The sequence below is a fragment of the Heyndrickxia acidiproducens DSM 23148 genome (assembly GCF_000374345.1).
Taxonomy (GTDB): Bacteria; Bacillota; Bacilli; order Bacillales; family Bacillaceae_C; genus Weizmannia; species Weizmannia acidiproducens.
Genome location: NZ_KB893986.1, coordinates 1 through 57,126, shown reverse-complemented (window position 1 = coordinate 57,126; position 57,126 = coordinate 1). Strand labels below are relative to the sequence as shown.

58 protein-coding genes (1 of these 58 only partly in view) are annotated in these 57,126 nt (G+C 45.5%); 23 read left to right on the top strand and 35 right to left on the bottom strand.

All coding sequences use genetic code 11. The annotated features are described in order from the left end of the window. The 3 genes from C232_RS0106130 to C232_RS0106115 form a co-directional block, all read right to left on the bottom strand. On the bottom strand, positions 1-267 hold the beginning of the coding sequence (locus tag C232_RS0106130) for a M48 family metallopeptidase (protein ID WP_018662383.1). Its footprint begins 999 nt before the window's first position; 267 of the gene's 1,266 nt are visible here — the first part of the coding sequence; it begins with the start codon at positions 265-267; the stop codon falls past the left edge of the window. Between the two features lie 331 nt (positions 268-598). Then, positions 599-2,149: a fatty acid--CoA ligase family protein gene (locus C232_RS0106120; RefSeq protein ID WP_018662380.1), complete on the bottom strand. Its 1,551-nt coding sequence runs from the start codon at positions 2,147-2,149 to the stop codon at positions 599-601. 135 nt (positions 2,150-2,284) lie between these two features. Further along, positions 2,285-3,271, bottom strand: a complete 987-nt coding sequence (locus C232_RS0106115) for a lipoate--protein ligase (RefSeq protein ID WP_018662378.1) — start codon at positions 3,269-3,271, stop codon at positions 2,285-2,287. Between the two features lie 288 nt (positions 3,272-3,559). Between C232_RS0106115 and yhfH the strand changes: the two genes are divergently transcribed. Next, positions 3,560-3,703 (top strand): protein YhfH, encoded by a 144-nt coding sequence (yhfH, locus tag C232_RS19290; protein WP_018662376.1) that lies wholly within the window; start codon positions 3,560-3,562, stop codon positions 3,701-3,703. A 214-nt stretch (positions 3,704-3,917) separates the two neighbouring features. Here yhfH and C232_RS0106105 read toward each other — a convergent pair whose 3' ends face one another. Further along, on the bottom strand, positions 3,918-4,331 hold the full coding sequence (locus tag C232_RS0106105) for a FixH family protein (protein ID WP_422723654.1): 414 nt from the start codon (positions 4,329-4,331) through the stop codon (positions 3,918-3,920). 93 nt (positions 4,332-4,424) lie between these two features. Between C232_RS0106105 and C232_RS0106100 the strand changes: the two genes are divergently transcribed. Together C232_RS0106100 and C232_RS0106095 are read left to right on the top strand one after the other, a co-directional pair. Beyond that, complete coding sequence (locus C232_RS0106100; RefSeq protein WP_018662372.1) at positions 4,425-4,988, top strand: SCO family protein; 564 nt, start codon at positions 4,425-4,427, stop codon at positions 4,986-4,988. Between the two features lie 500 nt (positions 4,989-5,488). Further along, positions 5,489-6,466 (top strand): DMT family transporter, encoded by a 978-nt coding sequence (locus tag C232_RS0106095; RefSeq protein WP_026314499.1) that lies wholly within the window; start codon positions 5,489-5,491, stop codon positions 6,464-6,466. Between the two features lie 182 nt (positions 6,467-6,648). Here C232_RS0106095 and hemY read toward each other — a convergent pair whose 3' ends face one another. From hemY to hemE, 3 genes are all read right to left on the bottom strand, one after another. Next, on the bottom strand, positions 6,649-8,079 hold the full coding sequence (gene hemY, locus C232_RS0106085) for a protoporphyrinogen oxidase (RefSeq protein WP_018662365.1): 1,431 nt from the start codon (positions 8,077-8,079) through the stop codon (positions 6,649-6,651). A gap of 106 nt (positions 8,080-8,185) precedes the next feature. Beyond that, entirely contained in the window at positions 8,186-9,145 is a 960-nt protein-coding gene (hemH, locus tag C232_RS0106080; protein WP_018662364.1) for a ferrochelatase, read from the bottom strand. After that, entirely contained in the window at positions 9,145-10,206 is a 1,062-nt protein-coding gene (gene hemE / locus C232_RS0106075) for a uroporphyrinogen decarboxylase (RefSeq protein WP_018662362.1), read from the bottom strand. Before hemE ends, hemH begins: the two co-directional genes overlap by 1 nt. A gap of 258 nt (positions 10,207-10,464) precedes the next feature. Here hemE and C232_RS0106070 point away from each other — a divergent pair, with 258 nt between their 5' ends. From C232_RS0106070 to C232_RS0106060, 3 genes are all read left to right on the top strand, one after another. Continuing rightward, positions 10,465-10,980 carry an antibiotic biosynthesis monooxygenase family protein gene (locus C232_RS0106070; protein WP_018662360.1) on the top strand — a complete coding sequence of 172 codons (516 nt, stop codon included), beginning with the start codon at positions 10,465-10,467 and terminating at the stop codon, positions 10,978-10,980. Between the two features lie 308 nt (positions 10,981-11,288). After that, the gene (locus tag C232_RS0106065) at positions 11,289-12,677 is read left to right on the top strand and encodes a hypothetical protein (RefSeq protein WP_018662358.1); all 1,389 of its coding nucleotides are present in this window, start codon (positions 11,289-11,291) and stop codon (positions 12,675-12,677) included. Between the two features lie 147 nt (positions 12,678-12,824). Then, positions 12,825-14,003: a M20 family metallopeptidase gene (locus tag C232_RS0106060; RefSeq protein ID WP_018662355.1), complete on the top strand. Its 1,179-nt coding sequence runs from the start codon at positions 12,825-12,827 to the stop codon at positions 14,001-14,003. A 90-nt stretch (positions 14,004-14,093) separates the two neighbouring features. Here C232_RS0106060 and C232_RS0106055 read toward each other — a convergent pair whose 3' ends face one another. From C232_RS0106055 to C232_RS0106045, 3 genes are read right to left on the bottom strand one after another with little or no spacing between them, the layout of a single operon-like run. Continuing rightward, complete coding sequence (locus C232_RS0106055; protein ID WP_018662353.1) at positions 14,094-14,807, bottom strand: EcsC family protein; 714 nt, start codon at positions 14,805-14,807, stop codon at positions 14,094-14,096. A gap of 32 nt (positions 14,808-14,839) precedes the next feature. Beyond that, the gene (locus C232_RS0106050) at positions 14,840-16,054 is read right to left on the bottom strand and encodes an ABC transporter permease (RefSeq protein ID WP_018662351.1); all 1,215 of its coding nucleotides are present in this window, start codon (positions 16,052-16,054) and stop codon (positions 14,840-14,842) included. Next, positions 16,041-16,787, bottom strand: a complete 747-nt coding sequence (locus tag C232_RS0106045) for an ABC transporter ATP-binding protein (RefSeq protein WP_018662349.1) — start codon at positions 16,785-16,787, stop codon at positions 16,041-16,043. Before C232_RS0106045 ends, C232_RS0106050 begins: the two co-directional genes overlap by 14 nt. A gap of 549 nt (positions 16,788-17,336) precedes the next feature. Here C232_RS0106045 and C232_RS0106040 point away from each other — a divergent pair. Continuing rightward, positions 17,337-17,750, top strand: a complete 414-nt coding sequence (locus C232_RS0106040) for an HIT family protein (RefSeq protein WP_018662347.1) — start codon at positions 17,337-17,339, stop codon at positions 17,748-17,750. A gap of 272 nt (positions 17,751-18,022) precedes the next feature. Next, the gene (locus C232_RS0106035) at positions 18,023-18,541 is read left to right on the top strand and encodes a tryptophan transporter (RefSeq protein ID WP_018662343.1); all 519 of its coding nucleotides are present in this window, start codon (positions 18,023-18,025) and stop codon (positions 18,539-18,541) included. A gap of 57 nt (positions 18,542-18,598) precedes the next feature. Here the strand turns inward: C232_RS0106035 and yhzF are convergent, their stop codons facing one another. After that, positions 18,599-18,844: a membrane protein YhzF gene (yhzF, locus tag C232_RS0106030; protein WP_155891544.1), complete on the bottom strand. Its 246-nt coding sequence runs from the start codon at positions 18,842-18,844 to the stop codon at positions 18,599-18,601. A 123-nt stretch (positions 18,845-18,967) separates the two neighbouring features. Between yhzF and C232_RS0106025 the strand changes: the two genes are divergently transcribed. Then, positions 18,968-19,330 carry a YtxH domain-containing protein gene (locus C232_RS0106025; protein WP_018662339.1) on the top strand — a complete coding sequence of 121 codons (363 nt, stop codon included), beginning with the start codon at positions 18,968-18,970 and terminating at the stop codon, positions 19,328-19,330. A 138-nt stretch (positions 19,331-19,468) separates the two neighbouring features. Further along, the gene (locus tag C232_RS0106020; RefSeq protein ID WP_018662337.1) at positions 19,469-20,035 is read left to right on the top strand and encodes an HTH-type transcriptional regulator Hpr; all 567 of its coding nucleotides are present in this window, start codon (positions 19,469-19,471) and stop codon (positions 20,033-20,035) included. Positions 20,036-20,050: 15 nt separating this feature from the next. Here C232_RS0106020 and C232_RS0106015 read toward each other — a convergent pair whose 3' ends face one another. Beyond that, positions 20,051-20,380 (bottom strand): DUF1878 family protein, encoded by a 330-nt coding sequence (locus C232_RS0106015; protein ID WP_018662336.1) that lies wholly within the window; start codon positions 20,378-20,380, stop codon positions 20,051-20,053. Positions 20,381-20,696: 316 nt separating this feature from the next. Between C232_RS0106015 and C232_RS20220 the strand changes: the two genes are divergently transcribed. Continuing rightward, positions 20,697-20,876, top strand: coding sequence for a hypothetical protein (locus C232_RS20220; RefSeq protein ID WP_081622734.1), 180 nt, complete (start codon positions 20,697-20,699; stop codon positions 20,874-20,876). A gap of 176 nt (positions 20,877-21,052) precedes the next feature. On the opposite strand, the gene C232_RS0106000 is transcribed toward C232_RS20220, so the two are convergent. Together C232_RS0106000 and C232_RS19280 are read right to left on the bottom strand one after the other, a co-directional pair. After that, positions 21,053-21,145 carry a YjcZ family sporulation protein gene (locus C232_RS0106000; RefSeq protein WP_018662329.1) on the bottom strand — a complete coding sequence of 31 codons (93 nt, stop codon included), beginning with the start codon at positions 21,143-21,145 and terminating at the stop codon, positions 21,053-21,055. Positions 21,146-21,230: 85 nt separating this feature from the next. Further along, positions 21,231-21,314, bottom strand: coding sequence for a YjcZ family sporulation protein (locus C232_RS19280; RefSeq protein ID WP_018662327.1), 84 nt, complete (start codon positions 21,312-21,314; stop codon positions 21,231-21,233). A gap of 308 nt (positions 21,315-21,622) precedes the next feature. Between C232_RS19280 and C232_RS0105990 the strand changes: the two genes are divergently transcribed. After that, positions 21,623-22,522 carry a peptidylprolyl isomerase gene (locus tag C232_RS0105990; RefSeq protein WP_018662325.1) on the top strand — a complete coding sequence of 300 codons (900 nt, stop codon included), beginning with the start codon at positions 21,623-21,625 and terminating at the stop codon, positions 22,520-22,522. Between the two features lie 68 nt (positions 22,523-22,590). Here the strand turns inward: C232_RS0105990 and C232_RS0105985 are convergent, their stop codons facing one another. The 6 genes from C232_RS0105985 to C232_RS0105960 form a co-directional block, all read right to left on the bottom strand. Then, positions 22,591-22,818 (bottom strand): sporulation YhaL family protein, encoded by a 228-nt coding sequence (locus C232_RS0105985; RefSeq protein ID WP_018662323.1) that lies wholly within the window; start codon positions 22,816-22,818, stop codon positions 22,591-22,593. A gap of 97 nt (positions 22,819-22,915) precedes the next feature. Further along, entirely contained in the window at positions 22,916-23,860 is a 945-nt protein-coding gene (gene yhaM / locus C232_RS0105980) for a 3'-5' exoribonuclease YhaM (RefSeq protein ID WP_018662321.1), read from the bottom strand. Positions 23,861-23,929: 69 nt separating this feature from the next. Then, on the bottom strand, positions 23,930-26,899 hold the full coding sequence (locus C232_RS0105975; protein WP_018662319.1) for an ATP-binding protein: 2,970 nt from the start codon (positions 26,897-26,899) through the stop codon (positions 23,930-23,932). Then, positions 26,896-28,140, bottom strand: a complete 1,245-nt coding sequence (locus C232_RS0105970) for a metallophosphoesterase family protein (RefSeq protein ID WP_051086214.1) — start codon at positions 28,138-28,140, stop codon at positions 26,896-26,898. The genes C232_RS0105975 and C232_RS0105970 overlap by 4 nt, the downstream gene beginning before the upstream one ends. A 104-nt stretch (positions 28,141-28,244) precedes the next feature. After that, entirely contained in the window at positions 28,245-29,093 is an 849-nt protein-coding gene (locus C232_RS0105965; protein ID WP_018662315.1) for a TIGR03943 family putative permease subunit, read from the bottom strand. Between the two features lie 13 nt (positions 29,094-29,106). Further along, a complete protein-coding gene (locus C232_RS0105960) occupies positions 29,107-30,018 on the bottom strand; it encodes a permease (protein WP_018662313.1) in 912 nt (303 codons plus the stop codon). Positions 30,019-30,265: 247 nt separating this feature from the next. Here C232_RS0105960 and C232_RS0105955 point away from each other — a divergent pair, with 247 nt between their 5' ends. Then, positions 30,266-31,009 (top strand): TerC family protein, encoded by a 744-nt coding sequence (locus C232_RS0105955; protein WP_018662311.1) that lies wholly within the window; start codon positions 30,266-30,268, stop codon positions 31,007-31,009. Between the two features lie 40 nt (positions 31,010-31,049). Here C232_RS0105955 and C232_RS0105950 read toward each other — a convergent pair whose 3' ends face one another. The 5 genes from C232_RS0105950 to C232_RS0105930 all read right to left on the bottom strand — a co-directional run bounded on the left by C232_RS0105950 (position 31,050) and on the right by C232_RS0105930 (position 34,763). After that, complete coding sequence (locus C232_RS0105950; RefSeq protein WP_018662308.1) at positions 31,050-31,235, bottom strand: YhzD family protein; 186 nt, start codon at positions 31,233-31,235, stop codon at positions 31,050-31,052. A 12-nt stretch (positions 31,236-31,247) separates the two neighbouring features. Then, a complete protein-coding gene (locus C232_RS0105945; protein ID WP_018662306.1) occupies positions 31,248-32,030 on the bottom strand; it encodes an enoyl-CoA hydratase in 783 nt (260 codons plus the stop codon). Positions 32,031-32,171: 141 nt separating this feature from the next. Further along, entirely contained in the window at positions 32,172-33,038 is an 867-nt protein-coding gene (locus tag C232_RS0105940) for a Cof-type HAD-IIB family hydrolase (protein WP_018662304.1), read from the bottom strand. A 154-nt stretch (positions 33,039-33,192) separates the two neighbouring features. Then, the gene (locus C232_RS0105935; protein ID WP_018662303.1) at positions 33,193-33,537 is read right to left on the bottom strand and encodes a YlbF/YmcA family competence regulator; all 345 of its coding nucleotides are present in this window, start codon (positions 33,535-33,537) and stop codon (positions 33,193-33,195) included. 92 nt (positions 33,538-33,629) lie between these two features. Continuing rightward, positions 33,630-34,763 (bottom strand): DUF445 domain-containing protein, encoded by a 1,134-nt coding sequence (locus tag C232_RS0105930; protein WP_018662301.1) that lies wholly within the window; start codon positions 34,761-34,763, stop codon positions 33,630-33,632. 222 nt (positions 34,764-34,985) lie between these two features. On the opposite strand from C232_RS0105930, the gene C232_RS18430 reads away from it, so the two are divergent. The 6 genes from C232_RS18430 (at position 34,986) to C232_RS0105900 (ending at position 42,357) form a co-directional block, all read left to right on the top strand. Beyond that, positions 34,986-36,347, top strand: a complete 1,362-nt coding sequence (locus C232_RS18430) for a YheC/YheD family endospore coat-associated protein (RefSeq protein WP_018662299.1) — start codon at positions 34,986-34,988, stop codon at positions 36,345-36,347. Beyond that, positions 36,337-37,446, top strand: coding sequence for a YheC/YheD family endospore coat-associated protein (locus tag C232_RS0105920; RefSeq protein WP_018662297.1), 1,110 nt, complete (start codon positions 36,337-36,339; stop codon positions 37,444-37,446). Before C232_RS18430 ends, C232_RS0105920 begins: the two co-directional genes overlap by 11 nt. A 39-nt stretch (positions 37,447-37,485) precedes the next feature. Next, positions 37,486-38,847: a YheC/YheD family endospore coat-associated protein gene (locus C232_RS0105915; protein ID WP_018662295.1), complete on the top strand. Its 1,362-nt coding sequence runs from the start codon at positions 37,486-37,488 to the stop codon at positions 38,845-38,847. Further along, positions 38,844-40,040, top strand: a complete 1,197-nt coding sequence (locus C232_RS0105910) for a YheC/YheD family endospore coat-associated protein (RefSeq protein ID WP_018662293.1) — start codon at positions 38,844-38,846, stop codon at positions 40,038-40,040. Before C232_RS0105915 ends, C232_RS0105910 begins: the two co-directional genes overlap by 4 nt. A 118-nt stretch (positions 40,041-40,158) precedes the next feature. Beyond that, on the top strand, positions 40,159-41,049 hold the full coding sequence (locus tag C232_RS0105905; RefSeq protein ID WP_018662291.1) for a PucR family transcriptional regulator: 891 nt from the start codon (positions 40,159-40,161) through the stop codon (positions 41,047-41,049). Positions 41,050-41,262: 213 nt separating this feature from the next. Continuing rightward, entirely contained in the window at positions 41,263-42,357 is a 1,095-nt protein-coding gene (locus C232_RS0105900) for an ABC transporter ATP-binding protein (RefSeq protein ID WP_018662289.1), read from the top strand. Positions 42,358-42,422: 65 nt separating this feature from the next. On the opposite strand, the gene C232_RS0105895 is transcribed toward C232_RS0105900, so the two are convergent. Next, a complete protein-coding gene (locus C232_RS0105895; protein ID WP_018662286.1) occupies positions 42,423-42,674 on the bottom strand; it encodes a hypothetical protein in 252 nt (83 codons plus the stop codon). A gap of 268 nt (positions 42,675-42,942) precedes the next feature. Between C232_RS0105895 and C232_RS0105890 the strand changes: the two genes are divergently transcribed. Then, positions 42,943-43,146 (top strand): alpha/beta-type small acid-soluble spore protein, encoded by a 204-nt coding sequence (locus tag C232_RS0105890; protein WP_026314495.1) that lies wholly within the window; start codon positions 42,943-42,945, stop codon positions 43,144-43,146. A 74-nt stretch (positions 43,147-43,220) separates the two neighbouring features. Here the strand turns inward: C232_RS0105890 and fumC are convergent, their stop codons facing one another. Together fumC and C232_RS0105880 are read right to left on the bottom strand one after the other, a co-directional pair. After that, entirely contained in the window at positions 43,221-44,606 is a 1,386-nt protein-coding gene (gene fumC, locus C232_RS0105885; protein ID WP_018662282.1) for a class II fumarate hydratase, read from the bottom strand. Positions 44,607-44,780: 174 nt separating this feature from the next. Further along, positions 44,781-46,844 carry a transglycosylase domain-containing protein gene (locus C232_RS0105880; protein WP_018662280.1) on the bottom strand — a complete coding sequence of 688 codons (2,064 nt, stop codon included), beginning with the start codon at positions 46,842-46,844 and terminating at the stop codon, positions 44,781-44,783. Positions 46,845-47,256: 412 nt separating this feature from the next. On the opposite strand from C232_RS0105880, the gene C232_RS0105875 reads away from it, so the two are divergent. Beyond that, a complete protein-coding gene (locus tag C232_RS0105875; RefSeq protein WP_018662279.1) occupies positions 47,257-47,766 on the top strand; it encodes a universal stress protein in 510 nt (169 codons plus the stop codon). A 214-nt stretch (positions 47,767-47,980) separates the two neighbouring features. Further along, on the top strand, positions 47,981-48,118 hold the full coding sequence (locus C232_RS19275) for a YjcZ family sporulation protein (protein ID WP_018662276.1): 138 nt from the start codon (positions 47,981-47,983) through the stop codon (positions 48,116-48,118). A 182-nt stretch (positions 48,119-48,300) separates the two neighbouring features. On the opposite strand, the gene C232_RS0105865 is transcribed toward C232_RS19275, so the two are convergent. The 7 genes from C232_RS0105865 to C232_RS0105835 all read right to left on the bottom strand — a co-directional run bounded on the left by C232_RS0105865 (position 48,301) and on the right by C232_RS0105835 (position 55,918). Next, a complete protein-coding gene (locus C232_RS0105865) occupies positions 48,301-49,320 on the bottom strand; it encodes an ABC transporter ATP-binding protein (protein ID WP_018662272.1) in 1,020 nt (339 codons plus the stop codon). Positions 49,321-49,358: 38 nt separating this feature from the next. Further along, positions 49,359-50,282 (bottom strand): C40 family peptidase, encoded by a 924-nt coding sequence (locus C232_RS0105860; RefSeq protein WP_026314494.1) that lies wholly within the window; start codon positions 50,280-50,282, stop codon positions 49,359-49,361. A gap of 91 nt (positions 50,283-50,373) precedes the next feature. Further along, on the bottom strand, positions 50,374-51,993 hold the full coding sequence (locus C232_RS0105855; RefSeq protein WP_018662268.1) for a peptide ABC transporter substrate-binding protein: 1,620 nt from the start codon (positions 51,991-51,993) through the stop codon (positions 50,374-50,376). Between the two features lie 121 nt (positions 51,994-52,114). After that, complete coding sequence (locus tag C232_RS0105850) at positions 52,115-53,131, bottom strand: ABC transporter ATP-binding protein (protein ID WP_018662266.1); 1,017 nt, start codon at positions 53,129-53,131, stop codon at positions 52,115-52,117. Between the two features lie 5 nt (positions 53,132-53,136). Continuing rightward, on the bottom strand, positions 53,137-54,096 hold the full coding sequence (locus C232_RS0105845; protein ID WP_155891542.1) for an ABC transporter permease: 960 nt from the start codon (positions 54,094-54,096) through the stop codon (positions 53,137-53,139). Positions 54,097-54,111: 15 nt separating this feature from the next. Further along, positions 54,112-55,023 (bottom strand): ABC transporter permease, encoded by a 912-nt coding sequence (locus tag C232_RS0105840; RefSeq protein ID WP_422723655.1) that lies wholly within the window; start codon positions 55,021-55,023, stop codon positions 54,112-54,114. 187 nt (positions 55,024-55,210) lie between these two features. Further along, positions 55,211-55,918, bottom strand: coding sequence for a gamma-glutamyl-gamma-aminobutyrate hydrolase family protein (locus tag C232_RS0105835; RefSeq protein WP_018662261.1), 708 nt, complete (start codon positions 55,916-55,918; stop codon positions 55,211-55,213). Positions 55,919-56,081: 163 nt separating this feature from the next. Here C232_RS0105835 and corA point away from each other — a divergent pair, with 163 nt between their 5' ends. Continuing rightward, positions 56,082-57,032 (top strand): magnesium/cobalt transporter CorA, encoded by a 951-nt coding sequence (corA, locus tag C232_RS0105830; RefSeq protein WP_018662259.1) that lies wholly within the window; start codon positions 56,082-56,084, stop codon positions 57,030-57,032. Positions 57,033-57,126: the final 94 nt, after the last annotated feature.

The window sequence follows — 57,126 nt, the reverse complement described above, 5'->3', positions numbered from 1 at the left end:
AAACAGTTTGGATACGCCGAGCATCAGGATTAAAAAATAAAAAAGCCACTCATAAGGCGCGGACAGGAAAAACAGCAGATTGCGGATTTTTGAATAGTCCTCGCTTAAATACAGCTCCCGGCCTGTCATAAAAGTGGCCGGATCCGCGTTTGTTCCTTTAAAACGCTCGGGAATGGCTGTGCTGGCAAAGTGAAATAAATAGACATACATGATCAAACCGAACAGCAGATAAGCCAATATTGCGTTCAGGGCCCATTTTGTCTTCAATTTAACGCACTCCCTCCTTGTCCCCTCCTTATATATGTAGCGCTCATGGCGGTCGTTTAGAACCGGCGTTTATAAATATTGTATCCAAATAAAGAGATTTCAAATGATTCAATGTCAAAATAAGCCCGGGCACGGCAGCAATCACATTTGCGCCGGCCAAAGCGAGCCATGCGTTTTTTAAGAAACAAATGAGTTTTGAATTTCGATTTTCTAAAAAGCAAGTGCTCAATGAAATACAAGGTTTCTGCCTTTTTGCTGAAATAAAAAAGCCGTGCCGGTCCCGGATCCTTATCCGTAAAATGAACCGGCACCGGCAAAGTTACAAAGCGATTTAATTGCGGGATTGCTGTTTTTGCACCTGTTCTTTCAATTGCCGCCTTAAAATTTTCCCTGTTGTATTTTTCGGCAGCTCCTCAAGAAATTCAATTTCTTTCGGCACTTTGTATTTGGCAAGCCGCTCCTTGCAGTATTCGAACAAATCCTGTTCGGTCACGTTTTTATTTTTCGCCACCACATATACTTTTACGGCCTCTCCCTGGTCGGGGTCCGGAATACCGAGTGCGGCGGCTTCGGCAATATCCGGGTGATTATACAGAACCTCTTCCACTTCACGCGGATAAACATTGAATCCGCCGACAAGCACCATGTCTTTTTTGCGGTCGACAATGTAAAAGTAGCCGTCTTCATCCATTTTTGCCAAATCGCCGGTGTATAGCCAGCCGTTCCGGATCGCAGCTGCCGTTTCCTCCGGCATCTTATAGTAGCCTTTCATCACATTCGGCCCGCGCACAATCAATTCACCGACTTCACCGGCCGGCGCCTCCTGCCCGAGTTCATTCACAATTTTATTTTCAACATGGACAATATTAGTCCCAATTGAGCCCGGCTTTCTCGGGCGGTCAAGCGGATTAAAGCATGTTACCGGTGAAGCTTCCGATAAACCGTACCCCTCTGAAATAAGGACATTGAATTTCTTCTCAAAGTTTTTCAAAAGTGCAACCGGCAGCGATGATCCTCCCGAAATGCACAGGCGCAGCGACGCAAAATCTTTCGGGTCACCGTCTGGAAACTGGTACAAATAATTATACATCGTTGGAACACCCGCAAAAACAGTCGCCTCATATTTCTTTGCAATGCGGAATACTTCCCGCGGGCTGAATTTTGGCACAATCAGCATTGTGGCGCCGCTGATTAACGGCGCATTGACAGCGACAGACAGGCAGAATACATGGAACATGGGCAAAGCTGTGATGACACGGTCACAACTGCTCATTTTTAAATAGCCTCCAATATCGCTTGCGTTGGAATACAGATTTTTATGGGTGAGCATCGCACCTTTTGGCTTTCCGGTTGTCCCCGATGTGTATAGGATAACTGCAACATCGTCATCTTCAAGCTGCACCGCTTCCGCTTGCGGCACACCCGTTTCCAATATTTCTGCAAACGATTTCATTTTTGGGTGTGAAAAATCAGATTTTACATGTGCCGGGTTCGTGCTGCAAATCAAATAGTGTGCCACTTTTGGCAGCTGTGCATCCAACCCATCCACAAAAGGAACAAACAAATCGAGCGCGATAACCGCCTTTACATCCCCGTTATCCAAAATATACCGGATTTCCGCCGGGGTATAAATCGGGTTAATCGGAATGACCGTAATCCCCATCCTCATCGCCCCGTACAAAGCAATCACAAAATGGGGTGAATTGCCAAGCAATAACGCAATATGGTCCCCTTTTTTCAGACCCAGCTGTTTTAAACCGTTTGCAAACTTTGCGACCGCGCCGTCCAGCTCCCCGTATGTAGTCGGCTCGTCCGTAAAATAATAAGCGACCTTATCCGCATTTTTACTCGCCGTACTACTTAAACTTGACGGTAAATTCATTTCTCCCTCCCCTTCCTGAGTGAATAGTCATTCATTCTCCCAAGTTCATTATATATAAATGATTCCTATATTTCAATCACTTCTTTGCCGCCGGTTTGCTTTTAGCATCCTGGCGGCAAAGAATGGATCCCGCTCTTAATAGACTAAGCTGATAAATTCGTCTTTTTTAATATTCCCAAAATAATGCTTCACGTCAATCTCTTTAAGCGCTTTTTCAATGGCCGTGTGTTCATAACGGCAGCCGGTCAGGCGCTTCTCCATATCGGCCACATCCCCGACCCCAAAAAAATCCCCGTAAATTTTGCAGTTTTCGATGATCCCTTTGTTGACATCGAGGCGGACATCAATGGATCCGACCGGAAAGCGCTGCGAGTGCTGCAAATTGAATTTCGGCGATTTGCCGTAATTCCATTCCCATGTTTGATAGCGTTCTTTTGAAAGCTGATAAATTTTTTCCCAATCTTTTTCCGTCAGCTTATACTCCGGTATTTCATTTCCGCCGAAGATGCTCTCCAGCAGCAGCTGTCTGAACTCAGGCATGGAAAGCGGCTTGTCCAGGAATTCGGAAATGTTTGCAACCCGGCTGCGTACCGATTTAATCCCCTTTGATTCTATTTTTTCTTTTTTCACTTTTAAGGCCTGCACGACTTTGTCAAGTTCCGAATTCAGCATCAGTGTGCCGTGGCTGAACATGCGCCCATTCGTGGAAAACTGGGCATTTCCTGAGATCTTCTGGTTGCCGACCTGAATATCGTTGCGTCCGCTCAATTCCGCGCGGACACCGTGTTTTCTCAATGCCTGCACAACAGGATCCGTAAATTTGCGGTAATTGCTGAAACTGTTTCCGTCATCTTTTGTAATAAAGCTGAAATTAATATTCCCAAGGTCATGGTACACAGCGCCGCCGCCTGACAGCCGCCTGACGACGATGATACCGTTCTTTTCGACATAGTCTGTATTGATTTCTTCAATTGTATTTTGATTGCGCCCGATAATGATGGATGGCTGATTAATATAAAATAGCAAGTAGGTTTCATTGATATCTAAATTTTTCAGCGCATATTCTTCAATTGCCAAATTGATACGCGGATCCGTAATGCCCTGATTATCGATGAATAGCATGGAAAAACCTCCTGTTAATCGTTTTGAAAAGCAGAATTTAGCCGCGATGGATTTCCCTTTATGTATGAAACGTACAGACAGTCCGGAGAAAAAACAACCACCTGGGAAAATTCCTTCCAATTAAATTATAAGTCAACCAGATCATGCGGGCAATTTTGTACCAAGTATCAGCGACAGTTTTATTAACTTTTTATAAAATTCACAATTTCGCCATTGACTTTTAAAAACTGTTATAATACAATATGTTACATAAACAATAGTTATATAACAAAAAAGGAGCTGTTTTACATGGTTCAAAGTATACTTGATTTTTTCAGAAATCTTCCTGACAAATATTGTGTTGAATGCGGTGAGAAAATTGAAGAACAGTTTGATTGCTACAGCAATACATGCTGCAAATGCCTGCATGTAAAAAGCCATGACGAAGGTTGATAAAAAAAGAGCAGGGGTAAGCCGGATGTTGTAAACAAATTCATGGTCTACAACATAACCGGTCACCCTGCCTTTTTTGTTTATCCCAACATTACGGGCAGTAAGAGCTCCCATCCCAAGATTTAAGGTGCGAAGAAAATAGGTGGCGGGAGGCGGGTTGCCCGATCCAGCTGCGGCTCCTATCCACCAGCGTACTTCTGGTCTCCATTTTCACTTATTTGGCCTGTTCTACAATTATTTTTTTCTTTGGCATGACATGCATATCCCTTGCTGTAACGTGCACCTGCACTTCGTATTTGCCCGGGTCTTGCAGTTTCACCTGTGCTGTATAGGTGCCATTGTGCTGGTTTCGTGCATCGATCATGCTGCTATTTTTCTTCCCGCCTTCTTTCCAAATCTCAAACATCACTTCATCCGCATCTTTTACTGTTTGATTTCCTTGCGTAACCGATGCTTTTAAATTAATGCTGCTGCCTGCATTTGCCTTATTGGGCACATCCAGTTGCACATGAACCATTTTCGCGGCTTTTACCCCTGATTTATCTTCCCTGTTGATTCCACAAGCGGCAAGGACGGCTGTGCATAAGAAAATAATCGCCCAGACCTGTATCTTTCTCAAGATTCCCACTCCTTTTTCCGTGCTAAAATGAAAAACATGTTATAATGATCATAAACAACAGCGCTTACATTCGTAAAGAACTATTTTCAAGGGGGAAATGAATTGAAACGCTGCCTGCTGATTTTTTCTGTGATTTTGATCTTGCTTTTCGTATGCGGCGCCTGCGCACCAAAAGGGGAGCCGGTAGCAGATTTCCAGTATACCAATCAGGACGGGAAAAGCTTCGGCCTTAAAGATCTAAAGGGAAAAGTGTGGGTGGCTGATTTTATTTTTACCAGCTGTACAACGGTTTGCCCGCCAATGACCCTGCATATGAGCGAGCTGCAGGAAGCCATCCGGAAAAAAGGCTTTAAAGATGTGGAACTGGTCTCTTTCAGCGTTGATCCAACTGTGGACACCCCTGAAAAACTGAAGTCATATGCCCGGCATTTTCATAGTGATTTTTCAATGTGGCATTTTCTTACCGGCTATTCGCAGCAATCCATTGAAAAATTTGCGTTGAAAAATTTTAAAAACCCTGTGGCAAAATCAGATGGAAACGACCAGGTTGTACACGGCACAAAATTTTACCTTCTTAACAAAAACGGCGAGCTCGTCAAAGATTACGACGGCAATGAAGATTTTGATGCGGAAGCGATTTTAAAGGATATTGGGAGATTAAGATAGTTTGATTCACTTAAGGAAAATTTCACCCCTGCTCCCTCTATGTAATGGGAAAAAGCGGATCTTTCAGCAATGAAAGTATCCGCTTTTCTTCTGCTTTATGAAACCCGTGTTAAACAATTTATGCAGTCAGAATGGCTTTCATCCCGTTTATGAAACTCAAATTGGCGGGGGAAAGGCCATCGTTCGCCTTGCGATCCTTGTCTTCGGATAAGCAACTGTTCAAGATTCCGGCTTCCAGAACAGATGGGACCGATATTTGCCGTAATCGCGAGGATAATTTGAATACGTTTCTTGTTAAACGTATTCATGATCCGGGAGGCGCGCTCACGTTCATATCTTCACATAACTGTTCTTTTTCATCTGTAATGTATTGCCGTATAATAAGAAGTGTCATAGACTGCATCTGAGTATGCAGCATTCTATTTTGAAAGATACTGCTCTGATTTTTACACATCAGATGACCGGGTAATCATTTTTAACAATTCAAAAATATCGAGGTAATGGGAATGAAAAAAGGATATTTATACATTGTCTTGTCGGCAATCTTTTTTAGTACAATGGAAATTGCCATTAAATTGGTTTCCAACGATTTTAATCCGATCCAGCTGAATTTGCTGCGGTTTTTTATTGGCGCTTTGATATTATCACCTTTAGCCGTTCAACATATGTATAAAAGCAATTTCAGGTTGTCAAAAGAGAATTGGATGTTCTTTGTGGTCACAGGTTTTCTGTGCGTGGTCATCAGCATGACCTTTTACCAGCTGGCAATTGTTTATACAAAGGCTTCCACAGTAGCAATCTTGTTCAGCTGCAACCCGCTGTTTGTCATCCCGCTGGCGCATTTTATTTTAAATGAACGGCTTACAAAGCGGACATTGCTGGCGCTTGGCATCAGCCTGGTCGGGATTTTAAGTATTGTTGATCCATTTGCTATCCAAAGTCCTTTTGGCATTGCGTATGCATTGCTTTCTGCCGTTATTTTTGCCTTATACAGCGTGGTCGGCAGAAAAGGGAGCCAGCAGTTTAAATGTGATGGCGTTATTTTAACTTGTTTGAGCTTTTTCACCGGCAGTATTGAGACGCTTGTGCTGGTGCTGATCTCCAAATTATCGCCTGTTGCTGCCTGGCTCCGGAGCATAGGGTTGGACGTTTTTGCAAATGTGCCGATTACACATGGCATTACTTGGAGTACAACGCCAAGCCTGATCTATATCGGGATCTTTGTAACCGGGCTGGGATTTGCTTTTTATTTCCTTGCCATGGACGTAACAAGTGCTTCCACAGCGTCAATGGTCTTCTTTATTAAACCGGCGCTCGCACCGGTGCTTGCACTGATCTTTTTAAAAGAAGCCATTACTCCCGCGACCGCAACGGGGATTATACTCATTGTCATTGGCTCTTGCATGACGCTCTTCAATGGAGACAAGCAACCGCAGACCCCGCAGGAACTCAGTGTCAGCCGGACAAAAAGCCGCTAATCTTATTAAGGTAACATGAAGCAATGCAAAAAAAGACGACCCGGTGATCAAAAATGAATGCCTGAGTCGTCTTTTTATTGGTCAAAAATGATGCCGGCATTGCGGGAGGAAGAAAAAACAAAGAACACCCGGGTGCATAAAACGGCCATTGCTTTTAGGAAGCAATGGCCGTTTTTAACGGTTTACCATTTTACATCAAAATGAAAGTATTTTAACATCTGTTCAACAGCTTCCTGGCCCTGTAAAATGCAATCCGGCAGGCCCACTCCCCTAAAGGAACTGCCTGCAATCGAAATGCCCGGCAGCTCCCTTTTGGTCTGCTCGAAAATTTTATCCAGCCGTTCCATATGGCCTGTTGTATATTGCGGCATTGCATATTTCCAGCGCGATACAATCATAAATTCAGGGTCGGCCGTGATCTCCATGATTTTGTTCAAGTCTTCCATGACAATTTTCCGAATGCGGTCATCGGCCAGATCGACAACTGCCGCATCCGCTGTCCGGCCAATATAGCAGCGCAGCAAGGCTTTACCCTTTGGTGCGGCATGCGGCCATTTTTTATGCGTCCAGGTGCAGGCAGTTATCGTGTAGTCGCTGTTTCTCGTTACGACAAAACCGGTTCCGTCAATATCCTTCTTCACCGCTTCTTCAGGAAACGCCATCGAGACGGTCGCAACAGAAGTCGATGGTACCTGCCGCAGCGGTTCAAAAAACGGATACTTTGAAAAAATATGCGGCAGGGAAAAATGCGGCAGTGCAGAAATGATATAGTCCGCCGACATCCTGCTCCCATTTGTCAAAATGATCGTATAATCCCTGTCATTCACATTTTTCTCAATGGCATTAACCGTTACACCTTTTATAATGGAAGCTTCACCAATCTTTTCTTCAAGCGCCTCCACTAATGTTTCCAGCCCGTTTCTAAACGTATAGAATGCACCTTTTTTCTGGACGGGCCTTGAATCGGAACCCGGGTTCACAACAGACTTTTTCATGCCCCGAATTAAACTCCGGTACTTTCGGACAGCCTGTAGAAACTGCGGTTGCGTGGCGGATAAACTTAAGTCATCGACATCGCCCCCATAGACCCCGAATAATAGTGGTTCAACAAGATTTTCAAGCACCTCTTCACCGAGCCGGTAACGGACAAAATCACCAATTGACTGATCCTGATCTATTTTTCCGCGCGGCAGAATAAAATCTGCCATTGCCCGGAATTTTCCCGAAAACGAAAACAACGGCGATGCGAAAAAAGGCGCCAATTTCGTGGGAATGCCCATCACAGAGCCTTTTGGGATTGAATGCAACTGCTGGTTTAATAGCACATAGGATTTTCCGGTTGCATTTGACACCAGTTCAGATTGTAAACCGATATGTTGAACCAGCCGGAGGGCACTTGGTTTTCTCGCTAAAAATGAATCGGGCCCGCGCTCAATCACATATCCGTCGCGGCGGATTGTCTGGATTTTCCCGCCGAGCCGCCGCCCTTTTTCCAGCAAAACCAGTTCAACCGGGAGATTTTGATCCTGAATCAAATGCTGTAAATAGTATGCTGCCGTTAAGCCTGTAATTCCTCCGCCAAGAACGGCCACTTTTTTTCTGCGCTCGGCCATTGTCAGCACCTTCTTTGGCTAATAGTGTTTATATTTTTTCTTATGTGTATGCCGCACCCGGTATAAAGCACATGCTGCAAAAGACGCAGGAAAAAATGCATCCTGATCAGTTTACCGCATTTCCGGAAAAAAACGACCGCCCTGCGTGTTGCAAAACGATTGTCGCAAGCGCATCGATAAATTCCGGATGGTCATTCGGCATATCCGGGCGGTAATAGCTGCAGCCAAGCTCGTCTGTAACCACTTTACATTCATAGTCGTTATCATACAAAACTTCCAGGTGCTCCGCAATAAATCCGACCGGGGCGTAAACAAAAGCTTTATAGTGGTATTGATGATACAATTCTCTTGTCAGATCCTGGACATCAGGCCCGAGCCAGGGGTCCGGTGTATTGCCGGCGCTTTGCCAGCCGACCGCATAATGCGGAATGCCCGCTTCTTTTACAATCCGTTCGGCGGTTTCTTTAATCTGATCCGGGTACGGGTCGCCGTGTTTTAAAATTTTTTCAGGCAGACTGTGCGCGGAAACAATCAGACAGGCGCTATTCCGTTCTTCTTCACTCATTGTAGCATATGTTTTCTTTAATTGGCCGGCCCAAAATCGAATGAATTTCGGTTCATCATACCAGCTATCGATGGTGGTAATATGCGGTCCGCCCAATTTTTCAGCCGTTTCTTTTGCCCTGTCATTATACGATTTAACGCTGAAAATGGAATAATGGGGGGCAAGCACGATGGAGACTGCCTCTTCAATCCCGTCTTCGTGCATGTTCCGGACGGTGTCTTCAATAAATGGTTCAATATGTTTTAAGCCGATATAAGCTTTAAATTCCACTTGATCCTGGATTTCATTTAATCTGTCCTGGAGTGCATATGCCTGCTTTTCCGTCGTTTTTGCAAGCGGTGATAGGCCTCCGATTGCTTTGTATCTTCGTATTAAATCCGCAAGCATATCTTCTGCCGGTTTTCTGCCATGGCGGATATGCGTATAATAGCGTTCGATATCTTCTTCTTTATAAGGTGTTCCATAAGCCATGACAAGCAGGCCGATTTTTTTCTTTGCCATCACATTTTCTCCTTTTTTTTCAATAAATGCTGTTCGCTGTATACATGAATAAATGCTGTTAATTTTTTTAAAATGTCCGGTTGAACCTGTGGAAAAACGCCGTGCCCCAGATTAAAAATATAGCCCGGTTTTTTCATTCCTTCCTCGAGGATTGCAGCGGCTTTCTGTTCAATGATTTCCCAGGGGGCAAGCAGAACAGCCGGATCCATATTCCCTTGAAGCGCTTTTGAAATGCCCATCTTGCGCGCTTGCCCGATTGGCATTCGCCAGTCAAGCCCGATCACATTCAGTGGAAGCTCATCCCATTCCGATATCAGATGGCTTGCTCCGACTCCGAACATAATCAGCGGGGCATTTTCTTTACGGAGTTCTGAAAATATCCGTTGCATAACTGGTTTAATATAGGTATGGTAATCCTCCGCATTTAACGCGCCAACCCATGAATCAAAGATTTGAATGGCGCTCGCCCCTGCTTTGATTTGTGCTTTCACATAGACGATAATCATATCTGCAAGTTTTTCCATCAGCGCAAACCAGGCTTTTGATTCGGAATACATGAACGCTTTCGTCTTTTTGTAATCCTTTGACGGGCCGCCTTCAATCATATAGCTGGATAAGGTGAAAGGGGCCCCCGAAAATCCGATAAGCGGAACGGTTAACTGCTCTTGTGCCAAAATTTCAATCGTTTTCAGCACATATGGAACATCTGCTTCAGGATGAAGTTCGCCCAGTTTTTCAACGTCTTTCAGGGTTTCTATCGGGTTATGTATAACAGGCCCTTTTCCGGCTTGTATTTCGACATCAATGCCAAGCGCAGGCAGCGGGGTCATAATATCTTTATAAAGAACCGCAGCATCCACACCATAATTTTCGACGGGAAGCCTCGTTACATAAGCGCAAAGCTCAGGCTGGTGCGTAATTTCAAACAGAGAATATTTTTCTTTCAATTTCCGGTACTCCGGCTGTGACCGCCCGGCCTGCCGCATATACCAAACCGGAACGCGGTCCGTTGCTTCTCCTCTTGCTGCCCTCAGCAGAGAATCATTGGTTATTTTCTTCAAAATCCATATCCTCCTTGCTCCACACAGTCACTTTCTATTTTATAATAATTCTTCTAAAATAAAAACCGATATAACTTGTCATTTGAATGAACTTTGTTTAACTATAATCTTATGATGCATGATTGTATAGTAAACCATTTACCATTTCATAAAATTGCTGAATTTCAGCCGGTGCAAACGCCTTTGCCGGCAGTTAGATCTGTTTAAAAGGGATGTGATCGTATATAGTAAAAGTAAGAAAAGATCTGGGGTGAAGATATGAAAATATTTATAACGACGGGTACTTATGAATTTTTAATGAAAATAAAACAAAAGTATGCAAATGAGAAAATCATTCTTATGCAAAATGCAGAACACACCCTTCTGCTGCATGAAACGGAAGGAAAAACGGTTTTTGCATCGCCGCGAAAATACGAATCGGCCGCTGCCGCCGGTGAACTGGCAGACGGCAATTTTTTCATTTTTACCCATTTGCCGGTTTCGGACGAAGGAAAACCAGTCTTTGAGTATCATGTTCAGCAAAACATGCCTGTCATCGAGCATAAGCCTGGTTTTGCCGCTTTCCGCCTTCTCCGTCCTGTAAAAGAGGATACTTACATTGCCATGACAGCCTGGAAAGATGAAGATTCCTACAAAAGGTGGAAACGTTCACTTGATTACCAGCTTGTCCACAGCCTCGATATCACAGGCATTGCCACAAATAAAATTGCCTACAACGCCCCGGCATATACAAAGGATTATTTCGTGCCGCAGGAAGAAGAGGAAGAAAAATAAAGTGAACCCTTCCATCGATGGGGTTTCCCCTTCATCCCCCACCGATGATTAGTTGAACCTTTACGGGCAGTTTGATCTCCACCTATCCCTTCTTCGTACCTTGAATCTTATGGCGGGAGTCTCACTGCCCGTTAAGTTGGGATAAACTTGCCGGCTGCTGAATGGGGCAGCCGTTTTTTTTAGTTTAGGCGGATACCGGAAAAAGCCTTTTCGATCATTAATCTCTGCATTGACCTGCAATAGGTTTTTCGGGACAGTCACCCGCCCAATGTTCCAGCCATATCCTGTTTTAAAGGAGGGATATGGTGATGGGCATAGATTTAACTGCTGTTCATTGGGTGTATTTGACCTTTATACTTTTGATCATTCTTATGATGCTTTTAAAAAAAGATACAACAATCGTCTGTATTGCCGGGATCTTTGGAATAGCTTTAATTGCAACAGGATCGGTTGCTGCATCCATTAGCGGGATATTTACAAGCTTTGTATATGCCATTAAAGAATTGCTGCCGATTATCCTTGTGATTTCGATTATTGTTTCGATGAGTAAAAGTTTGCTCGATACCGGGATCAACGACATGATGGTGGCGCCTTTTACAAAATTAATCAAAGGGCCGAACCTTGCATTCTGGGTGATTGGATTGTTAATGATGATCATCTCGACATTTTTCTGGCCCTCCCCTGCTGTTGCGCTCATGGGGGCGGTACTGCTGCCGGTTGCCCTGCGTGTCGGGCTGCCGGCGATCGGGGTGGCAGTTGCCATGAACCTATTTGGCCACGGCATTGCGCTCTCCGGTGATTACGTCATCCAGGGGGCGCCAAAGCTGACTGCGGACGGCGCCGGACTGCCGGTTTCAGCCGTCATTGAAGCCAGCATCCCGCTTGTGATTGTAATGGGCGCGGTAACGACGATCACAGCGTTTATATTGTTAAAGCGTGATATGAAAAAAGGTGTGCTGCAAGTTACAGGCCAAACTGGTTTTCAGGCAGCAGCATCCGGACAAGCAAAACTGAAACCCGCCATCAAAAAATTATTTGCCATCCTGATTCCAATTTTGTTCATCCTCGACATCATTGCCATGTTCATGTTCAAGCTGCAAGGAGACGCAGCCACTTCACTTGTCGGCGGTACGTCAATTGTCATTCTGCTCATGATCACACTCTCAGGGTATCGTCAAAAAGGGCTTGAAAAAGTGACCAAATATTTAATCGACGGCCTGCAGTTCGGTTTCCAGGTGTTCGGCCCCGTGATCCCCATTGCCGCATTCTTCTATCTGGGCGGGGACGGTTTTAACACCATGATTGGCGCCGATTTGCCCAAAGCTTCCCATGGCATCGTCAATGATCTCGGCGGGGGCCTGGCAGCAATTGTACCGATTTCAAAAGAACTCGGCGCATTTACTGTCGCCGGCGTGGGGGTGATCACCGGTTTGGACGGTTCCGGATTTTCAGGAATTTCACTAGCCGGTTCGATTGCAAACCTGTTCTCCCATGCCATTGGTTCAGGGGCTGCGGCATTGACCGCGCTCGGCCAGATTGCAGCTATTTTTGTCGGCGGCGGGACGATTATTCCATGGGCGCTGATTCCGGCAGCAGCAATTTGCAATGTCGATCCCTTTGACCTTGCCAGGCGGAATTTAATCCCGGTCATCATCGGGCTGGTTGTCACAACCATCGTTGCAATTTTCCTTATCTAGCGGTACGAAAGAAGGCGGCCTGCTCAAAAGCAGTCCGCTTTTTTCATTGCCCGCTCTTTCAAAAATCATCAAAAAATACATTCTTTCTTTAAACTGGAAATATTCGTGATATAATAAAAAAAACATCTTGAGGGGGAAATATAGAAAATGGCTTTGGAAGACTTACATAAAAAGCTTAACGAATTCTATCCGGAAATGGTGGAGATCAGAAGATACCTGCACCAGCATCCGGAATTATCTTTTAAAGAGGTGGAAACAGCCCGTTACATTGCAGATTTTTATAAAAATTTAGGCGTGGATGTACGGGAACATGTCGGCGGGGGCGGTGTCATTGCCCGGGTAAAAGGCGCGAAACCGGGGAAAACGATTGCGCTGCGGGCAGACTTTGATGCACTGCCGATCCAGGAAGAAAACGAAGCGCCTTATCAATCGCTTGTGCCGGGCGTGATGCATGCATGCGGGCATGACGGCCATACCGCAACGCTTCTGATCCTCGCGAAAGCCATTCATGAACTAAAAGATGAGCTGGAGGGCGAATATGTATTTATTCACCAGCATGCCGAGGAATTTGCGCCGGGCGGGGCGAAAGCGATGATTGAAGACGGATGTCTGGAAGGCGTTGACGTCATTTTTGGCACACATTTATGGGCACCCGCGCCAATCGGGCATATCCAGTACCGCAAAGGGCCGATTATGGCGGCAGCCGACCGTTTTGTTGTTAAAATCCAGGGCCATGGCGGGCACGGCGCCCAGCCGCATGTGACCAAAGATGCCTTGGTCACCGGTGCGCAGCTAGTCACAAATCTCCAGCAGGTCGTCAGCAGGCGCGTCAATCCGGTCCGGTCCGCCGTCGTAACGGTCGGAACGTTTGAATCCGGTGATGCATTTAATGTCATAGCGGATACGGCAACCATTAGCGGAACGGTACGGACATTTGATGAAGATGTCCGCAACAGCGTCGAAAAAGAAATCGAACGGATTGTGAAGGGAACCTGCCTGGCAGCAGACTGCACTTATGAATACGAGTTCTTCCGCGGTTACCCGCCGGTTGTAAACCATGATGCAGAAACAGAATTTTTAGTTGCGTGTGCAAAGCAGGTGGAAGAGGCCACAGCAGTTGAAGCCGTTGACCCGTTGATGATTGGAGAAGATTTTGCTTACTATCTCCAGCATGTCAGGGGCGCCTTTTTCCTGACCGGCGCAGATCCGGGTACGGCGGATCCTGCTTTCCCGCATCATCATCCCCGTTTTGATATAAACGAAAAAGCCATGCTGATTGCGGCCAAAACTTTGGGAACGGCCGCCCTTCAATATCAGCAGCCATAATCAGGGCCCATACGCGTGCAAAGTTCATTGCCGCCAAATTCAACAAAAAAAGCTGCACGGCTTCCTTTGCGGGATGCCTGTGCAGCTTTTTTATTTTCCGGAAGAAAAATAACGGATCCGGTAAGCCTGGATTGCTGTTTCCCCAAGCTGCTCCAACAAATTGTAATTGGCATAGGCGCCGACAGCCGCACCGATGCCCGGAACGAGCTGCATCATTTTTACAAAATCCAAATAATCGCGGTATTCCTGCTGCAGAACCCGCCAGTCAATCGCATCCGGGGATACAGGATTTTCCTGCCAGCCTTCAATGACCGTTAACATTTTCTGCCGGTGCTCTTCGCTTGAGAATGCAAGCTGAAAGACATGCAGAATAAATGAACGTTCAAAAGGTGCTTCCGTGTCGTAGCCGTGGATTGCAGCCGCCTCAAACAAAAACTTCATTTTAATGGATAAAAGCAATGGGAAATCGGCAAGGCCGAGAAAAAGCCCGCCTGCCCCTGTACCTGCTCCTTCCGCAGTAGCGATTTTCTTGCTGCGTTCGAGCTTTTTCCGGATCAAGTCCTCTTTCTCCTGCAAAGACAGGTGCTGCGGATATTGCTCTTTGGTTAGAAATTCCGAACTGTATAAGGCACCCTGCACCATTTTTTTAACGCTCTCTGTTATTACAGCTTGCACTTTTTCAGGAATCCACTGGTTCAGTTTCGTTTGCGCGCTTTTTGCAGTTCTGTTCAGGAATCCGGAACGTTTCTCCATCTTTCTTTTCCACTGCTCCAGCCCGCTTCTTGCTTCCAGCTCATATTCCATGGAATCACACCCCTCTGTAGATATTCGCTTCTTTAAGTTTGGCGGATTTTCCCGGGGACATACCAAGTAACCAGGATCCAGGAAAAAATGCCCCCCACAATGAAAACGTAAAACCCATTGGCCCAAGAACCGCTTAAAGCTGCCGCAATGGCAAAAATGAGTGTTTGAATAGACAAACAAACCGCCAGTAATTTCAAAAATGAGCCTTCTTTCAAGCGTCCGGAAACCGGGTAAAGACGCGGCCAGATCTTCAAATCATGATAACCAATCATCGGAATCATCTGGAAACCGGTCAGATACAAAAATACCAGCGCCAGTATCAAAGCCAGATAACGCTCATTGCTGAAAAACAGCAAAACGGCGCCGATCACGGTTAAACGCAGATAAAGGCCGGAATATTGGCTTGTGCGCAGAAATGTACGTGCAAATAAATATTGATACGTATTTTCCCTCCCGTAGCGGATGCCGCCAAGCAGCGGATCCAGCCATTTGCGGCGCTTGATCCGGCCCTTTAGTTCCGGTACATCCGCAAACAGATTCGCAAACCGGTAAAAACCCATCATCCTTCTTTGCTCGCGTTCAATCAGCAGATCCCATTTGAGCGTTTTATCCTTCGCGAGCCAGTAAAAATACAAAAACAAAGCAAGCATGATGACGGCCAAGGCAACAATGTACCAAACAGGCGCTTCCTTTATAACGAAATAGATCAACATCACATTCAAGACAAACCGGACAAGCCAATCCCATGTATAGGCATGTGCATCCTGCAGCTTTAAGACGTTCCAGCTCAAACTTAAGTTCCACCATTTCAGCACGAAAAGCAAAAGCAGCAATCCAAAGAAACTGGAGATCCCGTGTCCCGTCACGCTCGTATACATCGGCATTAGTGCCGCCAGTACAAACAGCAGCACATATGCCTGTATGCTGAAGCTGAACAGGACTGCCTTGCGGAAATAGCGTTTCATGCGTGTTTCGATGGGAATCAGGAATACTTTATCCGCTTCTTTTAGGAGCGTATAAATCGGGCTGGCCGTTAAAGCAAACCCCAAAAACGCCCCCATCACCCAGGCAACCGGAAAATCCGGCCGCAAATGTTTGACCCAGCCGCTGTAATAATAGGCGGCAGCGCCAACCCCGAAGATCAGAACAAACAGAAGATGGTCATTAAAAATATACCGGCTGTAGCGCCTCAGTTCTTTAAAAAACAAAGCGGCGCGCACTTTCCAAAGATTGTCAATCACGTTCATCGTCATCTTCCTTTGTCAATTGGATATAAAGATCATCCAGTGTCGCCCCCGGCATATGAAATTCTGCCTGTAATTGCGCAAGCGTCCCTTTTGCACGGATCTTCCCGTTATGGAGAATAATAAAACCGTCGCAATATCGTTCTGCCGTCGCAAGGATATGCGTGGACATCAATATCCCTGCGCCCTTTTTCTTCATTTGATTTATTAAATCAAGCAGCGACTGGATCCCAAGCGGGTCAAGCCCGACAAAAGGTTCATCGATGATATACAGGCGCGGCTCCACTAAAAAAGCGCACATAATCATCACTTTTTGCTTCATGCCCTTTGAAAAATTCGCCGGGAACCAGCCCAGCTTTTTATGCAGGCGGAACGCTTTTAATAATGGTGTGACCCTTTCTGCATACGTTTTTTCATCAACCCCATAAGCCATCGCCGTCAGTTTTAAATGCTCGTCAAGCGTTAACTCATCGTACAAAATCGGTGTTTCCGGGATATACGAAAATTGCTTCCGGTATTCATCAGGACCTGATTTCAGTTCTTTTCCATTCATGATAATCTGTCCCTTTTTCGGTTCCATCAAGCCGATAATATGCTTGATCGTCGTGCTTTTACCGGCGCCGTTCAGCCCGATCAGGCCGATCAGCTGCCCCGGGTCAACTGTAAACGTAATATTTTGGATCACAGGCTTTTTCGTGTATCCGCCCGTTAAATGATTTACTTCCAATAAGCTCATCGGATAGATTCCTTTCTTTTGCATTGGTCTGGAATTTCACTTGTAACGTTATTGTACCATGAAAGCTGCCCGGACTAAATGTATACGAAAAAGCGCATCTGCTTGAGCAAAAGTTCTTCATCATATTTGTATATATTTCAGGAATTTGCACATTCTATGGATGCAGGGGTAACCAAAAAGCAAATCGGGGTGGTTGTAAAAGACCGAATACCGCGCTTTACAAAGGGTTGTCAATCATGTTTCAAAGCACCGGCATTTAAAAGCAAATGAGGTGTTGACGGCAGATCATCTAAAATGTTTAAAGGCCAAATGACTTTAAACTTTTACCCAATAAGGGGATGATAGTGTTGGAAAAAGTTGAAACGAACCCATTTGAATAGCACTTTCATCATCAATGAAGTGTTAATCAAAGGGAACGCACTTGACATTAAAACCTGAAAATACTCCTGCAAAGTGGGACGGGACATGCGGTTTCCGTCCCATTTTCTTTCTTTTCATTTTTCCATGCGCTATAATAAGAAACACAAACCCATGGAAAGGTTGATCTGAATGTGCATTTTTTGTAAAATTGTGAATGGAGAAATTCCAAGTGCGAAAGTGTTTGAAAATGAACATGTCTATGCTTTTCTTGACATTAGCCAGGTAACGAAAGGCCATACTTTGATTGTCCCGAAAATACATAAAGAAAATATTTATGCATTAACCCCGGAAATTGCCCGCAATTTTTTTGAATCCGTTCCCCTGGTTGCGAATGCGTTGAAAGAAGCATTCAACCCGATCGGATTGAACATTTTAAATAATAATGGCGAAGTTGCCGGGCAGTCTGTTTTCCACTATCATATGCATTTGCTGCCAAGATACGGAAAGGGCGACGGTTTTGGCGCAGTATGGAAATCACATGAAAAAGACTACAGCACAGAAGACCTGCAAAATATCGCTGCTTCCATCGCGGCACATCTTTAAGCAAAAAAATCCTGCATGTACATTGCAGGATTTTTTATTTAAGCCTGCTGTGCTTTTCTTAATCTGCTAAAAGGGCCGGCAGCAATCATCAAGGGCTGGATTTTACTGTTGCCAGCAGCCGATTTGGCGTGTGCTTCCGCCTTTCTTTGTAAAAAGGATTCACACTCTTTATCTGCTCATGCTATAATATGAATAATCTTTCTTTCGCCGCTGGCCATGAGGGCACAACGGGAAAGCCAATAGATGAGAAGAGAAGAGGAGAGATCAGGCAGATGAAAACAAAAACACTTGTCAGCTTAGCATTGCTTGTAGGGATCGGTGCGGTTTTGCATACGGTGATTCCGGGTTTCATTTTTGGCATGAAGCCGGATATGATGCTCACCATGATGTTTTTAGGCATTATTTTATTTAGAGAAAAAAAATACGTATTGATCCTTGGTGCCGTAAGCGGGCTGATTGCAGGATTAACAACCAGTTTTCCGGGCGGATTTTTCCCGAACATCATTGACAAGGTCATTACATCATTTGTATTTTTCGGGCTGCTGGCACTGTCCGGCAGGTTCTCGAAAAAATTGCCAATGCTGGTTGGTTTGACTGCTATCGGTACAGTCGTTTCCGGGACCCTGTTTCTTGGATCCGCATATATTTTAATCGGTCTTCCCGGTCCCTTCGCTATTTTATTCGGCACCATCGTCTTACCGGCTGCCGTTTTAAATGCTGTGGTGATGTTTATCGTTCATCCGATTATTTCAACAGTCGTAAAACGTACAGATATTGCCCGGGGCATGTAAAACCACATGATCCTGATTGCCGCCAGTTTATGCTGGCGGCTTTTATTTACAGCCGCATTAGAACAAAAGAAAAATGATGGCAAGCAGCCACAGCAGAATGCCGGCTCCGCCCAACAGCTTAATTCTTTGCTTCATCCGTTTCCGGGGCGGATAGATTCTTCTTTTTTGAAATAATACGATATGATGTGCCATGCCTGCCAGGAAGATGGCACCCATCAAAAATAAACCAAACGAAATGCCGCCCATTCCACTCCCCCGTTTCTTTAGCCATATACCCAGCCCGGCAAGAACTGCTACTATCATCGTATGCGGCAGCTTGGATTAACATGATCCAAGCCGGGTAAATATAAAGATAGGATTTTACAAACAGGGCGCAAACCTTTTATCATAGAAGAAAGGCGCGTATTTCAAAACGAGGTGGTATTGATGAAGAAAACAAGCTTGTTTTACGGAATGCTGGCAGGAGGTGCCGTGGGCGCAGCCGCCGCACTGCTCACAACCCCGGCTTCCGGGAAAAAAGTCAGGGCGCAATTGAAAGAAACATCGGCTGACCTCATTGCATCGGCCAAAGATATTTCCCAAAATGTGAAAGCATTGAAGGAATCCGTCCACGAATTATCAACAGACGGATTACAGGTTGCCAAGGAAGCCATCGGAGACATTAAACAATTCATCAAGGACTGGCAAAGAAGCATTGAACCAAATAAAGATGCGTTGCAAAACGAAATAAAAGAAATCCAAAGAACAATTGAACATCTTGAACAGGAGCTGAAAAAAAAGCCTTCCTGAAAACATTGCCCGTACCCAAAAGGCATGCCTTTTGGGTTTTTTTGTGTCTTCGTTTCTAAAAATTTTGTATATTATATCTTTATTATTTTTTATTTTATTGGCATAATGTTAGTATATAGTGTAAGGGGTGATGGGAAAATGACAAACCAAGCTTCATCGATGAATGAGTATTTGATTTTTTGCAAGAGAATCACACAGTTGTCAAAAGCGCTTTGGAAAACAATCGAAAAAGATTGGCAGCAGTGGATCAAGCCATTTGACTTAAACATCAATGAACATCACATTTTATGGATTGCGTACCATCTCAAAGGGGCTTCCATCTCGGATGTTGCAAGATACGGCGTCATGCATGTGTCAACAGCTTTCAATTTTTCTAAAAAGTTGGAGGAACGCGGCTTGCTTGAATTCTCAAAAAAAGAAAACGACAAAAGAAACACATATATTCAATTAACCGAAAAAGGCAGAGAAATCTTTCTTCAATCACTGGAAGCGTTTAATCCGGAAAACAGCACCATTGTGCAAGGTACCATGCCGCTGCATGATCTGTATGGCAAATTTCCGGATGTCATCGAACTGGCAGCCATCGTACGCCAGATTTACGGGACAGACTTTATGGATATTGTTGAAAACTCCATTAACCAAAAAGAGACCGGCAGTTTTGAAGTAACAGACCTGTTGGCAAACACTTCCCTGCACCAGCCATAAGGGCCCGTTGCCTGATTAAAGATTGCGTTCAAGTACTTTCATTAACTCAGGGTAGAGCCCTTGCTGCAAACATGCCGCAATGACTTCATCCGGTTGTAATTTTTTATGCAGCCGGTCTTTAAACTTTGTAAAAAGCGGGTAAAAGAAAACAAAATGATCCGCTTTTTGTTCTTCCAACTCCTGTTTTAACTGCTCGCATAGAGCGAAGAACTGCTCAACATCCTGTTTGGACAGCTGCTTTTCAATCACCAGCCGGTAAAAAGCGTTTTGATTGGATTCGATCATTTTCAGCAGCAGTTTCTGGTAAAATTCAAGCCGTTCTAATCTTTGCTCGATTGATTCCATTCAATTCCCTCGTTTATGTTTTATTTGCTGGAGCAAGTCTCTGTTCATAACATGAACTTTTTTCACCCGGATATGACATCTTTTGCAGGTTCGCTCTTCTCTTATTTTATCAGTTTATGAATTTGATTTTTATATGAATTCAATGTAAAGTTTGAAAACAGTGTTGATGCATGCTTGGGGTTTTGCCCTTTCCTCTTGCCTCATCATTGCTGAACCAACCTTTCTTGCTGGAAGATGAGGCGGAATGATCTGCCGTTCCGCCATTCTTTGGTGATCCCGAAGTTCATTCATTGAAGGAGGCCGATTTGGCATGTACTTGCTTTTGTTTTTTATATTATACGCTTTCTTTATTTTATACTTTATCAACATCTTGACAAGCAATCTATGTACAAAAAAAGAAATACCCGAAGAACGCCAGCCCGAATTATTTCGGACCATTAACATCCTAATTACCATTCTGCTCTTTTCTTCCTACTTGGATCTGCAATTTACATAGAAATGCGAATGGTACCTGGCTAAGCCCTGATTTGTGCATAAATCCGCCAACGGAAAGTCCGCCTCATGGGCTGAAGGAATTGGCCTTTTGCCATGCCCGGCCGCGGCTGGCAACCTGGAGCGAATTGCAAAGGGAAGGCCGGGTTGTTTTTTAACCCGGCCTTCCCTCCTTTCATATTACCAGCCCCAGGATGCACCGATAATAATCAACAGGATAAACAACACAACAAGTAAGGCAAAGCCGCCTCCGTAAACTGCTCCTCCACTCATACAATCCACCTCCTCTTTTGCTTTAATTTATCTTATTCGGTCATGTACATAATTGTTAAGGGCATCCGTCTACCGGCTATTCTTTTTAGAGGTATGCCGCACCAACAATAACAAGAAGGATGAATAGCACGACAATTAACGCGAATCCACTGCCATCAGCAAAACCCATTTTGAATACCTCCTTTTCTCATTCCGTATATCCTATGTAACATTCGTCTAAAACGATAAAAGCAAACGCCTATTTCTATAACGATTTTCATCTTAAAAACCGGGTGAGCCAAGATCAGATGGCCCAAAAATAGTTACAGCAAACCCATGAATCCGGTTTACGAAACCTGTTGTCTGATTGGAAATCAATAAGAATCGCATTAAGATTCCATAAGAAACACTGATTTGGTTTCTCTTCACTTTATATTTATGATATAGTAGTGTTTGTAGGTTCTTCTAGCATGACAAAACGAATAGGAGTGTTCTTGAATGAAAAAATGGGTATTATCCCTTACGCTCGCGGCAAGTGTTTTCGGACTGGCTGCGTGCGGCAATAGCGCGGTTGTAAAAACAGACGCTGGCAATGTAACAAAAGACCAATTATATACAGCAATGAAAGACAAATACGGTTCCTCCGTTCTTCAACAGCTGACAATTGAAAAAGTGCTGTCTAAAAAATATAAAGTATCGAAAAAAGAAGTGAACGCACAGGTCAATGAGGCAAAAAACCAATTGGGCACCTCTTTTGACACAGCGCTGCAGCAATACGGTTATGCCAATGAAAGTGACTTCCGCAACAGCATCAAGGTCGGCCTTCTTGAACAAAAAGCAGCGGAAGCAAGTATCCATCCTACTAAAAAGCAATTGAAAGATTATTATACAAACAACATCAAACCGGAAATCAAAGCCCGCCATATTTTGGTTTCATCCAAAGAAAAAGCGGATTCGATTAAGAAACAGCTGGATAAAGGCGCTGACTTTGCAACACTGGCTAAAAAGAATTCAACTGATACGGCAACTGCAGCCAAAGGCGGCGACCTTGGCTGGTTCGGCGCAGGAGAAATGGACAGCGCTTTTGAAGCAGCTGCATATAAATTGAAAAAGAATGAAATCAGCGATCCCGTTAAAACTTCCTACGGCTACCATATTATCCAATTAACCGGCCAAAAAGAGAAACAGCCTTACAGTAAAATGAAAAAAGAAGTAGAAAAGAAATATAAAGAATCGAAGGTAACAACAGAAAAAATCCAGGCTGTTTTAAAGAAAGAATTAAAAGCTGCGGATATTAAAGTCAAAGATGACGATTTAAAAAATACTTTTGATTCCATTTTAAGCAACAGCAACAGCACATCCACTACTTCAGGTTCATCAAGTTCTTCCAATAATTAAAAAAAAGCGTCCGGAAACCGGGCGCTTTTTTTGCAGGCCGGGCCGCAGGTTTTAGACCCGGCCCTGTTTTATGCTTCCTTCGCCTTTATCTGTTCCTGTTCCTGATCCTGTTCTTGATCCGGATGCCGCATTGACTTTTCCTTGTTCATCCGCTTAATATAGACCTCCCCTTCTTTTTCAATCCATTCCTGTTCCAATTCCCTGTCTTCTTTTGAAGTCTTTATCGCCATAAATGCACAGACTATAATTGCTGCTACAACAAAATAAACCCAAATTGGAAAATCCGCCATTTCCATTTTCCCACGCCCTTTCTAAAGTTTGTCCTATTGCTACACTCTATGATGATTTCCGCAAAAAAATGCCTCTCATTTTGAGAGGCATTTTGCTAGACTGTCATTTATGAAAGGTTGGTTTATAAAACGAACGGTTATCGAGCGCATAAATCCGATCCGAAAATTCCCCGGGTTTTACGTTGCGGAGCGCGCGGTCAAGCATGTTCATTTTTGCATCAATATTATCAATATAATGAAGGATTTCCGCTTCTTTGATCATCGGGGGCTTCGCGCTTCCCCATTCCATTTTGCCGTGATGGCTTAAAACCAGATGTTCCAGAACCATGACTTCTTCTCCATGAATATCCAGTTCCTCGGCAGCCTTGGCAATTTCATTGACCATGATAGAGATATGCCCAAGCAAGTTCCCTTTCACTGTATAAGTTGTTGAAATCGGGCCGGATAATTCCTGCACTTTTCCTAAATCATGGAGAATAATGCCGGCATATAACAAGTCGCGGTCTAAGGATGGGTAAAGATCGGCAATTGCCCTTGCCAGATCAAGCATCGAAACCACATGGTAGGCCAGCCCGGAAACAAATTCATGATGATTTTTCGTCGCTGCCGGATAGACAAGGAATTGTTTTTGGTATTTTTTTAAGAGATGCCTGGTCAGCCTTTGGATGCTGGGATTTTTCATATCAAAAATATATTGTGTGATTTTCCCTATCATTTCATCCTGGCGCAGCGGGGCCGTTTCAATAAAGTCTGCTAAACGAACCCCGTCATTTGGGGAAGCGGGATGGATCTGCCTGATCTTTAACTGCAGTCTGCCGCGGTAATTTAAAATATCCCCGGCGACTTTCACGATCGTTTCAGCTTTATAGGTCTGCACATCCTGCTCGGAAGCATCCCAAAGCTTTGCTTCGATATCTCCTGTACGATCCTGGAGAATTAACGTTAAAAAAGGTTTTCCGTTACTGGCAATCCCTTTTGTCGCATGCTTAATGAGAAGAAAAGCATCAAACTGTTCACCTACTTCGTAATAGAGAAGCCCTTTTGCCATAAATCCATCCTCCGATCTGTTACACTGATCATATTCTTATCTGAGTATAACATAACATCTGCCTGCTTTTTACAATCCGGCTTTCTTTTCTTCTGTCAGGCGCCCGTTTTCAATCCTTATCACATGTGTGCCTTTCAACAAATCAAGCAAATGGGGATGGCACGTAAAAAGCAGAACCTGCCTGTTTTTGCTGATTTGTTGTAGCAAGCGGGCCATTTTTCCGGTACGCTTTAAATCGAAGTTCACAAAACCGTCGTCGATGGCCAGCAGGCATGGATACTCTGCACCAAGCGCCTCAGCCAGCGAGAGGCGCAGGGAAATATACAATTGTTCGGCAGTAGCCTGGCTTAATTCATTGGCTGAAAACAGCACACCATCCTTCCGCTTTACATAAAAACGGTCTCCCTCATACAAATGGAGGGAAAGATACATGCCGTCTGTCAAGAAATTCAAATACGTCCCTGCCATTTTCAGGACCTGCGGAAAACGGGTTTCCCGCAGTCTGGCCATCATTCGCGAGAGCAATTCCTTCGCAAGGGCAAGCTTGGCCCATTCCCTTGCATCTTCCTGAAAAACCGAGCGGGCACTGTAAAATTGATGGAGCTTTTCAGTAAATGTGCCCCCTTCTTCCAGTCTGGCAATCTCATAGTTTACTTCCGCCAACGAACGGTTTATTTCCTGAAGCTTTTCACTTTGTTCATCTATTTTCTTTTCGAGCGCCAGTTGTTCCTGTTTCAATTCATCTGCATTATGCCTGGATGCCAATCCATCGAGGTCCTCCCCTTTTAGTTGCGTATCGAGGATAGCCAATTGGTTTTTTTGTTGCTCATATATTTGCCAGTTTCGGCCGGCCTCACGAAATGCTTCTTCATCCTTCACGCCGGCGAGATGAAGCAGCTGATCCATCTCGCTGTCAATCGTTTGCTTCTCAATTTGCAGCAGGTTTTCCTGTTCCTCTATTTCAAGCAGTTTATTCTGCCATTCATGGTAGAGAACTTTTCGTTCCTGATGCGCCGACAGCGCCTTCTTCAATGATAATATCCCCTCTTGCAGAAGCGGCCAGCGGACTTGCAGGGTGGACCATAATTGCGCCATTTTTTCCTGATAAGCGGACTGCATGCTGCCTAATTGGGCCAGCTTCTGCCGGATCCCCACTCTTTTTCTAACCTGGCCACTTAAATCAACCAACAGTTCGAAGGCATCCATCAACTGGCCGGCTTGAAAATCACGGTGAAGTGCAAAGTTTTCTTTTAAGCGGTCGAGCGCTTCCCGGCCGTTTCGTTCCTTTGCCAGTAAAAACTTCTGCCGGTTCTGAATATCCCGGGCCTGCTGCTGATAGCCTTCCAATTGAAGGATCAGCTGCTTCCATTTTTCCCGGAGCTGTTTCTGTTGCTCATAAGCCTGCAGTGCGCCGCGGTCTTCTTCCCAGTTTTGCAGGCGCCTGCTTTTTTCTTCCGCCTCACGTGTGATAGCCAGCAGTTCCTGTTCTAACGGGGCCGTGTTCCTTTTCTTGAAATAAAACCAGCCGGCTACTGCCAGCGCAAGGACAGATAACGCTAAAAAAAGATATTGATGGGCAAACAGGCCGAATCCGCCAATCAGCAGCAAAATTACGGCCAGTACCAGCATTTGGGCCGATGATTGTTTTGAAGCAGTATTCATTCTCCGGAGCAGTTCAATACGCTTTTGCTCCTTCTCCAGTGCTGCCTCTGCCTCAAGTTTTTTCCCGTATTGCTGTTGTTTTTCAGCCAGCCCCCTGAATTCTTCTTCCGAAACAAAATCATTTTCGAGCCGGCTGCACTGCTGCTCAATCGCATGCACCCTGTCCTCCAGTTCCTTCAGCCGCGCCCGGTATGTTTGCTGCTCGGTTTTGATGCGTTCATATTCATGGACAGCCAGGCGCAGTTTTTCTTTTGCTGCCACGCTTAAATCGAGACTGCATACCCGGGCGGCAGATTCTTCGTCCAGATTCAGCATTCTGCTAAGCCGCTCGATCTGCTCCTGCAAAGCTTCACATTCAAACTGCAGCCGGTCCAATTCGGCCTGGCGCTGCTGGTATTGCGGCCATTCTTCCAGGAGCTGTTCGATCGGGCCGCTGTTCTGCTCCAAAAGCGGATCAGGTTCGATTTCTTTGATCTTTTGGAGCAGGGCCTGTTTTTGCCGGTTCCGGGCAGTTAGCCTGCTGCCGATGCTGCGTTTTTGTTCAGCAAGCCGGTCCATCCGCTGCAGGCCGTCCACCGGAAACTTAACCGGGCCTGCTTTTGCAAGTAGTTGTGCGAGCTGCTGCCGTTTGGCAAATAAAGGCCAAATTTTAATATCGTGCAACACTTTCTGCAGGGACTGCCTGAATGTTTCAAGATCTGCCCTGATTTGGGCCTGTTCTTTTTCCAGGGCAGCCTGGCTTGCCTTCAGCTGTTCATACCGGCTGTTCTGCGCCTTCAGCCCGTTCAATTCTTTCTCGCGATTGCGCAGATTCTGCAGGCTTTCATTCAGAAGCGGTTTGCGCCCGTTTGGTTTAAAACGGGCCTCCATTTCTTTTTGCAGCGTTTCTTCCGCATGCAGCAGGGCATCTGTGCCGATTGTGCCGGCAGCAAACAAGTAACGGCTGATATCGTTCCCTTTTAATTTCCTGATTTCCTGCAACCCGAGGAGATTAAAAGAATAAATCGATTGAAACATCGTTTTATTCAGACCGCCGAGCATTTCAGCAAGCTGGGCCTCACCGCCGATTCTCCCGTCTGCAAAGGTGACTGTTACATCTCCCGCCGCTTTTCCGCGCACCCTTTCAACCGTTACGATGCCGGCCTTTTCTGTCTGGAGGACGAGCCGCCCCCCGTATGCATCATGCGTTTTCGGTTCATAGCGTAGTTCTGCCTGCTGCCTGGTCGGAAAGCCGAATAAAACCGCCTGGATAAAAGCCATCAGCGTTGACTTGCCCGCCTCGTTTTCGCCGTAAATGGCAACAAAGCTGTCTAAACCGGTTAAATGAAAATCGATAAATTTGCCAAAACCATAAATATGTATTTCCAACAGCTTCATTTGCAACCCTCTTCCCTGATTCTTGAAAAGGCAACGGCCTCCGCTTCACTGAGCAGTTGTTTTTTTTCTTCTTCTGTTATACGCCTGAGGTAGCGGCTTGCGTACACATGGGAATAAAGCGGAGAAATAGCGCGGGCAAACGCTTCTTCATCTGCCAGTTCTGCAGCCGTATGCTTCATTTCCCGGCTGATAAATTCATATTCCTTTAGCTGTGGGACAGATTCAGGCCTGTTCAGTGTAATATGATGGGGCCAAACAAAATTCGGGGCGCTTTCTTCCCCTTCCTGCAGCACTTCCAGCAGTTCCCCATTGTTTATTTTTTCAAGCGCTTCTGTGCCCAAATTGCCTGTTTCTTCAATTTCAAGGTCAATCAAAACAGCCTGCGTTTGTTTCCTGATTTCTTCCAGCTTTTCCCGGCAAACGCTATAAAGATCGTGAAACGCCTCAAGGCCCTTCGCCGAAACCTTCAACTGCTCCCAGATCACATCTGCCGTTTCCAAAAAAGCAACATGGGTGCTGAATTCATTCATATCCACGAGCATACAGCCTTTAGATCCTGTTTCTTTGCGGTTTCTTCCCTGGATATTGCCGGGGTAAATGATAAAAGGCTGTTCATGAAGAATTTGGCGCTGATGGATATGCCCGAGCGCCCAATAATCCATTTTTTTCGCGAGCAGTTCCCGGAGTGAAAAAGGCGCGTACGGCTGGTGCCGGATGCTGCCGCCTTCACAGTAGCCATGCAGCATGCCAATATGGAAATCCGCATTCCCTTCATTGTGATATTCAAGAATTTTCTGGTCAAACACATGCCTTTTTGGATAACTGAACCCATACAGCTTTACAGTTGTCCCGTTTTCAGCCGTAAATGTTTTCGATTCAACCTTATCTGAAAAAATGTGCACATTCGGGGGCATCGGCATCTTTGTCCATGCCCCGCCTAAATGGTCATGGTTGCCATGCAGCACAAACACTTCAATACCGGCTTCACGTAAGCGCTCAAATTGGCTGCGGAGCCTGACCTGTGCTTTCAGGCTGCGGTCTTCCCCGTCGTACAGGTCACCGCTGGCCAGCAAAAAGTCAATCTTATTTTCAATTGCAAAATCAGCCATTGTTTCAAATGCTTTAAAAGTGCTGTTCCGCACCCGTTCAAATATTTCAGCCGGCAGCTGCCTGAGACCGGTAAAGGGACTGTCAAGATGCAGATCAGCAGCATGGATAAATCGGATATTTTTCAATGACATCACGCTCTTTCGAATATACGTTCTGTTTCCATTATAAAAGGTTTGGCGCTGTAATACAATATCCGGACATTGATTCCGGCATTGTTTTAGCGCGCCAAACCCGTTTAGTTATACTGGCGGTATACATATGGATCTTTCGGCTCAGGGATTTTTTGATAATCCGTTACGGTTAAATAAGGGATATTCTCCTTAAAAGCATCGTAATAGGTAGTTGAAAGTGTTCCGCTTACCTGGATCCAGGTATTTTCTTTTAATTTGTTCTTCATATGATCCGGAAAATCGACAAGCATGCCATACACGCCGGCATCCGCAATGCAGTGAATAATACCGAATCGGAGGACAAACAACTGGTTGTCTTTAATATCATCCGTCCGGTACACAAAACCTTTTATCGTCACTTTTTTACCAATAAAATTTCCGGGGTAATTGTAGATTGTCTCAAGGCCGTGGAAATAATGGTTATCATCGAGCGTAATATGGCTTAAATTCCGGTACTGTTTCAAATCGGAGTTTTCCATCTCCACATATTGGTTTTTATCATAATAAAGGCTCGAATTCGGGCGCAGAATCTGGTGGTTGGCATACTGGTCTTTATCGTTGTCAATCATTGAGAAATGGAAGCCCTTTGCTTTAACGACCGTTGAATTTAATGTTGCGACTGGCAAAAAAATGCCTGTTACGACCGGGATGAGGATGAGCCCGTACGTAAACACTTTCTTATACCAGGTATTTTCATCCTGTTCGTGCGAATGCCCATGATGGACGTGATGCTCTTCCTTATTTCCGGCCCTGACCCATTTAACCAGCTGGTAGATCATTAAAAAAAACATCACAAAAATCATTGAAAACGACAAAAACGAATATTTCATATTAATATATTTACTGATATCGCCAGTTGCATGCAGCTTCATAAAAAAATAGGCGAATCCGAATAAGACGATAAACCGCAACATTGCTAACACCTTCTTATATGATTAATGCGCCGGCAAATACAAATACGATAATGATGCCGATCAGGGAGGCAACAAATTTCTTCTTAAATGAGTGCATCATCATCAGCAAATTTTTAATATCGACCATCGCGCCAAAAACTAAAAACGCAAGAATCGCCGCGGTACCGAACATGCCGCTGAATGATGAGGCGATAAACGCATCCGCTTCCGAGCAGATGGACATGATAAAAGCAAGCAGCATCATGATGGCAATTGCAGTGGCTTTTGTATGCCCGAGCTGCAGCAATGTGCTTGTCCGGAAAAACGTCTGCATGGCCGAAGAAATCAGCCCCCCGAATACAAGGAACTTACCGACTGAAAAAAATTCATCAATGGCATGGTCAACCACGCCGGTTATTTTTGCCCATAAGCCGGCCGGAACAGGTTCTTCATGGGGACGGCTGCTGCCATGATCATGCTCATGAAGATGCAGCTTTTTATTGGCAAATTCACGAAGCTGGCTCTCATTAAATAGGTAAGAAATCACAATCGCGGTCAGCACCGCGACAAAAATGGCCAGCCCGCATCTCATTAAGGCCATCTTCCAGCTGTCCCCGAAAGCAACAAAAGTCGAAAATATGACAACCGGATTGATGATCGGTCCTGCCAGCATAAAAGCGATTGCCGCATAGAGCGGAACATTTTTGCGGACGAGCCTTTCCGTAATCGGGACAATGCCGCACTCGCATGCCGGAAACAGTGCGCCCATCCCGGTACCGAATGCAATAGACAAAAACCGGTTTTTCGGCATTATTTTTGCGATCATTTCCTCGGTGACAAACATCTGGATGAATGCAGAAATAAATACACCCAGCACAATAAAAGGCAGCGCCTCAATGATAATACTGATAAAAATGGTGTTCATTTGTAATAAAGACTGGCTCATGGCGCTATCTCTCCTCTATCACGCTTACACTGCTTCTTGAAAAACTTCATCTAACTAGAATACTACATTAGTATCATAGTGTAAACGGACAGATCTGAAAAGAAATCGAAAAAAGCGGTCCGGGAAGTCCTGGCATTTTTATGAAATTGGCCGGATTCTATTACTTTTTTTATGAAAATATGATAGTATTGGTATATAGGTCATATGAACTTGTAATTAGAACTTTAATTGAAAGGAATGACAATGATTGTCCGAATCTATCTTTACAATCGGATTGGCTGTTTCCAGCGGTGCGTTTATCGCATTGCTTAAGATCATTATGATTGATATTATTTTATCCGGCGATAATGCCGTAGTCATTGCGATGGCGACACGGAAACTACAGAAAAACCAGCAAAATAAAGCGATTTTCTGGGGGACTGCCGGAGCTGTTATTTTAAGAATATTACTGGCGATGGCCATTGTTGCCCTGCTAAAAGTACCTTATGTCAATATTATCGGCGGCTTGCTGTTGTTATGGATTGCCTTTAAAGTACTTTCAGGCGGAGATGAGGATGTCCACGTGAAGTCTTCGAACGGGCTGTTAAAAGCGGTCGGTACAATTATATTGGCCGATGCCGTCATGAGCCTTGATAATGTCGTTGCCCTGGCCGGTGCCGCAAACGGGCACGTCGGCATGATTGCGCTTGGCGTTGCCATTAGTATCCCGGTGATGATTTTCGGCTCGAAAATGATTGTGAAAGTGATGAACCGCTACAGCTGGATTGCTTACGCGGGATCCGGCATTCTGGCGTGGACAGCAGCTGAGATGCTGTTTAAAGACGAGCATCTGCTGGAATGGCTTCACGTCTCCCATGGGCCTGTTACTTATTCTATTTCCGCCATTATAACAGTCCTGATTTTAGGGCTCGGCTACATTTCCAACAGGCGGACGGAAACGAAACAGCGGCGCCAGCAACAACACCGCACCGATAATGTGAGCGCCCATTAAGTTAAAAAAGCGTCCGGCAGTTTAACTACCGGGCGCTTTTTTAGCGATGGAATAAGATTAATTCTCCTTTTGGCGAAGTGCAGCGGTGTGTTTTTTCATAAACCCCCTTCTCTTTTAAAAGGCGCTCCCCGATTTGTTTGGCTTCACTGTCATCCTTTGCCTCAAAGCCTTCATCCAGAATTTTCTTTCCGGCAGGTTCAAAAGCCGTCAGTTTATATACGCCCATTTTTGATCCTCCTTACTCCCCGGTAAAATGCGGCATCCTTTTTTCAACGAATGCCTGGATGCCTTCAAGATGGTCTTTTGTCTGCCGCATTTTCCATTGGCCGTGTTTTTCCAACTCCAGTGATTTGTTAAATTCCGGACGGTTTAATTCCGTATAGATTTTTTTCGTTTTGATCATGGCCAAAATTGGTTTTGCCTTCCACTCCGTAATTTTCCGGTCAATAGCCGGTTTTAGCTGCGGCACGACTTCATCAACAATGCCAAGCTGTTCAGCCTCATCTGCCGGCATTACTTTGCCTTCCCAAATGATTTTCTTCGCTTTTTCCTGCCCGACACGGCACCGCAGCAAATAATGCCCTCCCCCGTCAGGCACCAGGCCGATACCGATAAAATTCATGGCAATTTTGCTGTCTGCATCGCTGATCACATAATCACATGCGAGCGCAAGGCTCAGTCCCAGCCCCGCGGCAGGGCCGTGAATCGCCGCAATCGTGAGTTTCGGCATTGCCGCCAGTATGGAAACGGCTTCATTAATATGGTCCATAAAATGCGAAAACTCCTTTTCATCCTGTACCGCAAGCATTTCTTTAATATCTCCTCCTGCTGAAAAAGCACGGCCATTTCCTGAAACGACTAAAATTTTGACGGCTTCATCCATCGCAATCGCTTTCAAATTATCCGTTAATGCGGTAATCATCTCCAAATTTAAGGCATTTAAAGCATCCGGGCGATTGAAATTCAAATAGGCAATGTCGTCTTTTATTTCTAATTGCATCGTTTCATATGTTGAAATCACCGAAATCCCACTCCTTTGCTTGTTTATTTCCTACTTCTAGCATAGCGGAATATTCAACGTTTTCCAATACTATTGGTTGCTTTTTTTAAATTTTTTAAAAGCAAAAGGGCTATTTTTTCGTAAAATAGCCCTGTTTTTCATTTATTTGATCAGTTTCATTTTTTTTAAAAAGTCGATTGGCTGTTGTTTGCGGAAATGTTCTTTCACCATATAGGAAACGCCGTTTTCATTGTTTGATCTTGTTACCCAGTCGGAAGCATTTTTGACTTTTAGCGGGGCATTGCCCATTGCAACGCCGAGGCCCGCCCATTCGATTAATGGAAGGTCATCCGTATCAGAGCCGATTACAACGACTTCTTCGCGGCGGATATTCATGCGGTCACATACATATAACAGGCCGCGGAACTTGGAGACTCCGGCCGGCACAATATCAAGCTTGCCTTTCCCGCAAACAATGCAGTCTACTTCGTGAAACATGTTGGAAATCGCTTTTTTTGCATCTTGAACGTCCTGGTCACGTAAGAAGGTCACTTCAATTTTCGGCGGGGAAACAGGCTTCTGGCCGAGTTTTTCGCTTAGTGCATCCACATATTGTTCTGCATAGGAAAACGGATTCGACGTTTGGTAGATGACGCGGCCGATTAGTTTATTCGGCTGCTTTACTTTATTTCCAAGGGTAAAGTTTTCCGACACCAGCTTGATCTGGGCCTGAAATCCTTCAAGGAAACGGACCAAATCAAGCGTAATTTCTTCATTGATTCTCCTTACAAAAATCGGTTTATCCGGTTTACTTGCAATAAATGCGCCCTGATGTGTGATGAGGGATGAATTCAGCTTCAGCATTTTGGCAACCCGGTGGGCGTATTCGAAACTTTTGGAGGTGATTAATGTGACGGAGATTCCTTTTCCTCCTGCATAGTCGACTGCTTCTTTCGTCGATCTGCTGATCCGCCCGTTATCCTGTAATAATGTCCCCTCAACATTTAAGGCCAACATTTTATAGATCATGATGCTCCCCCTCTTCAAGATGCTCCAAAACCGCTTTTAGAAACGCCTTTTAACAGCCGGCTTCTTTTATAAATGTATGTGAAAAGAGGGGAAATAGAACAGCCATCATCGCTTCATTAGTTTCTGCCGCTTCCCTGTGTATCTGAAACCTGCATTATTTGCCCGTATAGAGGTCTTCAAGCGGCTTCATTAATATTTTATTGACTTCATCCAGTACCGCACTCAGCCGTTGTTCGGCGTTCATTAGCCTGGCAATCAGCGGATTTGCCTGGACGGCAGCTGCTATTGCCTGCGCCTGGCCTGCTTCTTTTTCTGTTACCGGCTGGCCTGACATTTGCTTTTCTTGCAGCCTGAGCTGAAGATTGCGGAAATCATCGAATAACGTTTTTGCCTGGCTGTTTTGCAGCACCTGTTCGTATGCCTGTTTCAGTGCACCGTATTCACCGCTTGCACGAATCTCTTTTTCTAAAAGATAGGCATAATCATTTAAATTAGACACCAGTTGGAAACCTCCTGTACATCTGTCATCTTTTACTTTGGTTGCTTTCCTCATTACACAGTATGGGCGCTTCACCCTTTTTGCCACACCGATTATATGATCAGCACAATCATCCCCTGGACAATGCCGATCAGTCCGCCTAGCAGCGCGCCTAAATAAGTAATCATTTTAAATTCGCGCGCTGTGATCCCGAGAATCAGCATTTCCAGCCTTTCAACCGGAAAAGATTCCACTTCCTGGCGCACCAGATCCGCAATCTGAAGCTTCTGGATAATCAAATGGACTCTGCTGCTAAGCAGGCGCAACCCTTTTTCAGACCATTCAGGCAGCCATTCGTCCGTAATTTTATCCCGGAAGCGCATGAAAAATGCCTGAACCGGTGTTTCCAGCAATCGCCCGACCGGCAGTGCTGAATAAATGATATTACTCAGCCACTGTTTCATTTCACGATCAGGAAGGTCCGGCAGCAAGCTTTCAATCGGTTTTGATTTGATATTTTGCCATTCCGTTTCGAGCATCTCGACAACCGTTGCTTTCGTTCCGCTTTCCCGCAGTGCTTTAACAATTTCCGGCTGGATTTTGTCTGCAATTGAAATATTGCCGATAATTTTTTTCAGCACCGAGCCAATCATGCCACGTTCGTCAAGAAAATGCCCGATCATGCCTTCAAGTTTTCGGCGGCCTTGTGCACTGGAGACGTAATCGCATATTTTTTGGATCACCAAATCGGCGAGATCCGGAATTTTTTCCTCAATCCTCCCGGTAACGGCAACGGGAAGCGACTTGTCCAGGCTTTGCGCGGCAATTGAACTTTTTGTCTGATCATACTGGCTGCTGATTTTGGCCTCGATCCAGCTTCGAATTTTATCTTCCGTCACTTCCATCTTAAAAAAACCGGCAACTTGACGGATGGTCCAATTCGCCTCGAGCCACTTCAGAAAAGACTGCTTCAGCCACGCTTTTGCCTCATTCATGAACTGCGGCGACAGCAGTTTTTTTTCAATGCTCTCCGGCGTTACCAAATGGCGGACGACCATATCGCCCAATTGCCGTGCAATTTCTTCTCTTCGTTTCGGGATTAAACCGGGTGTAAATGGCAGCCTCCAATTTTTTAAATAGATGGCTTCATACGGCCTGAACAGCATTTTGATGGCCAGGTAATTGGTAAAGCCCCCGATCACCGCCCCTACAACGGTCATAAAAAGAATTTCCAAAAAAGCATGCATGTTGTAATCATCCTATTCCTTTATATTCGATGGCAAATGGCTCACGGTGTTAAAAATACCCATTTTTTTACATGGTTACGCCCGGTCGGAATGTAAATTTTAGCGGCACCCTTTTTCTGTACTATTCATAAGATATCAGCAAAAGCCCAGGTAAGTCAAAAAAGTCCCGCATTTTCAGCCCGGCCGAAAAGTATTTCATTTGATAACAAACGGGGATTGACTATGGAATGTTTAGTAGAATTGCAGCCAATCACTGCTGACGGGGAACACAAGGCGGATATGGAAATGCCTGAAAAACTATTCAAGCTGCTCCGCCTCCCCCCTGAAAGTACCCTTACAATCAGAATTGGCGGCATCACAGCAGCAGCCGGCGTGATTGCCGTTCCGGACAGGGGTGTACTGCCCATTATCCGCTTATCCAGGTCTTGCTATGAAAAATGGATGCTGCCAATGCCCTCCATCCGCTTGAAAGCCGCTTACTCAGAAGGTATTTTGCATTTTGGCCCTGTCATTGCTGTGTTGACTGAACTCAGCGGAAAATCCGGAACGCCGCCGGTTTCAGCAGGCATGCGGGACTTTTGCAATGAACTCCGGCGGCTCACCCAGGGCGAAGGGGGCTATCTGTATATCACCGGCATGGGCATTTGGCCGAACGCGGGCTTACGATGTGAGGAGCAAACATGGATTCAAACGGCAGTACCGGCTCCGGATGTGGTGTATAACCGGCTTCACGCCAGGCACAGTGAAAAAAGCCCCCTGTTCAAAGAAGCGATTGCAAAATGGAAAGCAGCAGGCATTCATTTCTTTAACGCAAGATATTTATCCAAATTGGAAGTGCATCACTGCCTGAAAGCAAATTCCGCCTTGAGCCGTTATCTTCCTGAAACCTTCAGCTATGACAAAGGCCGCCTGCGGGAATGCCTTTTATCATTCAAAGAACTGTATCTTAAACCGGAAAACGGCAGCCAGGGACGCGGAATCATCAGATTACAGCTTAAAGACGGGAAAGTTTCCCTTCAGCACCATATAGGCGGCAGCCAAAGCCCTGCTTTGTTTTCCAATGCAGCAGATGCCATCGAAAAGACAGACCAGCTGATCGGAAGGCGCCCGTATATTATTCAAAAAGCCATCCCTTTAATGGAATGCGAAGAGAAAAAATTAGATTTCCGGTTTCTTGTTTTTAAAAGCAATCACAACGACTGGAACCTCATCTCCGCTGTTGCCAGAATGTCGGCTGCAGGGAATTTTGTTTCCAATCTTGCCCAGGGAGGCAGCGTTTTAAAACCTTTGCCACTTTTATACAGGTATTTCGGTACGGAAAAAGCTGCACTCGTTTGGGCTCTCATGAACGAATTGGCGCTTGAAGCCGCTAAGGAAATCAGTACCCATACAAACGGCAATATTGCAGAACTCGGGCTTGATATCGGTGTAGATCAGAACGGAAAACCATGGTTTATTGAAGCCAATTTAAAACCATCCAAACAAATTCAGCAGCCCTCCCCCGCTTTCCGGCCGTCTGTAAAAGCGTTCTATCATTATTGCATGTTTTTGTGGAGAGAAAGGAGCCGCCATCATGACGACTAAATTAGGAATTTTGACACTGGACCCTTTAAACCGGCAGGATTATTTTACGAAAATCGGTATGCGCTCTAAACAATATGGAACCGATTTATATTTATTTTCACCGCTCGATCTCGTACCGGGCACCCAAATGGTAAAAGGATTCCGTTTTGATACAGGCAAAAAGCAGTGGTCCGGCTGTGAATTTCAAATTCCCGCCTGTTTATATGACCGCTGTTTTTACGGAGAGGACCAGGCTTCCAAAGATGCCAGGAAAATTGTTTCATGGCTGAAGGAAAGAAAAGACATCACCTTTTTGGGCTATGGCCTCCCGAATAAGGGAAATCTGTATGACCGGTTAAAGGATGACCCAAGGATTTCGCCTTATTTACCGAAAACCATCAGGGCGACTGATCCGGAGAGGGTGCTGTCCGAATTGAACCGTTACAATTCCGTTATCTTAAAACCAATTAACGGCGCCCATGGCTATGCCATATACGCGCTTGAAAAAACGGGTGATTCTATTCTTGTCAAAACAACAAAAAGCGGAAAACTCATTTCTAAAACATTCGCCGATTTGGGCGCTTTCAGTAAATGGCTCGACATCATCTTAACCAAACAAATTTTTCTCATTCAAGCCCGGCTCGACAATGTGAACAACCGGCACCAGCCCTTTGATCTGCGCATCTTTTTGCAAAAAGATAAAAACGGGCATTGGCGCGAAATGGCAAGAGGAATCCGCACAGGGGCCGCAAACGGAATTTTGACGAATATGAGCGCCGGGGCTTCGATTTCAGCTTATGAAGACTGGAAGCAGCAAACCCCGTATTTCAATCATTCTTATTTAGAACATGAAATTGCAGCACTGATCGCAGAACTGCCGCATGTTCTTGAAGAAACTTTCCACCCGCTGTTTGAGCTTGGCATCGATCTCATTATTGCAAGCGACCAATCCATTTGGGTGCTTGACATCAACTCAAAACCGGGCAGAAAACTGATCAGCCAGCTCTATCCGGAACGCCTCGATCAAATGTATGAGGCCCCGCTCGCCTACTGCAAGTATCTCGAGAAGCATGAACGCGGAGCCGGCAGCAAAAACCCGGCAGCATCTGCCCGCCAATAGCGCTGCTTTTACATCCATGAAGAAGTGAGGTGCTTTACAATGGCAACAAGGTATAAAATTGAATTTTTTGAAGAACAGGAACTGATCCTTTATACCCCGTCAGCCCTGTCTTTTCCGGAAACCGCCACAAAAGCAGCGTTTGGATCGAAAGTGGCGGCGGCAAAAATTGAACCCCATCCAAACGGGCGCAATGTGTTTGCCGCCAGCAGCGGTTTGGCCGCAGCCCTGTTCATCCCTGATTTTTTAACAGCTGTCCATTGCTTCCAAAAAGGCCCATTGCTCCTCATTGGGCCGCTTGTCGGAATTTTTTCTTCCGGGTTTACGCCATATCGGAGCCATCCGATCGGCGCAAGATCCGCTCTTTTTGCAAAACTGCTGTCCGTGCAGGCTGCAGCCGGTGTTGCGCCTTTTCTTTTCGGAGAGCAGCATATTGACTGGGAACAGGGGCTGATCCGCGGATTTTTTTACAGTAAAGAGGGCTGGGAAAGCCGCGATGTGCCTTTTCCGAATGCCATTTATGACCGCCTCCCCAACAGGCGGAGCGAAGCCATGAAAAATTCAAGAGCCGTAAAAGAAAAGCTTGAAAAAGAATACCTTATCCCGTGGTACAATCCCGGGTTTTTCAATAAACTGGAAGTCCATGACCGCCTGTTTCAAGATCACCGGGCCAGTTTGTATTTGCCGGAAACACATGCGCTTGAATCGTTTCACCAAATCGAACGCATGCTGTCCGACTATGGGCAGGTGTATGTGAAACCCATTCATGGCAGCCTTGGCCTCGGCGTCCACCAAATTGTATACAGCCGCAGGTCCCAGGCCTACTATTGCCGGTACCATGACGAAAAAAACCGTTTGTTGAAATTCAGAAGCCTGGAAGCCCTCATGAACCAGGTATTTGCGAAGAAACAGCCCGGCCGCCTCCTTGTCCAGCAGGGAATCCATTTAATTGCCGATAATGGCCGCCCGGTTGACTTCCGCGTCCATGCCAATAAAGATGAGAACGGCGACTGGCATGTGACGGCAATCGCAGCCAAAGTGGCGGGGCCGGGAAGCCCGACCACCCATCTTAAAAACGGCGGGGAAATCAAGACCCTGGAGCAGCTGGTGGGAGACAGCGCACAACGGGAGGCGTACCGTACAGCGCTTACGAAAGCGGCACTGACACTTGCCCAATCTATTGATGATCATATAGAGGGAATAATCGGTGAAATCGGGTTTGATTTAGGGATTGATACGGGCGGAAAAGTGTGGCTGTTTGAAGCCAACTCAAAGCCCGGGCGTTCGATTTTTACCCATCCGTTCATGAAAGAATTTGATTGGCTGACACGGAAAATGAGCTTATCTTTTGCCGTTTATGTAACAGCCAGGCAATTGGAAGAGCTTGGGGAAATGCATACATGATCCCGCTATACTTAAACGCACCCCAAAAACAATTCATCCGGCCGGAAAAGACGCCGTTATTTTGGGGAAAGGAAGCTGACCTGCTCCCTTACCAGGATCCCCCTCCTCAAGATTACAGTTTTTGGATGAAACAAACAGGTGCCATCGCCGGGCCGCTGATCGGTATTTTAGTCAGCAAATCCAAAAACAGCATCTTTTTAGGCAGCCGGGCATTTTATGAACAAATCCAAGCCGGGCTCCAGGAGGCAGATGGCGGCCTCGCTTTTTTGTTCAGCCTCCAGGACATAAAGCCTGAGACCATTGAGGGGCTTTGCTACTGCAAAAATAAAGGTGTTTGGCTGCAGGCCGTTTTCCCTTACCCCAATATCGTCTACAACCGCATTTCATCGCGTACGGAGGAATCCTCGGAACCTTTTCATCGCTTTGCCAGCCTGTTAAAACAGCGGAAGATTGCTTTTTTTAACCCGCATTTTCTCGATAAATACGAAATGTACGAAAAGTTCCGGGACAATCCGGACATAAAGGGTCATCTTCCGGAAACAATTCTCATCCGGGAGCAGGAGGATTTTACTGAATTTCTTTCCCGGCATAAAGATCTCTATCTCAAACCGGTAAACAAATCACAGGGTTCCGGCATATTGCGGATTATTTTAAAAGCGGATGGCCGCTGCCAGTACTGCAGCCCGCATTCCTGCAAAGACCTGCCTTCCATTCAAGCGTTATGGAAAGAAGTTGAAAAGATCAGCAATAATAACCTCTATATTGCCCAGGTGACAATCCCGCCGGAACTTTCCCTGGACAGAAAATATGATTACCGTGTACACGCCCATTTCTCCCGCGGCGCATATGAGATCACCGGCATCGGCGTCCGGATGGCCCGCCCCGGCGGAATTACCACCCACACCTCAAAAGGCGGGGAAATTGTTCCGCTTGCGTTCCATATAAAAAAGCACGCTGAGCAAAAAATCCCGGCTTTGATTCAGGCATGCGGCAAGGCCCTCACGAAGGAATACGGGTTTTTCGGCGAATTTACCGCCGATATTGGCACCGCACCGGACGGCAGCCTCTATCTGTTTGAACTCAATGCGAAGCCAATGCCTTTTGACGAAGTGGAGATTGAAGAAAGAAAAATCCGGAAATTAATTGCATTATTTTATACGCTCACCAATGATGGCGAAATGGAAGGCAGCTAAACAGCGGACTGAAAAGCGGTCAATGGATAATGGCTTTTCCGCTGTTAACGGTTCCCAATGCGGCGGAATTTGATTAAAATAAAAGCATAATAAGACAAAAAGCAGAGGGGGCCCTGTCATGATAGAAAGATTAAAAGCGCGCTATCCGAATGCCTGCATTTCAGCCTCTCCTATTCCATTCAAGCATCTGATATGGTTTTGGATCCGCGAAGATGAAAAATATATTGGCATTGAACCGCATGATTTGAGCGCTGAAGAGACCTTGCTCCTTAAGACGGTCTTTCCGGAATATTTGGAGGAAACCGCCCTGAACCAAGGCACTGCAGCCAAATGGTATAACTATTTATTTTTGCCGGGAGCCCCCGCCCCGTTAGAAATTGAAAAGAAAAAATGCCGGATCATTCAGTTTTCAATCGCGAAAGACGGCCTTAACATCCAGCTTGTTCAGGAAGCGATAAAAAATATGTTTGTCCGTGACGTGACCATTGTGATGATTGACAGGCAGCAGGGATTGGCCATCGAAGAAAAAAATAAAACAGAAGTCTCAATTGATGACTTGCAGGCTTCCATGCGTGCATTTGAGAACGACTTCTATATGCCCATTTCACTTTATGCCGGCGAATTTAAACCGCTGGAAGCATTGAAGCCTTTTTTCCAACTTGAAAAGCAGCTCTTTGACTTTGCGCTGCTGCAGATGCCAAAGCCCGGCTTGTTTACGCTCGATTCCGTGCTGCCTGTCTATTTGCTAGAGCAGCTGCCGCCTGAAACAAGACAACTTCTCTTTGGCACCATCCTTGAGATTTTCAAAAAAGACCGTGAGATGTGGCGGACGGTTAAATTATATTTGGAAAACTTCTCCAATGCCAGTTTGACTGCAAAACAGCTTTTTATTCACCGTAATTCGCTGCAGTACCGGATTGAGAAGTTTGAAGAAAAATCCGGGCTCCACTTAAGAAATTTCAACAGCGCCATGCTGGCATACTTTGCCTGCCTGGTATTCCGGTCCTGACATTCAATTTTCCCCTGCAATATCGCCAAAAGCGGGCTCTAAAATGCTGATCAACAAAAGCACCCCGTCTTGAAAGCCGCAAATCATAATCAAATGTTTTTTAAACAGGGCAAACTGCCGAAGTTTCAGCTAATATCTTTGTGCAGCTTAACCATAACAAAATGAGAGGGCTTTCTTTATAATGATCATAACAAATCGAAAGGGGCTTTTCCTATGACAGACTTGGTGCTCGACCATATTTACAAAATTTATGATCACCATGTTACAGCGGTTTCCGATTTTAATTTACATATTCAGGACAAGGAGTTTATTGTTTTTGTCGGGCCTTCCGGTTGCGGGAAATCAACGACATTACGCATGATCGCAGGGCTTGAGGAGATTTCCAAAGGTGATTTTTATATGGATGGCAAAAGGGTAAACGATGTTGCGCCAAAGGACCGTAATATTGCAATGGTGTTCCAAAATTATGCGCTTTATCCGCATATGACGGTTTATGATAATATGGCTTTCGGGCTGAAACTGCGCAAAGTCCCGAAAACGGAAATTGAACAGCGGGTCACGAAAGCTGCAAAAATTCTCGGACTGGAACAATATTTGAAACGGAAACCAAAAGCGTTATCGGGCGGTCAAAGGCAGCGGGTCGCACTCGGGCGGGCCATTGTGCGCGATGCAAAAGTGTTCTTAATGGATGAACCGTTATCCAATCTGGATGCAAAGCTCCGTGTTCAAATGCGTGCCGAAATTGCGCGCCTGCACCATCGTTTGCAAACGACAACCATTTATGTAACCCACGACCAAACAGAAGCGATGACGATGGCCACAAGGATTGTTGTGATGAAAGATGGCGTCATCCAGCAGGTCGGGTCGCCGCGTGAAGTATACGATACTCCTGCAAACCTGTTTGTTGCCGGATTTATCGGCTCGCCGGCTATGAACTTCTTTAAAGGCAAACTGCAGAATGGAAAATTTTATATCAATGACATGATTCATATTGATGTGCCGGAGGGAAAATTAAAGGCCATGAAAGACTATGCCGGTAAGGGGATCATCCTTGGAATCCGCCCTGAAGATATTCATGATGAACCTGTCTTCATTGATGCAGTACCAGGCGCCTCCATTCGCGCCCGTATAGAAGTATCAGAACTAACCGGAGCCGAAACGATGTTGTATGCCAAAATCAACGGGCAGGAATTTATATCACGGATTGATTCCAGAACCGTTGTCCATCCCGGCGATGAAATTACGCTTGGGCTCGATATGAATAAAGCACACTTTTTCGATGCTGAAACAGAAGCCAGGATTGGATAGATTGCCCGTTAAGCGCAGATAAATTTTGTAAAAAGCCAACCGCCGTCCGCTGCGATTGGCTTTTTTTAAATGTCCACATAGAATATTGTCTTCCTTTCCTCCTGGTTGCAGCGGGGGCAGTACAGGAGGTGGACACAATTGTCTTGCCCGGAACTTTCCGGATCCCCGTCTTCCAGTTTTTCCTGCCAGATTTCCATATAAGGGCTGTAATCATCGAAATAATCATATATTTTCCCGCCGTCCTGCAAACGAAAACGGCATTCGGGACAGACCGCCCGGATCGTTTCAAATCCATTGCACACGGGGCAGACTTTCATTCGCTTCACCCACATTCCTGTGTTTTTTATTTAAAGTGTGTGGAGAATGCGAAATACTATTCGTACAAAAAATGTTGAATGCAAGCTGTTTTCCAAGATTTTACCAGATTTAGAACCGCATAATCTTCCGGCAAGATAAACATAATACGACTACAAAGCCACACACAGATGGGTTAAACCAAGATGGTGGCAAACCTGATTGTTTGTCCGCTGGTGCAATTCCAGCTGGCCCAACCATAAAAAACACCACGAGGAGATGACAAAAATTATGGCAAACAACAATAGCTCAAACCAATTATTAGTAGCAGGTGCAGACCAGGCGCTTGACCAAATGAAATATGAAATTGCCCAGGAATTTGGCGTTCAACTTGGAGCTGATACGACTTCCCGCGCTAACGGTTCTGTTGGTGGAGAAATCACAAAACGCCTTGTTCAAATGGCAGAGCAACAACTTGGCGGTACTTTCCGTTAAAAATAACCAGCATTGACAATTTGATAGTTTATGGCTAAAAAAGGGAGGCTTCCAGACAGCCTCCCTTTCACCTGCTATTTCAAATTCACCATTTTTGCCGGCACAATCCATTCATCATATTGTTCTTCTGTTAAGTAGCCGGTTTTGATTGCGGCTTCTTTCAATGTCGTGCCTTCTTTAAAAGCCAGTTTTGCAATTTGCGCGGCTTTTTCATAACCAATATGCGGATTTAATGCTGTGACAAGCATTAATGAACGATCCACATTTTCTTTAATGGTTCCAACATTGGGTTCAATCCCCCGTACACATCTTTCATCGAAAGACTTCATGGCATCGCCAAGCAGGTGGACTGACTGCAAAAAATTGTAAATAATAACCGGTTTAAAGACATTTAATTCAAAATTCCCCTGGCTTGCTGCAAAACCAATTGCGGCATCGTTTCCGAAAATCTGGACGGCGGCCATTGTTACTGCTTCACATTGGGTCGGGTTGACTTTCCCCGGCATGATGGAGCTCCCCGGTTCGTTTGCCGGAATGGAGATTTCGCCGATGCCGCTTCTCGGGCCGCTTGCCAGCCAGCGCACATCATTGGCAATTTTCATCAAGTCTGCAGCAAGCCCCTTTAAAGCGCCATGCACATAGACAAGCTCATCATGGCTTGTTAACGCATGGAACTTATTATCAGACGAGCGGAATGGGTAACCGGTTTGTTTTTCCAGCTCCTCCGCTACTTTACTGCCGAAAGCAGGGTCGGCATTAATGCCTGTCCCGACAGCAGTACCGCCGATGGCCAAATTCAAAATCTGCCGGGCACTTTCTTTTATCATCCCGCCGCTTTTTTCCAGCATCGCCCGCCAACCGCTGATTTCCTGGCCGAGAGTCAGCGGAGTAGCATCCTGCAAATGGGTACGGCCGATTTTAATGATTTCCATGAATGCCTTTTCTTTTTGAAGTAAAGTTTGTTTCAACTGTTCAAGCTGCGGGAGAAGTCTTGTTTGCAGCTCGTGGTAAGCAGCGATATGCATGGCGGTAGGAAAAGTGTCATTCGAACTTTGCGACATATTGATATCATCGTTCGGGTGGATCTGTTCAGAAATACTTTGATCGGCAAGGATTTCATTTGCCCTTCTTGCCACCACTTCATTGACGTTCATATTAGACTGCGTGCCGCTGCCTGTCTGCCAAACGACAAGCGGGAAATGTTCATCAAAATGACCTTCCAGCACCTCTTCGCATGCCTGTACAATTGCGTTTTTTTTGGCTTCAGATAATTTCCCGAGCTGATGATTGCTGATGGCAGCAGCTTTCTTCAAATGGGCAAATGCGCGGATGACTTCTATCGGCATTTTTTCGCCGCTAATTGGAAAATTTTCTTTGCTGCGCTGCGTTTGTGCGCCCCAATATTTGTCAGCCGGAACTTTCATTTCTCCTAAAGTATCTTTTTCAATGCGATACTCCATGTAAACCCCTCCCTGATCGTGCTTTCATTTTTTCTATAGCGGACTTTCTGCATCGTTTTTCAGCAGAAACCGCAAGCCTTTATGTATCGCATCTCTATTTTACTATAAATTCACACAAAGAAACACCTGCACAATTGTAAAATATGCAAGTGTTTCCACTTCAAGCCGCCTTCGTTACTGCCCGAGGATGTTTTGCAGTTTTTCCTTGATTTTTTCTCCGGTGCTTTTCCAGGTGCCTTTATTTTCGTCAATCGTATCTTTCAATTTATCTGTCTGTTTTTTAATCGTTTCGTCAATACTTTCCAGTTTTTCTTTTAATTGGCCGCCATCGTTTTGCTGCTGATTAATCGAATCTACGTCGAAATCCCCGGCCTTCGTATATTTTAATGTCGCATTCATAACAGCATTAAAGACCGGTACAATGCCCTGTTCACTCAGCCCGTACAAATAATGGCTGCGGTCTGTTTCATCATAACCCATCCAGACCACACCGACTAAATTGGGCGTATAGCCGGCAAACCACTGGTCCATTGTGCCGTCAATGTTGCGGTATTCAAGCTGGGTAGAACCCGTCTTGCCGGCGATTTTATAACCGGGCACACTTACCCCTTTTCCGGTTCCGGATTCAACCACATTTAGCAGCATGGATGTCATTTCCTGCGAAACTTTCTTTGACGTGACCCTCGTCTCGCTGTCCTTATGTTCTGCCAGTACCTTTCCGGTCGGGCTCACGATTTTCCGAATGATGTGCACATCCGTTTTTTTGCCGCCATTCGGGAAAGTCGTATAGGCTTCCGCAATATCTTCCGGTGAAACGCCGTTTTGGATATTTCCGAGTGCAATGCCAAGTTGCTTATCCTGTTTTGTGACCGGAATGCCAAATTTTTTCGCAGCGTCATAGCCTTTTTCAACGCCGATTTTATTCAGCAGCCAGACAGCCGGCGCATTTAATGATTTTTCAACCGCCGTATACATCGGAACTTCCCCTAAGTACTGGTGATTGTAATTGCCTGGCGAATATCCGCCTTTGTAGGTCATTTTTTTGTCTTTTAAAACCGATTCCGGGTCATACCCTTCTTCCAATGCCGGCGTATACACGGTGATCGGTTTCATAATCGAGCCCGGCTGCCGTTTTAGCTGTGTGGCCCTGTTGAAACCGCGGAACACTTTTTCGCCTCTTCCCCCGACAAGCCCGCGCACGCCGCCTGTTGCCGGGTTGACAAGAATGCCGCCGCTTTGGACGATCTGGTCGGATGTGCCGGATGGGAAAAGCGAGTTTTGCTGGTAGACGTATTCCAAAGCGGATTGGATATTCTGATCCATTTCCGTATAAATTTTGTAGCCCCTCGTCAGAATTTCTTCTTGATTCAGGCCGTAACGTTTGATGGCTTCTTCAAGAACGGCATCTGTATAGTACGGGTATTTGCCCTTAATCGAGTCGGTTTTTTTATCTTTTAAAGTAAGCTGTTCCGCTGCCGCCGCCTTGTATTGCGAAGATGTAATCATACCGTTGTCCTTCATGGCGCCCAATACGACATTACGGCGTTCGATCGCACGCTTATAATGGTTGTAAGGATCCAATGCGCTCGGTGCATTCACAAGCCCTGCTAATGTTGCAGACTCTGACAGATCGAGATTCTCGACGTCTTTGCCAAAGTATTTATTGGCGGCTTTTTGCACGCCCCAGGCTCCTTCACCGAAATAAACCTGGTTTAAATACATTTCGAGAATTTCTTTTTTCGAATAATGTTTCTCGATTTCAATCGCCAGAAAGAGTTCCTGGACTTTTCTTTTTAATGTCCGTTCCGGGGATAAAAGCGCATTTTTTGTTAATTGCTGGGTAATCGTACTTCCCCCTGCAGTAGTCCCGCCGGCGCGGATATTTTTCACGAGGGCGCTCATGGTACCAATAACATCAAATCCGCGATGCTTATAAAAGCGGTGGTCTTCTATGGCCACGATCGCATTTTGCAGATCAGCGGGCATTCTTGTTATCGGCACCCCTTCTGAACGGTTGGCTGATATTTTGCTGGCCTGGTCACCGTCTTTATCGTAAATAATCGTTGTTTGCTCCAAACCTTTTTTCAGCTGGCCGACATTCGCGCTCTTTGCATAGTAAGCGAAAAAAGCCAAAAAAGCCAATAAAGTAACGGAAGCCACAAGAATGATAATTTGGTTCATGTGCGCTGTTTTCCAATATTTTTTTATGAGCTCCCTAAAGGGTTTTAATTTATCCATATGATTTCCTGCTTTCATCCTTCCGCTTTCAATGAAACTTTGATTTTAGCGTGCTTGTTTAAAGAATAAGTGCCTAAGCAAAAGCATATTATGAAAGCCGCCAAAAATCAATGCCAATCATTGTGAATCCAGTGTTTTGGAACCAACGGCGGCCAATTTCTTTTATCCCAACATAACGGGCAGTAAGACTCCCACCTCAAGATTCAAGGTACGAAGAAGGATAGGCGGGAGATCAAACTGCCCGTAAAGTTCCGATTGGTTCAACTAACCATCAGTGGGGATGAAGGACCCCCACTGATGGAAGTTTCACTTTATTTCCATGCATTTTCCGTTAGTTTTCTGCTGTACAGGGTAAATAATTAGTAGGATCTGATGATGAATGATGAAGAGCGACATGAGAGGATGATGGAAAATGTACAAGCATATTGCCGTTGCATTTGATGATTCCGGCGGCAGCAAAAAGGCGCTTGAGAGAGCCGCAGATTTGGTTGCAGCCGGCCAAGCAGCCCGATTAACTGTTCTGCATGTGAGCCAGGAAACAGAAGTAACGGCTCCTATTCCCGATGAAAATATCGGTGTTCCGCCAACGGTTTCGTTTCCGGGAATGGATGGAAGGGTTTACTCTGCTGATAACCCGTCTGCAGATACTTTAGCACCCGCAACACAGCAAATCTATCTGAACAGTGCGGAAGATGCCATTAACCACGCGAAAGAATTGCTGGAACCAAGAGGGATTCAGGCTGATTATCATATTTTAGAAGGAAATGTCTCCCAAACGATCTGTGAATTTATTGATGAAAACAAAATTGATTTAATCGTTGCCGGCAACAGCGGGAAAGGCGGGATGAAACGGCTGTTTTTAGGCAGCGTAAGCGAAAGCCTCGTTAAAAATGCCGATATCGATGTGCTCGTTGTGAAGTGAAAGCGGGAAAGGGCTTCCGGGCTGCTTTCCCACTAAACCATCTTAAAGGGGCAATAACTTCTCCTCATCCGTCCCTTGCGAAAAAAATCCGTGCCAGATTCACGTCCGGGCCCGGATTTTTTTGCTACATGCATTAAAAAGTCCAAACCAACCCCCCGCCTTTTGAATACATTAGCATTGCAGTATGTATCTTCAAATGACGGAGGTGATGAGAATGGGCTTCTGCGGCTACGGCGGCGGTTACGGCGGCTACGGCGGCTACGGTTACGGCGGCGGATTCAACAATAGCTTTGCTTTGATTGTTGTATTGTTTATCCTGCTGATTATCGTTGGTGCTGCTTATTTATTCTAAGCCTTTCACGAGGGTCTTTTAGCCTGTGCGCCCGCTATAAGCGGGCGCAGCGGGCTAAAGGCCCTTATCTATTCTAATCAACTTCATGAGCTCCCGTCCGTCCGGGAACCGCTTTTCTATTATCTTTGTGTTCACCATGTGACGGCTTTTCCTGGTATTACGACCAGGTAAACCCGCATCGATTACGAATTTTTTCTTTGTACAGAACCGGCTCCAACCCTATTTGCTTCAGAAGTTTTTCCATTCTGGTATAAATGGCATGCTACATAATGATGGTCTTCCACTTCCATCCACTGCGGCTTTACATGGGCACAAATTTCCATGGCCGCACGGCATCTAGTCCGGAATACACATCCGCTTGGCGGATGAATCGGGCTTGGAATTTCACCCTTTAGAATAATTCGTTCGCGTTTGTCCTCAATCTTCGGATCCGGGATCGGAATCGCTGATAATAAGGCTTGTGTATAAGGATGCAGCGGTTTGCGATACAAACTGCCGCTTTCCGTCAGTTCAACAAGATGGCCGAGGTACATGACCCCAATCCGGTCGCTGAGATGTTTCACCATTGACAGATCATGCGCGATAAACAGATACGTCAGGTTTTTTTCTTTTTGCAATTTTTTCAGCACATTAACAACCTGGGCCTGCACGGAAACGTCTAAAGCGGAAATGGGTTCATCACAGATGATAAATTCCGGGTCAAGCGCAAGCGCCCGCGCTATTCCGATCCTTTGGCGCTGCCCGCCGCTGAACTCATGCGGATACCGGCTTGCATGTTCTTGATTTAACCCGACGCTTTCCAATAATTCATAGATTCGATTCAATTCTGCTTTTTTGGTTTTGTAAATGCCGTGGACCTCAAGCGGCTCCGCAATGATTTCGCGAATGGTTGAACGGGGGTTTAAGGAAGCATATGGATCCTGGAATATCATTTGGACTTTTCTCTTCATTTGGAAAGCTTCCAGCTCATTTAAAGCATGGATATCTTTTCCATTGTATAAAATCTGCCCGGAAGTCGGCGTGTACAGCCCCATGATCAATCGGCCTGCTGTTGACTTTCCGCATCCGGATTCCCCGACCATACCAAATGTTTCCCCTTTACGGATAAAAAAGGATAGATCATCGACCGCTTTCAATTTTTGGTTTTTCCCCATATCAAAATATTTTTTTACACGTTTAACTTCCAACAGTTTTTCACTCATGGTGCTTCTCCTTTCTCCCCCATCCGGCTAAAAACCGGTTATGGCTTCCAATACCGCCTTGCACAGCAAAGTTCTTCCCCGTAAATTGTCCCATCCATCTTCAGCACTTCAACATTTCTGCCGGTTTTTGGCGAGTGAAGCAGATCCCCTTCACCGGCGTAAATACCGACATGATGGATGGCGCCTTTTCCCTTTTTGTGTGCAAAGAACAATAAGTCTCCCGGCTCTATGTCTGAAAGCGGAATCTCTTTTCCATGCTGTGCCTGTTCACCGGCATCTCTCGGGATAATCGTCCCCGTTGCCGCCTTCACCATCGTATAAGCGAACCCGGAACAGTCATAGCCGAATCCGCTGATGCCGCCCCATAAATAGGGCAGGCCAAGGAACATTTTTCCCGCTTTAAGGATGCGTTCATTCTGGCGCTGTGGGACAGGCTGCCGCTTTCCGCCAATCACTTGGACAGCGTCTTTTTTTACCAGTCCGGTTCCTGAAAGGGTTTTGACTTTGATCCAGCCATCTATTTCATCCAAAAAAGGCAGGCGGGTCTGAAAACTGATTTCAAACCGGCGCCTTTGGTTTTCGTCGTATAAACCGGCAACAGGGGTGTCAACAACTGCATAAGCATCACCGTCAAAAGGCTCCGCCGTTTCTTTCAGCTGGCAAAACGGTACCCACCCCGGATAACCAAGTTTATTTTTTGCTGTCAGCTGATCCGGGATCGCCACTTGTGCCCAATCGCCATTCCTGGAAAGGATGATGGCTGTCTGGCCGTATAGCGCCTGTGTCTGGATTTTGTTTCCGCTCCATAATTCGAGCCTTTTTTTATCAGTAAGCTGCTGCAGCCATTTTTTTATGGCGGCCGGATTTCCGAGCACCTCCTGCCCGGCGCCTTCTGCAGCTTCTATTGCAGTCCAAACCGTTGCCACGGACGTATTAATATAGCAGTATGCTGGATTTGGCAAATTTTTCGCTCCCTTCATACGGGCAAATATCCTGCAAGTGAAAAAACATTCAGCGGGGAATGTGGATCCGCCCCGCTGAATGCCGGCTCCATTACTTTTTATCTGCCCATTTCAATTCCATGTATCCGACAGGGTGGAGGACAATACCTGTAACATTGCTTTTTTGCAGGTATACCTGGTTGTAGAAATACAATGGGACAATTGGCATATCCTCAAGTAAAATCTGTTCGGCTTCATGCATGAGCTGGTAGCGTTTTTCTTCATTGGATTCGTTCTTTGCTTTCCTTATTAAATCATCATACTTCTTGTTGCTCCAGCCGGTACGGTTCATGGAAAGGCCAGTCTGGAAACTTTCCAGGAAATTGATTGGATCGCCGTAGTCAGCAAGGAATGAACTGCGGGATAATTGAAATTTCAGTTTCATTTGTTCTGTCTGGAATACGTTCCATTCCATATTGGCCAGTTTCACATGGACGCCTAAGTTTTCTTGCAGCATTTGCTGAATGGTTTCCGCAATTTTCTTGTGGGCCGGATCGGTGCTGTAGGTGAGCGTGACAGCCGGGAGTTTTGTATAGCCTTCCTCAGCCATGCCCTTTTTCAGCAATGCTTTTGCTTCTTTAACGTTCGGCGAGATGAGTTTTCCGCCTTTTGTTCTGAAGTCGCTGCCGTCCGGTTCCGTAAATCCGTATGATACAAAACCTGAGGCCGGTTTTTCTTTGTTTTTCGTTACATACTTAACAATTTCTTCCTGGTTGATTGCCAATGCAAACGCTTTGCGGATGTTTTTATTTTGGAACGGCGCTTTTGTGACATTAAAGCGGTAAAAATAGGTTCCTGCCTGTGCCGCAATTTTTACTTTCCCTTCTTTGAAAAGCTGGTCTGATAAATCCGAAGGGACATCAGATTTATCCAATTCGCCGTTTTGGTACATTTGGTATTCGGTATTCGGGTCATCCACGATCGCCCAGTTGACTTTATCCAGTTTAACGTTTTTAGCATCCCAGTAATATTTGTTTTTCACCATCGTAAAGTGGTCATCATGTTTCCATTCCGATAATGTAAAGGGCCCGTTTCCAACAAATGTTTTCGCTTCTGCAAACCATTTCGGATTCTCTTGTGCCACTTTCTCATTAACCGGGAAGAACGCAGGATTGGCAATGACGTTCAAAAAATAGGCTTGCGGGCCCGTTAACGTGACTTCTAACGTTTTGTCGTCCACTGCTTTTACTTGCACATCATCTTTTGAACCTTCTCCTTTGTTAAAGGACTCGCCGCCTTCAATAAAATAGCCTAAAAATGCTGCCGGTGAAGCCGTTTTCGGGTCAAGCAGCCTTGTCCATGCATAAACAAAGTCACCCGCGGTTACCTGATCGCCGTTCGACCATTTGGCGTTTTCACGGATATGGAATGTATAGGTCTTACCGCCGTTTGATATATCCCAGCTTTTTGCCATTGCCGGTGCCGGTTTGTTCTTTTTGTCAAGCCGCGTCAGGCCTTCCATTAAATTGTTTAATGCATTCCAGGAGTTGGAGTCAAACCCGATCGGCGGATCAAATGAGGTTGGTTCAGCTCCATTGTTTAAATTCAATACCTTTTCTTTACTGCCGCTATTACTGCTTGAACTGTCCTTTGATCCGGATTGGCTGGTTGTACACCCGGCGAGTGAGATCACCAGCACCAGGATAGTCAAAATCCCCCAAAGCTTTTTCATTTTTTTCCCCCTTCATATTTTTTCCACACAACGGATTTTCAGACTGGCAGTAAGTGTTCCCGGATGTGAAACTGCATGAAAAGCCGTATATGCTGCAGTGAGAACCATCTAATGGTTTCTTTTATTTCTTCTGCGGGCGTACACCCACAGTTGAAAACGCATATTTTGCCCTGTCATCCTGCAGCCAGCAATCAAGAGAATGAGTGGCTGATTTTCTGGCATGGGAGGGTTCAACCCGGCTGCAAACTTCCATCGCCATCGGGCATCTTGCGGTAAATGGACAGCCCGGCGGCGGTGCAAACAAATCAGGCGGTGTACCGGGTATCGGAATTAACTCTTCTTCTTCCATATCGAGCCTCGGCATAGAATCCAGGAGCCCTTTTGTATAGGGGTGCTCTGCCTGGTAGAAGATTTCTTCCCTCGTCCCTGTTTCTACAATCCGGCCCGCATACATGACGGCAATCCGGTCAGCAACCTGGGCGACCACGCCGAGGTCATGGGTAATCAAGATTATTGAGACCCCTGTTTCTTTTTGGATTTTCTTAAAGAGCTCAAAAATCTGTGCTTGAACCGTAACATCCAATGCTGTTGTCGGTTCATCGGCAATGATGATTTCCGGATGGCAGATCAGGGCCATCGCGATCATAATCCGCTGCCGCATGCCGCCACTGAATTGATGGGGGTACTGCTTCATCCGTTCATGCGGGCTTGGGATGCCGACCAGCTGTAACATGTCGATTGCCGCTTCCCGGGCTTCTTTTTGCGAAAGTTTCTGATGCTCACGGACGGCTTCCATCAACTGGTTGCCGATCGTTAAAGAAGGATTCAGCCCTGTCATCGGATCCTGGAATATCATCGAAATTTCTTTACCGCGGATTTTTCTCATCTGCTTTTCACTGTATTGTAAGATATTTGTTCCTTTAAAACGGATTGAACCGTGCAGCATCCCGATATTCGAATTTGGAAGCAACTGCATAATAGACTGAGAGGTGACACTTTTTCCGCAGCCGGATTCGCCAACTATTGCAAGCGTCTCCCCTTTCTGTAAGTAAAAGCTCACACCGCGCACAGCCTGGACAGTTCCCCCATGTGTCGAGAAAGAAACATGGAGATCATCAACTGTCAAAACCTTCTCCATTTCTTTCACCTCCTTAATTTCGGGTCAAGGGCATCCTGCAGGCCGTCTCCCAGTACATTAAAAGCAAACATCGTTAATGAAATAAAGAAGGCCGGGAAAAACAACCGCCACCATTGTCCTGTTAAGATGGCAGATAACCCATCGTCTGCCATCACGCCCCAGCTTGCATGCGGTGCCTGTACACCCAGCCCTAAAAAACTCAGGAAGGCTTCGCTGAAAATAGCACTTGGGACGGTTAATGTCATCTGTACGATAATCGGGCCCATGGTATTTGGGAGTAAATTTTTGCGGATAATTCTTGATGTTTTTGCGCCAAATGTTTTAGATGCCAGGACAAATTCGTAGTTTTTGATTTGCAGAACCTGGCCGCGCACAATCCGGGCCATTCCCACCCATCCGGTTACCGTTAAAGCGACGATGATGGTGCCAAGCCCCGGCCCCATGACAACCATTAACAGGATCACGACAAGCAAATAAGGAAGGCCGTACAGGACTTCGATTATCCTCATCATCAACTGGTCAATTTTGCCGCCTTTATAACCGGCAATGCCCCCGTAAATCACACCAATGAAAAATTCAATAATGGCCGCCATGAAACCGACAAACAGTGAAATACGCGCGCCATACCATGTTCTGGAAAACATATCGCGCCCCAGCTGGTCGGTTCCGAACCAATGGGTTTTTGACGGCGGCAGATTTTGAGTGGTTAAAGATAGCTTGGTCACGCTGTGAGGCGCAATCACCGGGCCGATTATGGCCATAATGATCAGGATGAGTAGAACGATAAGGCCGCCCATTGCAAGCTTATTTTTGGCAAGCTGGTGCCATACATCGCGCCAATATGATACGCTTGGCCTTACAACGGCTTCCTGTTTGCGGCCGTCCTGTTTTTTCGGGACAAACCATTCGTCCGGGATATCCTGGTTGTTGGATTGGATCTGTTTTTCGTTTAATGCGCCCAATATAACTCACCCCTTCTATCACTCTTTTTTGTGCAGTTTGATGCGCGGATCCAATAAGCCGTATGCGATGTCTACCAAAAAGAGCATCATGATTAAAAAAATACTGTAAAAAACGGTAGTCCCCATGATGACCGGATAATCACGGCTGTTAATGCTTTCGACAAAGTACTTGCCCATTCCCGGAACCGCAAATATTTTTTCAATGACAAAACTTCCCGTTAAAATACTTGCTGTCAGTGTTCCGAGAATGGTTACAACCGGAATTAAGGCATTTCTTAAAGCATGCTTGACGATGATTTTGACGGGGGAGAGCCCTTTGGAACGGGCCGTTTTTATGTAATCCTGGGTCAATACTTCCAATAAGCTGGATCTGGTCAGGCGGGCAATAATTGCCATCGGGCTGACCGCCAGTGCGGCAGTTGGCAAAATCATATGGGAAGGGGATGTCCATGTTGCAGCCGGAAGAATTTTAAGATTGACGGCAAATTCCTGGATTAATAATGTCGCAAGGATGAAGTTGGGAATGGAAATGCCAAGCACAGCGATGGTCATGGCCAAATAATCAATGAGGCCATTGTGCTTTAATGCAGCAAGGATTCCCAAAACCATCCCGGAAATAACCGCTATCAAAAGCGCCGTCATGCCAAGTTCAAAGGAAACGGGAAACCCTCTGCCCAGCATATCATTCACCGTCTGGGAAGGCTGCTTGATAGACGGGCCGAAGTCAAATTGGAGAATAGACTTTAAGTAATAGAGATACTGCACATACAACGGTTGATCGAGATGGTACTGTGCTTCCAGGTTTTTCTGGATCGCTGCATTGGAATTGCGCTCCTGGTTAAAAGGCGATCCGGGTATCGCATGCATCAGCACAAACGTCAACGTAGTAATAACCCACAACGTCACCACCATGGTCAGTAATCTTTTCATGATAAATTTTGCCACTTGGAACACCTTCTTTTTCGTAGAAGTGACTGATCTAAATCTTCCAAATTCGAACTATATTTTTATTTATATAATAAAATGTCAAAAAATTCAATAGCATCAAACATTTATTTTTATTCTTTGTTCCATTTATTATGGAAAAATATTTACATTTAAATGGAAGGTACGCTGCTCATGTTTTTTTACAAGATTCAATAAAAGTTTGAAAGATTTTACGGGAAAGCTGATCCTCTGATGCAAGTAAAGCTTCCGGATGCCATTGGACACCGAGCATAAACCGGTGTGTTCTGCTTTCAATCGCTTCGATCACACCGTCAGAAGCCCGTGCAGCTGTTTCAAATGGTTCTGCCACCTTTCTGACTGCCTGATGGTGAAAGGAATTGACTTTAACCACAGATTGGCCCGCAAGCCGGTGCAGCAGGCTGCCCGGGGTGACGGCTGCCGTATGGGAGAGATGGGAACGGGCCGCCTGCTGGGTATGCTGGAGAACTTTATGTTGAAACTGGCTGTAAATATCCTGGTACATATCCCCGCCGGCAGCGACGTTTAAAATTTGCATGCCCCGGCATATTGCAAGAACCGGCATGTCATCGAGCAGCGCCTGCCTGCAAAGGAAAATTTCAAATGGATCTCTTCCCGGTTCGATCTCCCCCAAGTGGCGTTCAGGTTCTTCCCCGAACAGGAAGGGGTCAATATCCCCTCCCCCTGTCAGCAAAATTCCATCTATTTTTGGCCATAATAATGGCAGGTCTCTCTCACTGCCGGCCGGTAAAATCACAGGAACACCGCCTGCGAACCGGATAGCGGACAGATAGGCATCCGCTATATAATGTTTCAAATTGCGATCGGTACAGCATGTTATACCAATGATTGGCTTCATCTTTTTAACCGCCTCTCTTCTTAGTAATATTGGCAGTGTTGGTGCCATCGGTGTAAAATATTCATGAAAAAATAACCGCCATCATTGCTGCAATGGTCGGCGGGCGTTTTTCCTGCAACATATGCATCTGGAAATTACCTAATGATTAAGGAAGTGCCTGTGTATGATACATATTATGGCGATGACAAAAGAAAATGAATTGAAATTGTTCACAACGATAGAAGAATTGCGTCCGGATGAACTGGAATGGTATTGGATCGACTTTGACCGTCCGGATGAAAAGGAAATATTAAAGTTGCGGAATCCGCTCCGCTTCCATCCGCTCGCGATTGAAGACTGCATCCACAAACTGCAAAGGCCGAAGCTGAATTACTATGAGGATCATGCTTTTTTTGTTTTGCAAAGCCTGCACCCGCACAAGCTGCAGAAAGAAGAACTGAATATGTTTATCGGGGAAAAGTTCATTGTATCTTTCCACCATTTGAAATCCGGGGAAATCAACGAAGTGCGAAAGAAACTGTCGGCAGCCGAAGATCTGGGCAGGTGGGGGCCGAGCATTATTCTGTACGAAGTGTTGGATAATATTGTGGACAATTATTTCCCATATTTATATAAAATTGAAGACCGGTTAAATGAAATTGAGGATAATTCCAACAAGGAATCAATGGAGGCCCTGCTCGAAAGCCTTTACTCGACACGCCATGATCTTCTGGTATTAAGAAATACAATTACGCCGATGGCAGACTTGGTTTACCGCATGCTGAGCTCCCATCATTTAACCGGGATCCAGGAAAAACTTGCCTATTTCAGGGATATTCATGACCATTTAACAAGACAATTAAGCATGGTTGAATCCAGCCGTGAACTGACAGCGGATATCCGGGACAGCTACCTTTCATTAAACTCCCACCAAACAAACCGGGTAATGAAGATTCTAACCATCTTTACAACCATTTTCATGCCGCTGACTTTTATTGTCGGCATTTACGGCATGAATTTCGAATACATGCCGGAACTCAAATGGAAATACGGCTACTTCGCCACCCTCATCGTCACACTCCTCATCGGCTCCGGCATGACCTACTGGTTCATTAAAAAAGGATGGCTGAAGTAAGAAAAGCGGAGGGCGCTTGCCCATCGGCGACAGGCAACTGGGCCGGCACCAATGAAGTCCGCCCTTTGACTTCAGTGGGGCTGGAACAGTTGAC

Bases quoted from the DNA above. Each gene is read 5' to 3' on its own strand.
- C232_RS0106120 (WP_018662380.1), bottom strand. From the start codon at position 2,149: ATGAATTTACCGTCAAGTTTAAGTAGTACGGCGAGTAAAAATGCGGAT.
- C232_RS0106115 (WP_018662378.1), bottom strand. From the start codon at position 3,271: ATGCTATTCATCGATAATCAGGGCATTACGGATCCGCGTATCAATTTG.
- yhfH (WP_018662376.1), top strand. From the start codon at position 3,560: ATGGTTCAAAGTATACTTGATTTTTTCAGAAATCTTCCTGACAAATAT.
- C232_RS0106095 (WP_026314499.1), top strand. From the start codon at position 5,489: ATGGGAATGAAAAAAGGATATTTATACATTGTCTTGTCGGCAATCTTT.
- hemY (WP_018662365.1), bottom strand. From the start codon at position 8,079: ATGGCCGAGCGCAGAAAAAAAGTGGCCGTTCTTGGCGGAGGAATTACA.
- hemH (WP_018662364.1), bottom strand. From the start codon at position 9,145: ATGGCAAAGAAAAAAATCGGCCTGCTTGTCATGGCTTATGGAACACCT.
- C232_RS0106070 (WP_018662360.1), top strand. From the start codon at position 10,465: ATGAAAATATTTATAACGACGGGTACTTATGAATTTTTAATGAAAATA.
- C232_RS0106065 (WP_018662358.1), top strand. From the start codon at position 11,289: ATGGGCATAGATTTAACTGCTGTTCATTGGGTGTATTTGACCTTTATA.
- C232_RS0106060 (WP_018662355.1), top strand. From the start codon at position 12,825: ATGGCTTTGGAAGACTTACATAAAAAGCTTAACGAATTCTATCCGGAA.
- C232_RS0106055 (WP_018662353.1), bottom strand. From the start codon at position 14,807: ATGGAATATGAGCTGGAAGCAAGAAGCGGGCTGGAGCAGTGGAAAAGA.
- C232_RS0106050 (WP_018662351.1), bottom strand. From the start codon at position 16,054: ATGAACGTGATTGACAATCTTTGGAAAGTGCGCGCCGCTTTGTTTTTT.
- C232_RS0106045 (WP_018662349.1), bottom strand. From the start codon at position 16,787: ATGAGCTTATTGGAAGTAAATCATTTAACGGGCGGATACACGAAAAAG.
- C232_RS0106040 (WP_018662347.1), top strand. From the start codon at position 17,337: ATGTGCATTTTTTGTAAAATTGTGAATGGAGAAATTCCAAGTGCGAAA.
- C232_RS0106035 (WP_018662343.1), top strand. From the start codon at position 18,023: ATGAAAACAAAAACACTTGTCAGCTTAGCATTGCTTGTAGGGATCGGT.
- yhzF (WP_155891544.1), bottom strand. From the start codon at position 18,844: ATGATAGTAGCAGTTCTTGCCGGGCTGGGTATATGGCTAAAGAAACGG.
- C232_RS0106025 (WP_018662339.1), top strand. From the start codon at position 18,968: ATGAAGAAAACAAGCTTGTTTTACGGAATGCTGGCAGGAGGTGCCGTG.
- C232_RS0106020 (WP_018662337.1), top strand. From the start codon at position 19,469: ATGACAAACCAAGCTTCATCGATGAATGAGTATTTGATTTTTTGCAAG.
- C232_RS0106015 (WP_018662336.1), bottom strand. From the start codon at position 20,380: ATGGAATCAATCGAGCAAAGATTAGAACGGCTTGAATTTTACCAGAAA.
- C232_RS0106000 (WP_018662329.1), bottom strand. From the start codon at position 21,145: ATGAGTGGAGGAGCAGTTTACGGAGGCGGCTTTGCCTTACTTGTTGTG.
- C232_RS19280 (WP_018662327.1), bottom strand. From the start codon at position 21,314: ATGGGTTTTGCTGATGGCAGTGGATTCGCGTTAATTGTCGTGCTATTC.
- C232_RS0105990 (WP_018662325.1), top strand. From the start codon at position 21,623: ATGAAAAAATGGGTATTATCCCTTACGCTCGCGGCAAGTGTTTTCGGA.
- C232_RS0105985 (WP_018662323.1), bottom strand. From the start codon at position 22,818: ATGGAAATGGCGGATTTTCCAATTTGGGTTTATTTTGTTGTAGCAGCA.
- yhaM (WP_018662321.1), bottom strand. From the start codon at position 23,860: ATGGCAAAAGGGCTTCTCTATTACGAAGTAGGTGAACAGTTTGATGCT.
- C232_RS0105975 (WP_018662319.1), bottom strand. From the start codon at position 26,899: ATGAAGCTGTTGGAAATACATATTTATGGTTTTGGCAAATTTATCGAT.
- C232_RS0105970 (WP_051086214.1), bottom strand. From the start codon at position 28,140: ATGTCATTGAAAAATATCCGATTTATCCATGCTGCTGATCTGCATCTT.
- C232_RS0105965 (WP_018662315.1), bottom strand. From the start codon at position 29,093: ATGTTGCGGTTTATCGTCTTATTCGGATTCGCCTATTTTTTTATGAAG.
- C232_RS0105960 (WP_018662313.1), bottom strand. From the start codon at position 30,018: ATGAGCCAGTCTTTATTACAAATGAACACCATTTTTATCAGTATTATC.
- C232_RS0105950 (WP_018662308.1), bottom strand. From the start codon at position 31,235: ATGGGCGTATATAAACTGACGGCTTTTGAACCTGCCGGAAAGAAAATT.
- C232_RS0105940 (WP_018662304.1), bottom strand. From the start codon at position 33,038: ATGATCTATAAAATGTTGGCCTTAAATGTTGAGGGGACATTATTACAG.
- C232_RS0105930 (WP_018662301.1), bottom strand. From the start codon at position 34,763: ATGCATGCTTTTTTGGAAATTCTTTTTATGACCGTTGTAGGGGCGGTG.
- C232_RS18430 (WP_018662299.1), top strand. From the start codon at position 34,986: ATGGAATGTTTAGTAGAATTGCAGCCAATCACTGCTGACGGGGAACAC.
- C232_RS0105920 (WP_018662297.1), top strand. From the start codon at position 36,337: ATGACGACTAAATTAGGAATTTTGACACTGGACCCTTTAAACCGGCAG.
- C232_RS0105915 (WP_018662295.1), top strand. From the start codon at position 37,486: ATGGCAACAAGGTATAAAATTGAATTTTTTGAAGAACAGGAACTGATC.
- C232_RS0105910 (WP_018662293.1), top strand. From the start codon at position 38,844: ATGATCCCGCTATACTTAAACGCACCCCAAAAACAATTCATCCGGCCG.
- C232_RS0105905 (WP_018662291.1), top strand. From the start codon at position 40,159: ATGATAGAAAGATTAAAAGCGCGCTATCCGAATGCCTGCATTTCAGCC.
- C232_RS0105900 (WP_018662289.1), top strand. From the start codon at position 41,263: ATGACAGACTTGGTGCTCGACCATATTTACAAAATTTATGATCACCAT.
- C232_RS0105895 (WP_018662286.1), bottom strand. From the start codon at position 42,674: ATGAAAGTCTGCCCCGTGTGCAATGGATTTGAAACGATCCGGGCGGTC.
- C232_RS0105890 (WP_026314495.1), top strand. From the start codon at position 42,943: ATGGCAAACAACAATAGCTCAAACCAATTATTAGTAGCAGGTGCAGAC.
- fumC (WP_018662282.1), bottom strand. From the start codon at position 44,606: ATGGAGTATCGCATTGAAAAAGATACTTTAGGAGAAATGAAAGTTCCG.
- C232_RS0105880 (WP_018662280.1), bottom strand. From the start codon at position 46,844: ATGGATAAATTAAAACCCTTTAGGGAGCTCATAAAAAAATATTGGAAA.
- C232_RS0105875 (WP_018662279.1), top strand. From the start codon at position 47,257: ATGTACAAGCATATTGCCGTTGCATTTGATGATTCCGGCGGCAGCAAA.
- C232_RS19275 (WP_018662276.1), top strand. From the start codon at position 47,981: ATGGGCTTCTGCGGCTACGGCGGCGGTTACGGCGGCTACGGCGGCTAC.
- C232_RS0105865 (WP_018662272.1), bottom strand. From the start codon at position 49,320: ATGAGTGAAAAACTGTTGGAAGTTAAACGTGTAAAAAAATATTTTGAT.
- C232_RS0105855 (WP_018662268.1), bottom strand. From the start codon at position 51,993: ATGAAAAAGCTTTGGGGGATTTTGACTATCCTGGTGCTGGTGATCTCA.
- C232_RS0105850 (WP_018662266.1), bottom strand. From the start codon at position 53,131: ATGGAGAAGGTTTTGACAGTTGATGATCTCCATGTTTCTTTCTCGACA.
- C232_RS0105840 (WP_422723655.1), bottom strand. From the start codon at position 55,023: ATGAAAAGATTACTGACCATGGTGGTGACGTTGTGGGTTATTACTACG.
- C232_RS0105835 (WP_018662261.1), bottom strand. From the start codon at position 55,918: ATGAAGCCAATCATTGGTATAACATGCTGTACCGATCGCAATTTGAAA.
- corA (WP_018662259.1), top strand. From the start codon at position 56,082: ATGATACATATTATGGCGATGACAAAAGAAAATGAATTGAAATTGTTC.